General features: G+C 29.4%; 69 protein-coding genes (2 of these 69 running past the window's edge). 67 read left to right on the top strand and 2 right to left on the bottom strand.

The annotated features are described in order from the left end of the window. From fliF to T514_RS0110945, 26 genes are all read left to right on the top strand, one after another. Positions 1–1,048: the 3' portion of a flagellar basal-body MS-ring/collar protein FliF gene (gene fliF / locus T514_RS0111070; RefSeq protein WP_027624834.1), read on the top strand. Its footprint begins 515 nt before the window's first position; 1,048 of the gene's 1,563 nt are visible here — the last part of the coding sequence; its start codon lies beyond the left edge, outside the window; the stop codon is at positions 1,046–1,048. A 6-nt stretch (positions 1,049–1,054) separates the two neighbouring features. After that, positions 1,055–2,077, top strand: coding sequence for a flagellar motor switch protein FliG (fliG, locus tag T514_RS0111065; protein ID WP_027624833.1), 1,023 nt, complete (start codon positions 1,055–1,057; stop codon positions 2,075–2,077). Further along, positions 2,061–2,834: a FliH/SctL family protein gene (locus T514_RS0111060; protein ID WP_027624832.1), complete on the top strand. Its 774-nt coding sequence runs from the start codon at positions 2,061–2,063 to the stop codon at positions 2,832–2,834. The genes fliG and T514_RS0111060 overlap by 17 nt, the downstream gene beginning before the upstream one ends. Positions 2,835–2,874: 40 nt before the next feature. Further along, positions 2,875–4,182: a flagellar protein export ATPase FliI gene (gene fliI, locus T514_RS0111055; RefSeq protein WP_027624831.1), complete on the top strand. Its 1,308-nt coding sequence runs from the start codon at positions 2,875–2,877 to the stop codon at positions 4,180–4,182. Between the two features lie 123 nt (positions 4,183–4,305). Then, entirely contained in the window at positions 4,306–4,743 is a 438-nt protein-coding gene (fliJ, locus tag T514_RS0111050; RefSeq protein WP_027624830.1) for a flagellar export protein FliJ, read from the top strand. A gap of 4 nt (positions 4,744–4,747) precedes the next feature. Next, positions 4,748–6,214 (top strand): flagellar hook-length control protein FliK, encoded by a 1,467-nt coding sequence (locus T514_RS25755; RefSeq protein ID WP_027624829.1) that lies wholly within the window; start codon positions 4,748–4,750, stop codon positions 6,212–6,214. Between the two features lie 11 nt (positions 6,215–6,225). Then, positions 6,226–6,771, top strand: coding sequence for a flagellar hook assembly protein FlgD (locus T514_RS24435; RefSeq protein WP_051542007.1), 546 nt, complete (start codon positions 6,226–6,228; stop codon positions 6,769–6,771). Positions 6,772–6,792: 21 nt separating this feature from the next. Then, positions 6,793–7,188: a TIGR02530 family flagellar biosynthesis protein gene (locus T514_RS0111035; protein WP_027624828.1), complete on the top strand. Its 396-nt coding sequence runs from the start codon at positions 6,793–6,795 to the stop codon at positions 7,186–7,188. Between the two features lie 85 nt (positions 7,189–7,273). Continuing rightward, positions 7,274–8,281 (top strand): flagellar hook-basal body complex protein, encoded by a 1,008-nt coding sequence (locus T514_RS0111030; RefSeq protein WP_027624827.1) that lies wholly within the window; start codon positions 7,274–7,276, stop codon positions 8,279–8,281. Positions 8,282–8,457: 176 nt separating this feature from the next. Then, positions 8,458–8,667, top strand: a complete 210-nt coding sequence (locus tag T514_RS0111025) for a flagellar FlbD family protein (RefSeq protein ID WP_027624826.1) — start codon at positions 8,458–8,460, stop codon at positions 8,665–8,667. Further along, positions 8,664–9,494 (top strand): motility protein A, encoded by an 831-nt coding sequence (locus T514_RS0111020; protein WP_027624825.1) that lies wholly within the window; start codon positions 8,664–8,666, stop codon positions 9,492–9,494. Before T514_RS0111025 ends, T514_RS0111020 begins: the two co-directional genes overlap by 4 nt. Next, the gene (locus T514_RS0111015) at positions 9,487–10,248 is read left to right on the top strand and encodes a flagellar motor protein MotB (RefSeq protein ID WP_027624824.1); all 762 of its coding nucleotides are present in this window, start codon (positions 9,487–9,489) and stop codon (positions 10,246–10,248) included. Before T514_RS0111020 ends, T514_RS0111015 begins: the two co-directional genes overlap by 8 nt. Next, a complete protein-coding gene (locus T514_RS0111010; RefSeq protein ID WP_027624823.1) occupies positions 10,223–10,753 on the top strand; it encodes a flagellar basal body-associated FliL family protein in 531 nt (176 codons plus the stop codon). Before T514_RS0111015 ends, T514_RS0111010 begins: the two co-directional genes overlap by 26 nt. 22 nt (positions 10,754–10,775) lie before the next feature. Beyond that, complete coding sequence (gene fliO / locus T514_RS0111005; protein ID WP_027624822.1) at positions 10,776–11,141, top strand: flagellar biosynthetic protein FliO; 366 nt, start codon at positions 10,776–10,778, stop codon at positions 11,139–11,141. A gap of 10 nt (positions 11,142–11,151) precedes the next feature. Further along, positions 11,152–11,913 (top strand): flagellar type III secretion system pore protein FliP, encoded by a 762-nt coding sequence (fliP, locus tag T514_RS0111000; RefSeq protein WP_423219354.1) that lies wholly within the window; start codon positions 11,152–11,154, stop codon positions 11,911–11,913. A 9-nt stretch (positions 11,914–11,922) separates the two neighbouring features. After that, positions 11,923–12,192, top strand: a complete 270-nt coding sequence (gene fliQ, locus T514_RS0110995; RefSeq protein WP_027624820.1) for a flagellar biosynthesis protein FliQ — start codon at positions 11,923–11,925, stop codon at positions 12,190–12,192. Positions 12,193–12,201: 9 nt separating this feature from the next. Beyond that, positions 12,202–14,025 (top strand): fused FliR family export protein/FlhB family type III secretion system protein, encoded by a 1,824-nt coding sequence (locus T514_RS0110990; RefSeq protein ID WP_027624819.1) that lies wholly within the window; start codon positions 12,202–12,204, stop codon positions 14,023–14,025. A 105-nt stretch (positions 14,026–14,130) separates the two neighbouring features. Continuing rightward, entirely contained in the window at positions 14,131–16,149 is a 2,019-nt protein-coding gene (gene flhA / locus T514_RS0110985) for a flagellar biosynthesis protein FlhA (protein ID WP_423219353.1), read from the top strand. A gap of 1 nt (position 16,150) precedes the next feature. Then, positions 16,151–17,338, top strand: a complete 1,188-nt coding sequence (gene flhF / locus T514_RS0110980) for a flagellar biosynthesis GTPase FlhF (protein ID WP_027624817.1) — start codon at positions 16,151–16,153, stop codon at positions 17,336–17,338. Beyond that, a complete protein-coding gene (locus T514_RS0110975) occupies positions 17,332–18,204 on the top strand; it encodes a MinD/ParA family protein (protein WP_027624816.1) in 873 nt (290 codons plus the stop codon). The genes flhF and T514_RS0110975 overlap by 7 nt, the downstream gene beginning before the upstream one ends. Before the next feature lie 12 nt (positions 18,205–18,216). Then, the gene (locus T514_RS0110970; protein WP_027624815.1) at positions 18,217–18,873 is read left to right on the top strand and encodes a flagellar brake protein; all 657 of its coding nucleotides are present in this window, start codon (positions 18,217–18,219) and stop codon (positions 18,871–18,873) included. Between the two features lie 2 nt (positions 18,874–18,875). Continuing rightward, positions 18,876–19,610, top strand: a complete 735-nt coding sequence (locus T514_RS0110965) for a FliA/WhiG family RNA polymerase sigma factor (protein ID WP_027624814.1) — start codon at positions 18,876–18,878, stop codon at positions 19,608–19,610. A 17-nt stretch (positions 19,611–19,627) separates the two neighbouring features. Next, on the top strand, positions 19,628–20,140 hold the full coding sequence (locus T514_RS0110960; protein ID WP_034868846.1) for a hypothetical protein: 513 nt from the start codon (positions 19,628–19,630) through the stop codon (positions 20,138–20,140). A 77-nt stretch (positions 20,141–20,217) separates the two neighbouring features. Beyond that, positions 20,218–20,340, top strand: coding sequence for a hypothetical protein (locus T514_RS27550; protein ID WP_278246524.1), 123 nt, complete (start codon positions 20,218–20,220; stop codon positions 20,338–20,340). Continuing rightward, a complete protein-coding gene (locus T514_RS0110950; RefSeq protein WP_027624812.1) occupies positions 20,337–21,131 on the top strand; it encodes a flagellar hook-basal body complex protein in 795 nt (264 codons plus the stop codon). Before T514_RS27550 ends, T514_RS0110950 begins: the two co-directional genes overlap by 4 nt. A gap of 46 nt (positions 21,132–21,177) precedes the next feature. After that, the gene (locus T514_RS0110945; protein ID WP_027624811.1) at positions 21,178–21,969 is read left to right on the top strand and encodes a flagellar hook-basal body complex protein; all 792 of its coding nucleotides are present in this window, start codon (positions 21,178–21,180) and stop codon (positions 21,967–21,969) included. 112 nt (positions 21,970–22,081) lie between these two features. Here the strand turns inward: T514_RS0110945 and T514_RS0110940 are convergent, their stop codons facing one another. Further along, complete coding sequence (locus T514_RS0110940) at positions 22,082–22,630, bottom strand: hypothetical protein (RefSeq protein ID WP_027624810.1); 549 nt, start codon at positions 22,628–22,630, stop codon at positions 22,082–22,084. A gap of 274 nt (positions 22,631–22,904) precedes the next feature. Then, positions 22,905–23,153 carry a hypothetical protein gene (locus T514_RS0110935; RefSeq protein ID WP_027624809.1) on the bottom strand — a complete coding sequence of 83 codons (249 nt, stop codon included), beginning with the start codon at positions 23,151–23,153 and terminating at the stop codon, positions 22,905–22,907. Between the two features lie 410 nt (positions 23,154–23,563). Between T514_RS0110935 and T514_RS0110930 the strand changes: the two genes are divergently transcribed. The 41 genes from T514_RS0110930 to T514_RS0110725 all read left to right on the top strand — a co-directional run. After that, positions 23,564–25,729: a hypothetical protein gene (locus T514_RS0110930; protein WP_027624808.1), complete on the top strand. Its 2,166-nt coding sequence runs from the start codon at positions 23,564–23,566 to the stop codon at positions 25,727–25,729. A gap of 135 nt (positions 25,730–25,864) precedes the next feature. Continuing rightward, a complete protein-coding gene (locus T514_RS0110925) occupies positions 25,865–26,290 on the top strand; it encodes a hypothetical protein (RefSeq protein WP_027624807.1) in 426 nt (141 codons plus the stop codon). A 48-nt stretch (positions 26,291–26,338) separates the two neighbouring features. Continuing rightward, on the top strand, positions 26,339–26,764 hold the full coding sequence (locus T514_RS0110920) for a hypothetical protein (RefSeq protein WP_027624806.1): 426 nt from the start codon (positions 26,339–26,341) through the stop codon (positions 26,762–26,764). An 83-nt stretch (positions 26,765–26,847) separates the two neighbouring features. After that, the gene (locus tag T514_RS0110915) at positions 26,848–27,288 is read left to right on the top strand and encodes a J domain-containing protein (protein ID WP_027624805.1); all 441 of its coding nucleotides are present in this window, start codon (positions 26,848–26,850) and stop codon (positions 27,286–27,288) included. Between the two features lie 14 nt (positions 27,289–27,302). Then, the gene (locus T514_RS0110910) at positions 27,303–27,869 is read left to right on the top strand and encodes an FHA domain-containing protein (protein WP_242850592.1); all 567 of its coding nucleotides are present in this window, start codon (positions 27,303–27,305) and stop codon (positions 27,867–27,869) included. Positions 27,870–27,885: 16 nt separating this feature from the next. Then, positions 27,886–28,389: an FHA domain-containing protein gene (locus T514_RS0110905; RefSeq protein WP_027624803.1), complete on the top strand. Its 504-nt coding sequence runs from the start codon at positions 27,886–27,888 to the stop codon at positions 28,387–28,389. Positions 28,390–28,400: 11 nt separating this feature from the next. Beyond that, positions 28,401–29,240 (top strand): PP2C family protein-serine/threonine phosphatase, encoded by an 840-nt coding sequence (locus T514_RS0110900; protein WP_027624802.1) that lies wholly within the window; start codon positions 28,401–28,403, stop codon positions 29,238–29,240. 27 nt (positions 29,241–29,267) lie between these two features. Beyond that, positions 29,268–31,073 (top strand): PP2C family protein-serine/threonine phosphatase, encoded by a 1,806-nt coding sequence (locus tag T514_RS0110895; protein WP_027624801.1) that lies wholly within the window; start codon positions 29,268–29,270, stop codon positions 31,071–31,073. Positions 31,074–31,082: 9 nt separating this feature from the next. Continuing rightward, positions 31,083–32,387, top strand: a complete 1,305-nt coding sequence (locus T514_RS0110890; RefSeq protein ID WP_027624800.1) for a hypothetical protein — start codon at positions 31,083–31,085, stop codon at positions 32,385–32,387. Then, on the top strand, positions 32,384–33,079 hold the full coding sequence (locus T514_RS0110885; protein ID WP_027624799.1) for a hypothetical protein: 696 nt from the start codon (positions 32,384–32,386) through the stop codon (positions 33,077–33,079). The genes T514_RS0110890 and T514_RS0110885 overlap by 4 nt, the downstream gene beginning before the upstream one ends. 46 nt (positions 33,080–33,125) lie before the next feature. Beyond that, positions 33,126–35,753, top strand: a complete 2,628-nt coding sequence (locus T514_RS0110880; RefSeq protein ID WP_027624798.1) for an acetate and sugar kinases/Hsc70/actin family protein — start codon at positions 33,126–33,128, stop codon at positions 35,751–35,753. A 35-nt stretch (positions 35,754–35,788) separates the two neighbouring features. After that, positions 35,789–36,175 (top strand): hypothetical protein, encoded by a 387-nt coding sequence (locus tag T514_RS0110875; RefSeq protein WP_027624797.1) that lies wholly within the window; start codon positions 35,789–35,791, stop codon positions 36,173–36,175. 47 nt (positions 36,176–36,222) lie between these two features. After that, complete coding sequence (locus T514_RS0110870; protein WP_027624796.1) at positions 36,223–37,002, top strand: hypothetical protein; 780 nt, start codon at positions 36,223–36,225, stop codon at positions 37,000–37,002. 98 nt (positions 37,003–37,100) lie between these two features. Then, positions 37,101–37,700, top strand: a complete 600-nt coding sequence (locus T514_RS0110865) for a hypothetical protein (RefSeq protein ID WP_027624795.1) — start codon at positions 37,101–37,103, stop codon at positions 37,698–37,700. Next, complete coding sequence (locus T514_RS0110860) at positions 37,700–39,112, top strand: contractile injection system protein, VgrG/Pvc8 family (RefSeq protein WP_027624794.1); 1,413 nt, start codon at positions 37,700–37,702, stop codon at positions 39,110–39,112. The genes T514_RS0110865 and T514_RS0110860 overlap by 1 nt, the downstream gene beginning before the upstream one ends. A gap of 101 nt (positions 39,113–39,213) precedes the next feature. Next, complete coding sequence (locus T514_RS0110855; RefSeq protein ID WP_027624793.1) at positions 39,214–39,810, top strand: hypothetical protein; 597 nt, start codon at positions 39,214–39,216, stop codon at positions 39,808–39,810. A 17-nt stretch (positions 39,811–39,827) separates the two neighbouring features. Continuing rightward, the gene (locus T514_RS0110850; RefSeq protein WP_027624792.1) at positions 39,828–40,352 is read left to right on the top strand and encodes a hypothetical protein; all 525 of its coding nucleotides are present in this window, start codon (positions 39,828–39,830) and stop codon (positions 40,350–40,352) included. Between the two features lie 30 nt (positions 40,353–40,382). After that, positions 40,383–40,781 carry a DUF4280 domain-containing protein gene (locus tag T514_RS0110845; protein ID WP_027624791.1) on the top strand — a complete coding sequence of 133 codons (399 nt, stop codon included), beginning with the start codon at positions 40,383–40,385 and terminating at the stop codon, positions 40,779–40,781. 26 nt (positions 40,782–40,807) lie between these two features. Continuing rightward, positions 40,808–43,567 carry a contractile injection system protein, VgrG/Pvc8 family gene (locus tag T514_RS27635; RefSeq protein ID WP_084284492.1) on the top strand — a complete coding sequence of 920 codons (2,760 nt, stop codon included), beginning with the start codon at positions 40,808–40,810 and terminating at the stop codon, positions 43,565–43,567. A 14-nt stretch (positions 43,568–43,581) separates the two neighbouring features. Then, complete coding sequence (locus T514_RS0110835) at positions 43,582–43,926, top strand: hypothetical protein (RefSeq protein WP_027624790.1); 345 nt, start codon at positions 43,582–43,584, stop codon at positions 43,924–43,926. 407 nt (positions 43,927–44,333) lie between these two features. Next, positions 44,334–44,894, top strand: a complete 561-nt coding sequence (locus T514_RS27175) for a hypothetical protein (protein WP_051542006.1) — start codon at positions 44,334–44,336, stop codon at positions 44,892–44,894. A gap of 16 nt (positions 44,895–44,910) precedes the next feature. Continuing rightward, complete coding sequence (locus T514_RS27325; RefSeq protein WP_034868840.1) at positions 44,911–45,399, top strand: hypothetical protein; 489 nt, start codon at positions 44,911–44,913, stop codon at positions 45,397–45,399. 349 nt (positions 45,400–45,748) lie between these two features. Then, the gene (locus T514_RS26625) at positions 45,749–45,910 is read left to right on the top strand and encodes a hypothetical protein (protein ID WP_156939886.1); all 162 of its coding nucleotides are present in this window, start codon (positions 45,749–45,751) and stop codon (positions 45,908–45,910) included. 318 nt (positions 45,911–46,228) lie between these two features. After that, positions 46,229–46,546: a hypothetical protein gene (locus T514_RS0110810; protein WP_027624788.1), complete on the top strand. Its 318-nt coding sequence runs from the start codon at positions 46,229–46,231 to the stop codon at positions 46,544–46,546. Continuing rightward, positions 46,547–46,978 carry a hypothetical protein gene (locus tag T514_RS0110805; protein WP_027624787.1) on the top strand — a complete coding sequence of 144 codons (432 nt, stop codon included), beginning with the start codon at positions 46,547–46,549 and terminating at the stop codon, positions 46,976–46,978. It begins immediately after the preceding gene. Positions 46,979–47,238: 260 nt separating this feature from the next. Beyond that, positions 47,239–47,379 carry a hypothetical protein gene (locus T514_RS26620; RefSeq protein WP_156939884.1) on the top strand — a complete coding sequence of 47 codons (141 nt, stop codon included), beginning with the start codon at positions 47,239–47,241 and terminating at the stop codon, positions 47,377–47,379. A gap of 299 nt (positions 47,380–47,678) precedes the next feature. Further along, positions 47,679–48,434: a CdiA C-terminal domain-containing protein gene (locus tag T514_RS25745; protein ID WP_051542005.1), complete on the top strand. Its 756-nt coding sequence runs from the start codon at positions 47,679–47,681 to the stop codon at positions 48,432–48,434. A 24-nt stretch (positions 48,435–48,458) separates the two neighbouring features. Further along, positions 48,459–48,944, top strand: coding sequence for a hypothetical protein (locus T514_RS25740; protein WP_051542004.1), 486 nt, complete (start codon positions 48,459–48,461; stop codon positions 48,942–48,944). 592 nt (positions 48,945–49,536) lie between these two features. After that, entirely contained in the window at positions 49,537–50,514 is a 978-nt protein-coding gene (locus T514_RS25735; protein WP_051542003.1) for a hypothetical protein, read from the top strand. A gap of 13 nt (positions 50,515–50,527) precedes the next feature. Further along, positions 50,528–50,896 (top strand): hypothetical protein, encoded by a 369-nt coding sequence (locus tag T514_RS0110780; RefSeq protein WP_207640931.1) that lies wholly within the window; start codon positions 50,528–50,530, stop codon positions 50,894–50,896. Positions 50,897–51,425: 529 nt separating this feature from the next. Beyond that, the gene (locus tag T514_RS27545; protein ID WP_278246523.1) at positions 51,426–51,551 is read left to right on the top strand and encodes a hypothetical protein; all 126 of its coding nucleotides are present in this window, start codon (positions 51,426–51,428) and stop codon (positions 51,549–51,551) included. A 227-nt stretch (positions 51,552–51,778) separates the two neighbouring features. Further along, positions 51,779–52,096 (top strand): hypothetical protein, encoded by a 318-nt coding sequence (locus T514_RS0110765; protein ID WP_156939882.1) that lies wholly within the window; start codon positions 51,779–51,781, stop codon positions 52,094–52,096. Between the two features lie 40 nt (positions 52,097–52,136). Next, positions 52,137–53,078, top strand: coding sequence for a WG repeat-containing protein (locus T514_RS0110760; protein WP_027624782.1), 942 nt, complete (start codon positions 52,137–52,139; stop codon positions 53,076–53,078). A 314-nt stretch (positions 53,079–53,392) separates the two neighbouring features. After that, the gene (locus tag T514_RS0110755) at positions 53,393–54,055 is read left to right on the top strand and encodes a hypothetical protein (RefSeq protein ID WP_027624781.1); all 663 of its coding nucleotides are present in this window, start codon (positions 53,393–53,395) and stop codon (positions 54,053–54,055) included. After that, positions 54,042–54,329 (top strand): hypothetical protein, encoded by a 288-nt coding sequence (locus tag T514_RS0110750; protein WP_027624780.1) that lies wholly within the window; start codon positions 54,042–54,044, stop codon positions 54,327–54,329. Before T514_RS0110755 ends, T514_RS0110750 begins: the two co-directional genes overlap by 14 nt. Positions 54,330–54,334: 5 nt before the next feature. Then, the gene (locus tag T514_RS0110745; protein ID WP_034868836.1) at positions 54,335–54,586 is read left to right on the top strand and encodes a hypothetical protein; all 252 of its coding nucleotides are present in this window, start codon (positions 54,335–54,337) and stop codon (positions 54,584–54,586) included. After that, entirely contained in the window at positions 54,583–55,296 is a 714-nt protein-coding gene (locus tag T514_RS0110740) for a hypothetical protein (RefSeq protein WP_034868834.1), read from the top strand. The genes T514_RS0110745 and T514_RS0110740 overlap by 4 nt, the downstream gene beginning before the upstream one ends. Before the next feature lie 166 nt (positions 55,297–55,462). Next, positions 55,463–55,690 carry a hypothetical protein gene (locus T514_RS26975; protein ID WP_169735819.1) on the top strand — a complete coding sequence of 76 codons (228 nt, stop codon included), beginning with the start codon at positions 55,463–55,465 and terminating at the stop codon, positions 55,688–55,690. After that, a complete protein-coding gene (locus tag T514_RS25730) occupies positions 55,650–56,360 on the top strand; it encodes a hypothetical protein (RefSeq protein WP_051542002.1) in 711 nt (236 codons plus the stop codon). The genes T514_RS26975 and T514_RS25730 overlap by 41 nt, the downstream gene beginning before the upstream one ends. Positions 56,361–56,372: 12 nt before the next feature. Continuing rightward, on the top strand, positions 56,373–56,618 hold the full coding sequence (locus tag T514_RS0110730; RefSeq protein ID WP_027624777.1) for a hypothetical protein: 246 nt from the start codon (positions 56,373–56,375) through the stop codon (positions 56,616–56,618). A 676-nt stretch (positions 56,619–57,294) separates the two neighbouring features. Next, a protein-coding gene (locus T514_RS0110725; protein WP_027624776.1) for a hypothetical protein crosses the window boundary here: on the top strand, positions 57,295–57,671 show its 5' end (the start). It continues 382 nt past the right edge of the window; 377 of the gene's 759 nt are visible here — the first part of the coding sequence; its start codon is at positions 57,295–57,297; its stop codon lies beyond the right edge, outside the window.

Raw genomic sequence — 57,671 nt, 5'->3', positions numbered from 1 at the left:
TACATTAAAATTGAAACCTTATAAAAAATTAACTGAGGATCAAGTAAAAGCTATAGTAGCTTTAGTATCTGGTAGTGTGAAAAACTTACCTAAAGAAAATGTAGAGATAAATGATACTAATGGAAGCTTAACTAAGGACTTATTTAATAAAGATAATTTGGATACAGCTAGCGCTGCTGAAAAACAGCAGGGGCTAAAAAGAGAATATGAAAAGAATTTAGAAAATAAAGCATTAAACATGTTAGAAGCTGTTTATGGCAAGGATAAAGTGAAGGTTAAAGTAAATACGGATTTGAATTTTGATGCTACAGAAAAAGAGACAGTTACATATGATCCTAAAAATGTAGTTGTCAGTGAAAAAAATGTAAAAGATACTAATAAAGATTCTGGAAATGCTGGAAGTGGAAGTCCTGTAGATGATGCTATGGGAAATAAAATAGAGCAAAATAAAGATGGAAGTATAACTACTCATGAAGAAAATACTAAAAATTATGAAATATCAAAAGTTCAGGACAAAACTATTAAAGCACCAGGAGCTGTTGAAAGATTAACTGTTTCTGTAGTATTAGATGGTACACTAGATAATGCTACAAGAACTGCTGTTACAAATTCAGTTGCATCTGCAGTAGGTTATGATCAAAAGAGAGGGGATACCATAAGTGTAGAAGGAATTCCTTTTGATACTGCTGCAAAAGAAAAAGTAAATAAAGATCTAGAGGAAATGAAGAAAGAAGAAGAAGCACAAAAACGTGCGAAATTGTATACAGGTTTAGGTATATTAGCAGGTATAGCTGTAATTGGATTAATTACATTCTTAATTCGCAGAAAGAAAAAAGAGGATATAGAAGAAGATATGGAAACACAGGGTATAGATGTAGTTATAGCTGATGATACACCAGCAGAAGAGCAAGCTAAATTTAAACCAATTCAATTAGATGTAGAAAATGAAAAGACTCATATTGAAAAAGAAATTAGAAAATATGCTACAGAAAAGCCAGAACAAGTTGCAGATATTATTAAATCATGGTTAGCAGAGGATGAGAGGTGATAGTATATGGCTAAAGGTGACGAAAATGATAAATTAACTGGTGTTCAGAAAGCAGCTATACTATTTATTACTCTAGGTCCTGAAGCAGCAGCTGGTATTATTAAGAAATTACCAGAATCAGAAATTCAAAAAATAACCTATGAGATAGCTAATATTACTGCGGTGAAATCAGAACAAAAACAAAGAATTTTTGAAGAATTCATAAATATGAACAAAGCCAAAGATTACTTAATAGAAGGAGGCTTAGAATATGCTAAGACCCTTCTTGGTAAGGCGCTGGGAAGCCAAAGAGCTATGGAAATACTAGATAAGGTTACAGAGGCTACTCAGCAATTTAGGCCTTTTGCTATTGCAAGAAAGGCAGAAGCTAGTCAGCTTCTAAATATAATATCTAATGAGCATCCTCAGACTATTGCACTTATATTATGTTATCTTCAGTCAGATAAAGCAGGACAAATTCTTTCTGCTTTACCTGAAGATATTCAAGGAGATGTAGCTTTTAGAGTTGCTACTATGAGTAATACATCTCCAATGGTAGTTAAGGAAATAGAAAGAGTATTAGATGGAAAACTATCTTCTGTAGTAAGATCAGATGTTAAGTCAATAGGAGGAGTTCCTACAATAGTTGATATATTAAATCAGGTTGATAGAACTACAGAAAAGAATATAACAGAAGCATTAGAGAGAGAAAACCCAGAATTAGCAGAAAAGGTAAAGGAATCCATGTTCGTATTCGAAGATATTGTTACATTAGACGATGTATCAATACAGAGAGTACTAAGAGAAGTGGAAACAAAAGAACTGGCTCTTGCATTGAAGGGTTGCTCAGAAGAAGTTGCAAATGTTATATTTAGAAATCAATCTAAGAGAGCAGCAACTTCATTAAAAGAGGATATGGAATTCTTAGGACCTGTAAGAATTATGGATGTTGAAAAAGCACAGCAAAGAATTGTTGGCATAATAAGAAGACTTGATGAAGCTGGAGAAATAGTAATATCAAGAGGTGGAGACGATGCAATCATTGTATAAGGTGATAAAAAACGCCAGCATAGTTAATGTAGGGAAAAAAGAAATAATTACTCAGTATTCCCCACCTGAAGAAAAAGAAGTAGAAGTTAAAAAAGAAGTGAATGCTAAGGAATTTATTGATAATTATGAAAGCTTAGCAAAAACTATGCTCGAAAATTCTAGAAAAAAGGGAGAACAAATTTTATCCAAAGCCTATGAAGAAGCGCAAAGGATAGAAGATGAAGCTTATCCTAAGGCATATGAAAAAGGTTATGAAGAGGGAAAAGAAAAAGGATACAATGATGCATATGAAGAAGCTTATACTAAGAATATTGAAAAGGCAACAAAAGAAAAAGAGTCTATGTTAAAAGAAGCCGAAACAATATCTGAAAACATTATAAGAAGTGCAAAAGAAGAATACATAAAATACCTTGAAAAAAAGAAAATTGAAATAAAAAGACTTGTAGAAAACATCATAGAAAATACTTTGAAAAGTGAAATTAAAGATAGTGACAGCTTAAACAATATGATAATAGAAGTTGTTGAAAATGAAAAGAATTCTAAAACAATAATTATAAGATGTAGAAGTCTATATAAAGATGAAGTAGAATCCAAAATAAATTTATGGAAAGAGCAAAATGTTTTTAAAGGGGATATTTTTATAATAGGTGATGATTCTCTAGAAGAAGGTAAAGCTATTATAGAAAAGGATAATGGTAAAATTATAATTAGTATGGAATTTATTTTAGAAAAAATAAAGGAAATACTTTGCCTATAATATCCAATTATTAGCATTAACAAAATATTGGGGTGTACTAATGGAATTTATAGATTTCGCAAATATTAACAAAAAAATAAAGGAATGTGACTTTTATTATAAAGAAGGAATAGTTAAAAAGGTTATAGGTCTTACTATAGAAGTGGAAGGAATAAGAGCTTTTATAGGAGAAGTATGTAATATTTATAATGAAAAAAATAATGCTATAACCTGTGAAGTGGTAGGTTTTAAAGAAAATAATGTAATACTTATGCCACTTGGAGAACTAATAGGTATATCACCAGGATGCAGGGTAGTTCCTAGCGGAAAAGCTCTTAATGTGAAATGTTCTGAGGAGCTTTTTGGTAAAATTATTGATGGACTTGGTAAGCCACTAGATGATGAAGAATTAAAAGAGGGAACTCCTTATTTATTAGACAGTGAGCCGCCAGATCCGTTAAAAAGAAGAAGAATTAAAGATGTTATTCCAACTGGAGTTAGAACAATTGATGGATTTCTAACTTGTGGTGAAGGACAAAGAATTGGAATTTTCGCAGGAAGTGGTGTTGGTAAAAGTACTACTTTAGGAATGATTGCAAAATATGCAGAGGCAGATGTAAATGTAATATGTCTTATTGGTGAAAGAGGAAGAGAAGTTCGAGATTTTATAGAACGAGATTTGGGAGAAGAGGGCATGAAAAGAAGTATAGTAGTTTGTGCTACTTCTGATAAACCAGCATTGGTAAGATTAAAAGGTGCATTTACAGCTACAGCTATAGCTGAGTACTTTAGAGATAAGGGTAAAAAAGTTATATTAATGATGGATTCTGTAACAAGATTTGCCATGGCCCAAAGAGAAATTGGACTAGCTATAGGAGAACCTCCTGCTACAAAAGGATATACACCTTCAGTGTTTGCTATGTTACCAAGGCTTATGGAAAGAGCAGGTATGTCAGATAAAGGTTCCATAACAGCATTTTATACAGTACTGGTAGATGGTGATGATTTTAATGAGCCTATAGCCGATGCTGTTAGGGGTATATTAGATGGTCATATAGTTTTATCGCGTGCTTTGGCTGCTAAAAACCATTATCCTGCAATAGATGTATTAAGTAGTATTAGCAGACTTATGTCTGAAATAGCAGATAAAGATCATAAAGCTACAGCATCTTTGGCAAGAGATTTAATTGCTACTTATAAAGATTCAGAGGATCTTATAAATATAGGTGCTTATGTTAAAGGAAGTAATAAAAAAGTTGATATGGCTATTAACTATATAGATAAAATAAATTCGTTTTTAAAACAAAAAGTAGATGAACATACGAATTTTGAAGATACAGTTAAATGGCTAAAAAGTATATTTACATAAAGAACACTTAACTTAGTTAGTGGACAATTCACAATTGACAGAAGACAATTAAAGAAAATTATTTTTAAGTACTAAAAATTGTCCTCTGTCAACTGTCAACTATGAGTATGGTGGGGTGATTAAATGAGAGGGTATAAATTTAGACTTCAGAAACTTTTAGATATAAGAATAGATAAAGAAGAAGAATATAAAAGAAAATTTCAGCAAGTGCAAGCAATGAAAGAAGAAGTAGAAAATAAGTTAGTTAGATTAAAGGATAACTATGATAAATATAATACTATAAATTCAAATGACTCTATAATAGATAGAAAAATTAAACATCAGTATTTAGTATCGTTAAATTCTTCTATAGAGACAACTGAAGTAGAATTGAAACGCAAAGAAGAATTGGTAGAAGAAGTAAGAGTAGATTTGACACAAAAACAGGTAGATAGAAAAACTGTAGAAATTTTAAAAGAAAAATCCTTACAAAGTTTTATTAAAGAGCAAAACCTTAAGGAGCAAAGAGTTAATGATGAATTTGCACTATATGGATACTTAAGAAATCGTGAAAGGAGGTGAGAAAATGAATAATGATATAGGAATGATATTAGGAGATAGTTATGCTAACAACAGTACATCACAAAGTTTAAATGTTTCTCAGAATAATTCTCAAAATAATAATGGAGAGTTTACAAAGGTATTAAAAAATACTTTTACTAAAAAGTCTTCTGTAAAAACATTAAATTCAAAGAGTAACAATGAATGTGATAGTACATCAAAACAGGACAAAGTTTCATCAAATCAAGGTAATAATGATAAAAGTTTAAAAGCTACAAAAGATGATGAAAAGATTAGAAATTTACTAAGAAAAGCTGGAGTACCTGAAGAAAAAATAGAGAAAATAGAAGTTAATGATTTAGCAAAATTAAATCAATTACTTTCCTCAGAAAATATAAATCTTGATAATTTAAATTGTAAAGATTTAATTTCATTACTACAACTTTTAATTAATTCTAATAATAATCTTCATGAAGAAAATTTATTAGGACAAATTAGTGAATTGATAGATAATTCAATTAGTAATGCATATTTAGATACAACAAACAAAAAAGTTGATACTAAAGAATTAGTAAATGGAATAAAAGATAAACTTAATTCTCTATTTACTAGTAAGGTAACTGATAAGTTAAGTAATGAACAAAATATTCCTTTAGTTAAAGAATTAGTAAATTCTTTACAAGAGAAATTAGCAAGTGCTGTAGAGGTAAAGGTTCAGGAAAATAGCAGTCTTCCAAAAGAAGAAATTATAGGAGAGATTAAAAAAGAAATTTTAAAAATGGCTGAAGTAGATAATAAGGGATTAAAAACAGCTATTTCTAAAGATGAACAACCTATAATTACTCCAGAAAGTATAGAAAAGGTTACTATATCTGAGGACAAAAATAGTAATAATAAAGGAAATGAGCAATTAAAAGATAACAGACCTAGTGCAGAAGAAAAGATTTTAAAAAGCATTAGCGAAGATGATAAAAAAGACAAATTTTCAAAGGCAGTAAATTTTATAAATCATTTTAATTCACTTAATAAAACACAAGATGCAGAACTAGTTTCAGCAGAAAAGTTGGTTGTGAATAAAGATACCATAGTTTCAGATGTTATAAAGGCTGTAAAATATATGGATATAAATAACTCTAAGAATTTAATAGTAAAAATAAATCCTAAGGAATTAGGTGAAATAGTTATAAATGTAACTATGGAAAATGGCAAAATGAAAGCAAATATTACTGCTAATAATAAAGAAGCTTTTAATTTATTAAATGCTAATATATCTGATATAAATGATAAATTGCAGAATAGCAATATAAAAATTCAAAACTTTTCATTAAGCCTATATGAGGATACTACTTTCTTTAAAGACAAGGAGCAAAGAGGTCAGGGAAGTAGAAATAATAGAGGTAATGAAAATAAGAATAATGTAATAGACGATGTGGAAGAAGTATCAGAAAACAATATTAGCAATGATATAAGAAACTTAAATATTTTTGCCTAGGGGGTAGAATTATGGCAGATAGTTCATCTACAATTCAAAAAACCAGTGCAGCGAATCCTACTAAAACGCCTAAGGGAACTAGAATAGTTAAGCCAGGCGAGGAATTAGATAAAAATGCTTTTTTTAAAATTCTTGCTGCAGAGTTATCTCACCAAGATCCTACTAATGCAAAGGATGGAACAGAATTTGTAGCTCAAATGGCGCAGTTTTCATCACTTGAACAGATGGCTAATTTAAATAGTAGCATGAAATTTATGGGAGCATCTTCTTTGGTAGGAAAAACTGTAATGGTAAATAAAATAAACGAAAATGGAACTTTGTATTCTGGTAAAGTTACTGGAGTTTCTAAAGATGGAGATACAGTAATGCTTAATATTGCTGTCGGAGAAAAGAAGGATGAAAATGGGAATACTGTTCCTGACATCAAAAAGTTTAGAATGGAAGATGTAATAGAACTTATAGACAAGCCAAATGATAATAACAATGCTTCAGGAGAAGATACAAATAATAAGCCAGAAGCTGAAAAACCAGAAGAAAATAAAGATGTTCAGGTATAAGGAAAGTAGGTTTAAATAACCATGGGATACAGGGTTATTAATGGAAGAATACAGTTTATTGGAGATTTTCAAAACTATAATGTTTCATCTAGTAAAACAGATAGTAGAAGCAATAAATCTTCAGATTTTAAAAACATATTAGAAAATGAGATAAATAAAAAAGATGGTTTTGTTATTTCAAGTCATGCCTTAGAAAGATTAAAAGAAAGAAATATAGCATTTAATGAAAGCGATATGAAAAGGATCAATGAAGCTATAAATAAGGGAGAAGAGAAAGGCTGTAAAGAAGGTGTAATATTGTATAAGGATGTTGCACTAATAACCAGTATGAAAAATAGAACCATTATAACTGCGTTAAATAAAAATGACAGTGAAGGCAATGTAATTACAAATATTGATGGATTGATAATTCTATAGGCAGGACCTAGAATTGGGATGTCTAGTTCTGTGGAGTGATTGAAGCAGAACATAAATTATAAAAACAGTTGGAGGAATTAGATATATGTTAAGATCAATGTATTCAGGAATTAGTGGGTTGCAAGCTAATCAGATAAAGCTAGATGTTAATGGAAATAATATAGCCAATGTATCAACTACAGCTTTTAAATCTCAAAGAGTTAGATTTCAGGATATGTTAAGTCAAAGTATGAGAGAAAGTACTGGGGCTGGAACAAATATAGGTGGTACAAATCCAAGTCAAGTAGGTTTAGGAACTCAAGTAGCAGGAATTGATACGATAGTAGTTCAGGGTAATATGCAGCCTACTGGTAATACTTTAGATTTTGGTATAGACGGTGCTGGATATTTTGTAGTTGGTAAGGGGCCAGCATCATCTGATGGCATAGAATTGACAGACAATATACTACCTGATGATACTAAAGGGATGTCCTTTAACTTTACAAGAGATGGTTCATTTACATTAGATGAATATGGACAACTTCTAACATCAAATGGATTAAGGGTCATGGGATATAAGATAGAAGGAACTGATATAACATATAGTGATGATGGTAAACCTAGCATAGATACTGTTCCACCAGATGTAAATCAGCAAAAACCAGCTGTGTCAGACCCTAAAGTATTAATTCCCCTTATAATACCAGATAAAGTAGGAACAGATAATGAAGCAGTAAAAATAAAGTCATTTTCAGTAGATACTAATGGTGTTATAAAAGCAACTTTAGCTGATAATAAGGTAGTTGCACTAGGACAAATTGGAATGACATCTTTTAAGAATCCAGCAGGACTTTCAAAGGATGGAAAAAATCTATATTCTAGATCATCAAACTCAGGTGAGCCATTATTTAGAGATGGTGTAGGTAAACCAGCAGAAGAAAGTAATGAAAAAGGTTTTGGAGATATAAACCAAGGAATGTTGGAAATGTCTAGGGTTGATTTGGCAGAACAGTTTACAGAAATGATAGTAGCTACTAGAGCCTTCCAAGCTAATGGTAAAATGATAACTACTGGAGATGAAATACTTCAGGAATTAGTTAACTTAAAAAGATAATTTAATTAGTTAAGAGTTAAGAGTGAATAGTGAAGAGTAAAGGAAGCTATTGTTAACTTCATTAAAAATAGCCAATAATGAAATAGGAGTTTTTTCTTAATTTTTATTAAGAAAAAACCACCTATACTCTTCATTCTTAATTCTTCACTTTTCACTAAATTAACGGGGGTGAGAATATGATTCAGGTTACAGGGTTAGACCACAAGGAGTTTACTTTAAATGCAGATCACATAGAAAAAATTGAATCTGTACCAGAAAGTCTTATAACATTGACTAATGGGAAAAAATACCTTGTAATAGATTCAGTAGATGATATAATAAAAAAAGTTTTAATATATAAAAAGAATATATTTACATTTAATATACAGGAGGCAGCTAGAAAATGAAGAGAAGAGATATTTTGACAGCTATAGGTGTTGTAGTTGGTTTTGCTATGATGATATGGTCAATGGCAATGGTAAGTCTTACCAAATATAATGTCGGCCAATTAAAACTTTTCTGGGACCTGTCTTCTGTAATAATAACACTAGGAGGATCCTTTTGTGCAATGCTGGTTAACTACCCAATTGGCCAGTTTAAAAAGCTTATGAAAGTAACAATTCAATCTTTTAGGGAAAGTGAAAAATCTAGTATAGATATAATAAACCAATTTATAGAACTTTCAAGAAAAGCTAGAAGAGAGGGACTACTTTCATTAGAAGATGAAATAAATCAAGTTCAGGATGCTTTCTTAAAGAAAGGATTACAGATGGTAGTTGATGGTATAGAACCAGAAACTATAAAAGATATTATGGAGCTTGAAATTTCAGAAATGGAAAGAAGACATAAGGATGGAGCTGATATGCTTAGAGCTTGGGGAGGATATGCTCCAGCTTTTGGTATGGCAGGAACACTTATTGGACTTATTCAGATGCTTGGTAATCTTTCAGATTCAAGCCAAATTGCTAGTGGTATGGGAAAAGCTTTAATAACAACTTTCTATGGATCTTTAGCAGCTAATATATTATTTAATCCAATGGCAGCTAACTTAGCATTTAAGAGTGAACAGGAAGCTGCAATAAGAGAAATGATGTTAGAAGGAATACTTGCTATACAATCTGGAGTAAATCCAAGAATTGTAGAAGAAAAATTAATATCATATTTATCCCCAGAGGAAAGAAAGAATTTTGCTGCAGCAGCAAGTTCTGAAGGAGGGGTATCGGAAAATGGCTAGGAAAAAAAAATCAGATGGTGGTAGTGGACTTACAGGTAATGAATGGCTAGCAACGTACTCTGATACTGTAACATTACTACTAACTTTTTTTATATTACTTTATTCATTTTCCAGTGTTGATGCTCAAAAGTTTAAACAAGTAGCAAGTGCTTTTCAGAGTGTATTGGCTGGAGATTCTGGAGAAACAATTTTTGATTTTAATATGAAAAATGGTGATGTACCTTTAGTTGGAGAAACAACAAAAATGGGTACTGCTACAGGTGGCCGAGAAAATGAACTTTATGATAAAGTTAGGGATTATGTACAAAAAAACGATTTACAAGGTTCTGTACAAATAAAAAATGATACTAAAGGTGTAATAATAGAGGTGAAAGATAGTATTCTTTTTGAAACAGCACAAGCTCAAATAAAGAATAATAGCTTACCAATACTAGAAAAGTTAAATAAACTCATAGCTAGCTTTCCAAATAGCATAATAGTAGAAGGACATACAGATAATATTCCAATAAATAATTATAAATATGATTCAAATTGGGAGCTTTCTACTGCTAGAGCTGTTAATGTTTTAAGATATTTTGTTGAGACTAGAAAGCAAAATCCTAGTAGATTTACTGCAGCAGGATATGGAGAATTTAAACCGCTTTATCCTAATGATACAGATGAACACAGAGCTAAAAATAGAAGAGTTAACATATTAATAGTTTCTATAGAAAGGGAGACTGGGAAAAATGAGCGAAAAGAACATAGAAAATAAAAAAGGAAGTAAAGGAAAAACAATTGTTATTATCATATTAGTATTAGTAATAGTTTTAGGGGGAGCTTTTGGTGGATATATGATTTTTTCAAAGAAAAAAAATGCTACACAGGCTAATGCTGTTCCACCAGCAAATAATCAGCAAGCTGCTAATGGACAGGCAAATGTTAATGTAAACATGAATAATCAACTAAGACCTGCTACATCTGTTTATACATATGATATGGGTGAATTTTTACTTAATTTATCTGACGAAGATGGAAAAAGATTTTTAAAGGCAAAAGTTTTTTTAGGTTATGAAAACAAAAAATTACTAAAAGAACTTGAGACAAATCAGGCTGCCATTAAAGATTCTATAAACAGTGTTATTAGATCTAAGAAAGCAAAGGATTTTAGCACTAAAGGATTAGAAGATATAAAGTTAGAAATATTAAATAGAATAAATCCAATGTTCAAAAATGGAAGATGTGATAGTGTATATTTCCCGGAAATATTAGTTCAATAAATAATTTAAAGGAAGATAAAATATGGGAAGCAATTTGCAATTTTTAGTTACACTTTTAAAAATTATAGCCTTCCTGCCTTTTGTAATTGTACTTATATACATATCTATTAAATATGGTGGGGAAAAGCTGCAAGACATGCAAAAGGGAAAATATATGAAGATACTTGACAGACTTAGTTTATCTAAGGATAATTCTCTTTTGATTGTAAAGATTGGGGATAAAGCATATTTAATGTCTTCTACTAATGGAAATGTTCAAATTGTTTCAGAGCTAAGTAGTGAAGATATTAGAAAAATAGAGTCTTCCAAAGATATAGTAGAATATGAAAGTTTAAAGGAATTTTATAAAAAACTTAGGAATAAAAAGGAAGATAAATATGAAAAATAATAGGAAAAGAATGGTGTTTTTTTTAGGGATTTTCACATTTGCTATATTTGGAGCAATATTAATTGGTAGTAAGGTTTATGCTGCTCCAACAAATGTGCCTATACCAAGAGTTAATTTGTCAATAGATAATAGTGGTACTCCACAAAATTATGTAGATAATATAAAACTCTTAATAGTACTTACTATACTTACTTTATTACCTTCTTTCATAGTGATGATGACAAGTTTTGTAAGAATTATAGTTGTTTTTGGATTCTTAAGAAACGCTATAGGAACTCAGCAATCACCACCTAATCAAGTATTTATTGGACTAGCTTTATTTTTAACTTTATTTATAATGACACCAGTTTATAATGAAGTAAATACAAAAGCTATACAACCATTTTTGCAAAATAAAATAACACAAAATGTAGCAATAGAAGAAGGGGCCAAGCCATTAAGAAAATTTATGTTAAATCAGACGAGGCAAAAAGATTTAAAACTGTTTATGGAAGTGGCTAAGGTAGGAGATAAAATAACAAAGGATAATGCACCTTTATATATAGTAGTGCCTTCTTTTATAATAAGTGAGCTAAAAACAGCTTTTCAAATAGGATTTTTATTGTACATACCATTTTTAATAATAGATTTAGTAGTAGCTAGTATTTTAATGTCCATGGGTATGTTTATGTTACCACCAGTAATGGTATCATTACCCTTCAAATTATTATTATTTGTTATGGTAGATGGATGGTATCTATTAGTAAAATCATTAATTTTAAGTTTTAAATGAGGTGGTTAAATGAGTGAAAATATGGTAATAGGAGTAATTAAAGATGCAATAAGCACAGGGCTTATAGTAGCAGCACCAATACTTGGTATATCAATTATAGTAGGACTATTAATAAGCATATTTCAGGCTACCACTCAGATTCAAGAGCAGACGCTAACTTTTGTACCTAAGCTTATTGCAGTAGCATTAGTAGGATTACTAACAGGCAGCTGGATGCTGCATAAGTTAGTAAACTTTACTGAAAATATATTTCAAATAATATCCAATATTACGAAGTAGGTGTTATAGTTGATAAACATGACGTTTTTTACGGCAATGATTTTAGTTTTTTTAAGACTATTAGCTTTTTGTACAGTAACACCTGTATTTTTTCCAAAAGGGACACCTGCTATGGTGAAGGTTGGATTTATATTAATTTTATCTTACATAATAATACCAGGAATTGATTACAAAGGAATTGTAAATATAAATGATATGCTTCCTTTTATAGGAAGCTGTATAAGTGAAGTAACTACAGGGTTAACATTAGGATTTGTTACAGAATTATGTTTTATGGCTGTAAAATTTGGGGGAAATCTAATGGATATGCAAGTTGGATTTTCTATGATAACTATGTTTGATCCAAATTCAAATAGTAATTCAACATTAATAGAAAGATTGCTTTATTGGATTAGTGTTGTATTATTTTTTATTGTGGATGGTCATCATATGCTTATAATGCAGCTGATAGATAGTTTTAAAGTAGTTAATATAGGAAAGTTTATATTATCACAGGATACAGCTGGTATTATAATTCAAGCTTTTATAGAATTTTTTAATATTGGATTGAAAATAGCAATACCTATTGTATTGATTATTATAATTACGGATTTAACTTTGGGACTTATAGCAAGAACAGTGCCACAGTTAAATATAATGATTTTAGGTTTACCCATAAAGATACTTGTTGGACTTGCAACGTTTCTTTTCGCTTTACCTATTTTCTTTAATATTATAGCTGATGCTTTTTCACAGTTGCCAGAAGCATTTAAAGGAATTTATAAAACAATCCCCTTGATTATGATTTTTGCTTCTGATGATAAGACTGAGGAAGCAACACCTCATAAATTAACTGAAGCGAGAAAGAAAGGGCAAGTTGCTAAAAGTAAAGAGGTTAATTTAGCGTTAACCTTACTTGGAATTACCTTAGTGTTAAATGCATTTGGTTCTTATGGATTTAGTACTTTAAAGGATAATATGATAAGCTTTTTAACTAATTATTTAAATATGGAATTAACTTATGAAAATATCTTTCATATTACACTTATAGTAATTCTAAGACTTGCCATTGTAATATTGCCAGTGGCAGTTCCTATAATGATTATGGGTATTTTCTCAAATTTTATTCAAACAGGTTTTATTTTAACAAAAGAAACTTTAAAGCCAGACTTTAAGAAACTTAATCCTATAAATGGATTTAAGAGAATGTTTTCTGCTAGAACAGTAGTAGAATTGGTAAAAGATATTTCACTAGTAACTATAGTTGGATATGTGGGATATAAGTTTTTAAAGGATAACTATACTACAATAATTAATTTAAATAGTTTGAGATTTCCAGTTATTGCAGAGACTTTTGGCAGTATAGCTATGAGCATTTTCTTTAAAATAACTTTAATAATGCTGACCATAGCGCTGGCAGATTTTGTATTTCAAAAAAGACAATTTAAAAAAGATATGAAGATGACAAAGCAAGAAGTTAAAGAAGAGTTTAAGCAAATGGAAGGAGATCCTCAAGTAAAGGGAAAGATAAAGCAAAAGCAAAGAGAAATGGCTATGAAAAGGATGATGCAAAGTGTGCCAGATGCTACAGTGGTAATTACTAACCCAACACATTTTGCAGTAGCATTGAGATATAAAGAAGGAAAAGATTCAGCTCCAAGAGTAGTAGCAAAAGGTGCAGATTATGTAGCATTTAAAATTAAGGAAAAAGCCAAAGAAAGTAATGTACCTATAATAGAAAATAAACCTTTAGCTAGACTTATATATGATGAAGTAGAGGTAGATTCAGAGATACCTGTAGAAATGTATCAAGCTGTAGCAGAAATTTTAGCAATAGTGATGAAACTTAACTAAATTTCTTTATTGCTCACTATTTATTGTTCATTATTCACTGAAGAGGTGGTGTTTGTTTTGGAAGGTACGAAAAAAAAGATAGATTTAAAAAATAATATAGACGTAATGGTGGCTTTTGGAGTTATTGGAATAGTAATGATGATTATAATTCCTCTTCCACCAACTATTTTGGATATACTTTTGGCACTTAATATTACTATATCTGTAATAATAATACTTTTAACCATGTTTACAACAGATGTATTACAATTTTCATCGTTTCCAACTCTTTTATTGGTTACTACACTTTTTAGATTAGCACTTAATATATCCTCTACAAGACTTATATTGTCAGAGGCCAATGCTGGAAAAATAATAGAGGCCTTTGGTTCTTTCGTTGTAAGAGGAAATTATGTTGTAGGAATTATAATATTCTTAATTATAGTAATAATTCAGTTTATAGTTATAACTAATGGTGCTACAAGAGTTGCTGAGGTTTCAGCAAGGTTTACATTAGACGCTATGCCTGGTAAGCAGATGAGTATAGATGCGGATTTAAACTCTGGACTTATAGATGAAATGGGCGCTAGAGATAGAAGAAAAAAGCTTCAACAAGAAGCAGATTTTTATGGGGCTATGGATGGTGCGTCTAAGTTTGTAAAGGGAGACGCAGTAGCAGGATTAATAATAACAGCAATTAATATTTTAGGTGGAATAATAATTGGTGCATTAATGCTTAATATGGATATTGGTCAAGCTGCTCAAGTATATACAAGACTTACTATAGGAGATGGACTGGTAGGTCAGATTCCAGCACTTTTAATATCTACAGCTTCTGGTATATTGGTTACACGTTCAGGATCAGATGACAACTTTGGTGATGTAGTAGGAAAGCAGTTAACAGGATTTCCAAAAGTAATAGCTATGGCTTCCGCGGTATTATTTTTCTTATTTTGTATACCAGGATTGCCAAAGCCACCATTTCTTATACTTTCAATAGCTGCAGGGGCAGGTGCTTATTTCTTATACAAGGATGAAAAGGAAAAAATTATAGAACAAATTGAGCAGGAACAGCAAGAGATAACAGAAATAGAAGGTAAAGAACCAGAAAATGTGATGAACTTAATAAATGTAGAGCCAATGGAAGTAGAAATAGGCTATGGACTTATACCTTTAGCTGACGAGGGAGCTGGAGGAGATTTACTACAAAGAATAACTTCTGTTAGAAGACAATGTGCTATTGAGATGGGCATAGTAGTTCAACCTATAAGAATTAGAGATAATTTACAACTTAAAACTAATGAGTATGTACTTAAAATAAGAGGTACTGTAATAGCTAAAGGAGAACTTATGCCTAATATGCTATTATGTATGGATCCTACTAATGGAGAATATGATATACAAGGTATTAAAACTGTGGAACCATCATTTGGATTACCAGCTATATGGATAAATAAAGATGAAAGAGAAGAAACAGAGATAAAGGGATTAACAGTAGTAGATCCAACTACTGTAATGGTAACCCACTTAACGGAAACTATAAAGAATCACTCTTATGAGTTACTTGGTAGACAAGAAGTTAAACTTATTATTGATTCTGTAAAAGAAAAGTACAGTGCTGTAGTAGAAGAACTTATACCAGATTTGATGACTATAGGGGAAATTCAAAAAGTACTACAGAATTTATTAAGAGAAAGAGTTTCAATAAAAGACATGGTTACAATTTTAGAATCCCTTGCGGATAATTCAAGAAGTACTAAGGATATGGAACTTTTAACGGAATATGTAAGATTTGCTTTAGGAAGGAGCATCTGCAATCCTCTAATAGATGAAAATGGTGCTATAACAGTGATAACATTATCTCCAGAAATTGAGGAGCTTGTTGGAAATAACATTCAAAAGTCTATGCAAGGATCATTCCCGGCCTTAGATCCAGATACTACAAGTAATATATTAAATTCTATTAGAAATACCTTAGAAAATACTTTCTTTTATGAAAGTCAGCCTGTATTATTGGTTTCTCCTAAAATTAGACCAGCTTTTAGGAAACTTACAGAAATGGTTTTTCCTAATTTATATGTATTGTCTATAAATGAAATTCCTAATGATATAGAAATTAAAACTGAAGGAGCTGTGACAATATAAAATGATTATTAAAAGATTTATAGTAAAAAATATGAGTGAGGCAATGACAAGAATTAGATACGAGTTAGGAAAAGATGCCATAATAATAAGTCAAAGAAAGATTAGAAAACCTGGTTTTTTTGGATTATTTCAAAAAAAGGTTATGGAAGTCACAGCAGCAGTTGATAATTCAAAAAAAGAAGATACAGGTTCTACGGATAATAACTTAGAACTTATTAAAAAGTTAATGGAAAAAAAAGAAGCAGCTAAACAAAAAGAAGAAATTAAATATAAGGAAAGTATTGAAAATAATATTAAAAGTACTATTGTAAATAAAAATTTAAATAGTATGGATCATAATGATGATAAAAGCAAAGAAGATCTTTTAAAAGAAATGCAAGAAATGAAAAAGATGATGAATGAAATTAAGAACATATCTTTATCCCCAACTAAAGAAAGAGGAAAGTTAGAAACTATTTTAGATAATAATGATGTTAACGAAAAAACTTTAAATAACATTTTAATAAGAATCAATAGTATGAATAATGGCCTGGATGATTTAGAAAAAGGAAAAATAGCTATAACTGAAATGATACCTGTTTCAAGAGTATCATTAGATGGAGTAATAGTATTTGTAGGTCCTACTGGTGTTGGAAAAACTACCACTATTGCAAAACTTGCTGGAAATTTAGCTTTATTGCAAAAGAAAAAGGTAGGACTTATAACTATAGATACATATAGAATAGGAGCAGTAGAGCAGTTAAAGACTTATGCAGATATTATGAATATACCTTTTAAAGTAGTACTTTCTATAAAAGAAATGGAAGAAACTATAAAATTAATGGGAGAATGTGATACAATATTAGTGGATACCACTGGAAGAAGTTCTAAAAATGCTATGCAAATTTCTGAACTTAGGGCTTTTATTGATAAGATATACACAGAAAATATCCATTTAGTAATAAGTGCTACTACTAAAAATAGAGACATAGATACTATAGTTGAAGGATATAAAATTTTGGGATACAACAATGTAATAATAACAAAACTTGATGAAACTACTACATATGGGTCTATACTTAATATACTTCAGAGTGCAGAAACACCAATAAGTTTTGTAACTACGGGACAAAATGTACCTGATGATATAAAGAAAATTACAGGAGATGAAATAGCTAATCTAATACTAGGAGAGGATAATGTATGCTAGACCAGGCAGATAGACTTAGAAAATTAGCAAAAGATGTAGATGAAAAAGTAGAAAATAATAACAAAGGTGTGAAAATAATTACAGTTACTTCTGGTAAAGGTGGGGTTGGAAAAAGTAATTTCGTGGTTAATCTAGCTATAGCTATTCAAATGAAGGGTAAAAAGGTAATGATATTTGATGCTGATGTAGGCATGGGAAATGATGATGTGCTTATGGGCTTTTTACCTAAATACAATGTAAATGATATTATATTTAATAATATGAATATAGAAGATGTATTAATTGAAGGTCCGTATGGAGTAAAACTATTGCCTGGTGGTACTGGACTTACTAAAGTGGAAGAAATAACAGAAGAAAAAAGAGAAAAATTTATAAACAAAATTAAAGAATTAAATGACTTGGATTATATTATTATGGATACAGGAGCAGGTATAAGCAAAAGCGTTTTAGGCTTTATAGCCTGTTCAGAAGATTTAATTATTATAACAACTCCGGAGCCTACATCTCTTACGGATGCCTATAGTCTTTTAAAAGCAGTAGACCATTTTGAAATAAAATCTTCTGCAAAGGTAATAATAAATAGGACTTTAAGCTTTAAAGAGGGGATAGAAACTTATAATAAATTTAGCAATACAGTAAATAATTTTTTGAATATGAATTTGGAGCATTTAGGAAACCTTTCAGATGATAGGAAGTTAGTAGAAGCAGTAAGAAAGCAAAAGCCCTTTATAATTAGCTTTCCAAATTCCAGTGTGTCTAAAGAAATAATGAGTATAGCAAATAAAATAATGGGGCAGAAAGAAGAGCATACAGGAGATGGAGTTGAAGGATTATTTAAAAAAATATTTAGTATTTTTTCAGTATAGGGGTGGTTTTCCATGGCAGGAGACGTAAAGTTTTTAGTCAACCGAAAAGTAGAAATAATTATGGATGATGGAATTTATGTAAGTAATATTCAAGATGTAGAAGATGAATATGCAGGTATAAGTATACCTGTAAAAGATGGATCATATCTTCCACTAAAAAAGGGAGATAGAGTAGAGGGAGTATATTACTCTGGAAATGGGTTATATAAATTTTATACAGTAGCAGTAGGAAGAAAAATTGACAGGATAATGATGATTCTACTGGCTCATCCAGAAAAATTTATAAAGTTTCAAAGAAGAAACTATGTTAGAGTTCCAATAGTAATTAAGGTGTTTTGTGCTATATTAGATAAAACTATAAATTTAAATAATATAACAGACAATCAATTTGAATTTTTCGATGCATTTTCATTAGATATCAGTGCTGGAGGAATGAGACTTTCAACAGATAGGGATATTAGTATAGGGGATATTATTATGATTACATTACCACTTAAAAATGAAGTGATTAATGTTAAAGGTAAAGTAGTAAGAGTTGAAAGAGCAAGAGATAGAAACATATGTGGTATTGGTTTTATGGATGTGGATAACAAAACAGTAGAAAAAATTATACAATTATTATTTCAAATTATGAGAGAACAGAGGAAAAATGCACCTAAGGAGGATTAATTATGGCTATGGATATGGACTTGGATATAAAAGAACAGATTGTAAAAAAGTATATACCACTTGTAAAATATATAGCGTCAAGGGTAATAATTGGTAAGACAAAATATATTGAATATGAAGATTTAGTTAGCTACGGTATGATTGGACTTATGGACGCTTTAAATAAGTTTGATGAGAAAAAAGGAATGAAATTCTCTACATATGCTTCTATAAGAATAAAAGGATCTATGATAGATGAATTAAGAAAAATCAGTCCAATTTCTAAAGGCGCTATGGACAAGCTTAATAGGTATAATGATGCTATTGAGAGACTTCAAAAAAAGAATTTTAGAGAGCCAGATATTATAGAAATATCAAAAGAGCTAAATATTTCATTAGAGGAAGTATCTCAAATTGAAAATTACATTAATTATATTTCGGTTATATCCTTAGAAGACTTAATATTTTCTGAGGAAGATGATATACCATTGATTGGAACAGTGGTAGATGAAAAAAGTCCAAGTCCTGAAAAATCCTTGGAAGAAAAGGAATTATTGGAGTTTGTAGCAAAAGCTTTAGATAATTTAAAAGAAAAGGATAAGACAGTGTTATCTCTTTACTATTATGAAAAATTAACTTTGAAGGAAATTGGAAAAGTATTAAGTGTTTCTGAATCTAGAGTATGTCAACTTCATAGCAGAGCATTAATTCATTTAAGAAATGAATTAAAAAAGTTAAAATATGAAATACAAAATTAAGTAAGGAGTTAATTGTTATGACGGCATTTTTGCTAGGTTTTGGAATAATTCTTATTATGTTAAATATTATAGCCATAAAAAAAGAAAAAGGTTCATTTAAATATACGCTAGAAAATACGGAAAAAGATATGAATGACTTTCAAATTGAGATTGGAAAGTTAAGAAAAGAAATAGGGGAAAGTATTTTAGATTTACAAAAGGAAATAGAAGATATAAAAAGCTCATTAGAATGTGTTAAGGTTAGTGAAAGTCATAAGATAGATGAGCAACAAACAGTTGACCACATTATAGATGATAATATTATTGAAAGTAGTAGCGAAAGTATTGAAACTATGGAAGCAAATATTAAAATTAAAGAAGATCGTGAAAAGTCCGAAAAAGAAAGTGGAGATATTTTAAAAGGCAATAGTATAAAGGTAGAACAGATAGGAAACATGATAAGTTTGGGTATGTCTGTAGAAGAAATCTCCGAAAAGTTAAACGTTGGTAAGGGGGAAGTACTATTAATAAAAGAATTATATCTAAAATAAAACAGTGTATCTATTTTTTTAGTGATAAAAAGCTTTTATTAGGAGTGGGAATAGGTATAGTTGTTTCTACCCTTATTATGACAGGAGTAAAAATAAATTATCAAATGAGTAATTATGAAGTAGAAAAGCGTGCAAGAAGTATGGGGATGAAATATCCTGATGAAGTTAAATTTATAATGGATAAGGGAGTGGACAAATGATAAGAAGTCTTTATACAGCAGTATCTGGTATGATAACACAAGAAGCAAAACAGGATGTAATAACAAATAATCTAGCTAATATTAATACTGTAGGATTTAAGGGAGAAAATCTTGCAGCTAAACAGTTTGATGAGGTGTTATTATATAACTATGACAAAAAGGTTCAAGGAAAAAATGTTAGACAGAACTTAGGTAATATAAGTCTAGGTAGTAGGATAGATGATGTAAAGACAAATTTCACCCAAGGTACAATAGAAAAAACAGATAAAACTTTTGATTTTGCAATAGAGGGAAGAGGATTTTTCGTAGTTAATAGAAATGATGGTATATCAACAAATAATTTTTATACTAGAGATGGTCATTTTCATGTAAACAGCAAGGGATTACTAGTAAATGATAGCGGAGATAGTGTTATGGGTAAAAATCTACAAACTGGTGCGGTAGAGCCTATAAAATTACAGGAAGATAAAGTTGCAGTTGATGTACAGGGAAATATAATGGTTAAGGGCACTCCAACATATAAACTTCAATTAGTAGATTTTAAAGGTGCTAATGCTGACTATAAAAATTTAAAAAAGGTTGGAGACAATTTATATTCAGGAAATGGTGCACAAGAAGACAATAAAATAAGCGTTAAGCAATATAATTTGGAAAGATCAAATGTTAATGTAACAAGAGAAGTTATGGAAATGATGACAGTAATGAGAACCTTTGAAACTAATAGTAAAGTTATTCAAGCTATAGACGAAACTTTAGGTAAGGCCGTAAATGAGGTCGGAAGTGTAAGATAGTAAAGAATAATTGAGAATTGTTAACTTAAAGAAGGGGATGACTAAATTGCTTAGAATTATGTGGAATGGCAGAAGTGCAATGATGGCTCAACAGGACAAGTTAGATTGTATATCTAATAATGTGGCTAATCAAAACACTGAAGGTTATAAAAGGGAAGATGTGACCTTTAAGGATTTAATGTACGAAAAGCTTGATAGAAGAGGATATCCTGTAAATAAAGGTGAAAATAAGAATTTAATAACAGGTTCAGGTGTTAAGGCAGGGCAATGGATTAGAGATAATAAACAAGGCGTTTTGATTAATACTGGGGTAAATACTGATTTAGCCATAGATGGTGAGGGATATTACAGAGTTAAAGATGCTAATGGAGAATTCAAATACATAAGATCTGGTAGCTTTAATATAGATAATAGCGGAAATTTAGTTGATAAAAGTGGAAATAAATTAGAGATAGAGTATTCAGAGGAATATGTAGAGGATATTCCTAAATTTACTCAAGATAATTTTATAGTTAGAGAAGATGGAAGCGTAACTATAAAAGAAAATAATAGTAATGGAGCTACTACTAAAGAAGTAGGAAAAATAAGAATATATAATGCTGTTGGTCAGGATGCCTTTATATCTGTGGGCGATAATTTATATATGCCTAAAGATGGAGTAAATCCTACAGTTGTAAATTCAAATACAAAGCAGGGATTTGTTGAAGGATCTAATGTAGATATTAGTAAGGAAATGACAGATATGATAATGTCTCAAAGGGCCTTTGAATTTGGCTCCAAAGCAATAAAAGCAGGAGATGACATGTGGGGAATAGTTAATGGCTTAAGAGGAAAATAAGATTAAATAAGGAAAACTTACCAGAAGGTAAGCTGAAATGAATTTAAAAGCTTTTCTTAAAAGAAAAGCTTTTATTGTTTTAATTTTTCCTAAGTAGTGGTTATGGAGAAAATTATCTTCTTATAGTCATAAAGAAGATAATAAAATTAATCATGCATATAGCATAAGCTATACTTAGATAATCTTTTATACATATGTTATTTATTTTGTTTTTATAATCACCATAACTTTTTAAGTAATCTGTATTTTTATCACTAAAATAATGATAAAAGTTAACTGATTCTACATAGGCTGCTAATATGTCAACGTTTAACAAGGGTTTTTTATATAAGTTTGTAATGTAGTCTCCTTTAAAATCAATAGAAAATTTTTTGTTTCTAGTAATGTATATAATATATAAAAAAAGTTGAGATAAAGCAGCAGGGAGTATAGTGATTATATTAAATAAGTAATTAAATAATTTTATGTTATTTTGAAGGCTTATGTTGTAAACAAAAGTATATACTATAGCGCCTATATTGCCAAATAGTAAAATATATAGAAGTGGAGCTACGAAGCCACAAACTATGGAGCGAGAAATTATGGAAATAGAATCGTAAAAGTGTACTTTTTCTTTTTTGTTTAAGTTTTTCTTTTCTGTGTTACTTATATCTATTACCAAAAAAGCAGTTATTGAATTAGCTAATTCTTTACTTTTTATATTATAGATTAAAAAGCAGCACAGTAATATAAAAACTATGTGAAATACTGAAAATAAAACTTTACTTTTTATGACCTTTTTTAAATTACAGTTTAATTTATAATATATATATTGCCTATCAATTTTCCAAAATATTATGCTAAGTAAACAACCAATTAAATAACCTACCCCAATTTTTATCCCTCCATATTAACATTTATTATTAAATTAATATGCAAGGGATTATAGTTTAATTCTAATCTTTTATCTCATCTATACTTATTTTTTTCATTTTTATATTAAATTTTGGTTCAAAACAAGAATTACATTTTCTACAGGAAGTATTATCAAGGGAAAGAGAATAATCCCCTAATGGAGCTGGTATAGTGCTCATTTGCCACATCACTGGCATTGTTGGCATCATTGGCAGAAAGTAAGGGCAATGTATGTAGTGAGGATTAAACATTGAAATAAATGGATTATAGTAGTTGTTATACATAAACATAAAAATTCCTCCTAAAAATTTTTTAGTATTATTATATGAAGCAAGTATGGAAAAGTTTACAAAATAACAATAAATAATAAAAGACTATTTTAAAATTATTGAAAAATTATTTTGAAATAGTCTTTTGTTTATTGCCGTATTTAGTCTGCTTAAGTTTTCAAAAATTTACTTTTATAATATAAAATTTAATAATATTTACAAAAAAATAATATAATAACGAAAAAATATAAAATTTGGTATAAAGAAAAGGGGATAAAGCACGAAGGACTTAATAGCAATAGAAAAATTTAAGAAAAAGTTTAAATAAATAATAAATAAAATTAAAAAATGCAAACAAGTTATTGAAAAAGTTTATATTAAATATTATAATGGTTACTATAATATTTAAAAAATGTAAAGAGGTGACATAAATGGAAGTTATTCAACAAACTAATCGTGCCATATTATTTGAAGAGATAAATCCAGAAAAATTAGATTTAATTTCAATAATAGGTGACACAAAAGGTTTGAGTAGTTTAAATGATGACAAGATAAAAGAGATTAACGAATATCTTTTAGTTAGAAGTTTTGACGAATTTTTAGATAAGTTTTCACCAGTAGTATATTCCTTCTATAATGCAACAAATCAAAAAGTTATGTATAGTTTAAAGAAACCAGAAAATTTACCAGAAGGATATGTAACAGAAATACCAATTAATCAATCAAATGATTTTTTAAAAATGTTATTCACATTGATTGATACAAAAAGTGCTCAAGGTATAGCAAATGTAGATTTTAAATTTGAAAATTTATTAGATATGATATCACCGAAAAAAGTTATGGATGATATTAAACAATCAAGAAAAGAGATTCAATATCTATATTCTAAGTATGATGAATTAGATGATGAAGATCCAAGTAAGCTAGATTTAGGGGACAAGCTCAATTATATGTTTGAAGAAGCTAGCAATAATTATAACAATATTATGGCTATGATTCCCTTAGCTATTGAAGATATTAAAACTAGATTGCTCCTTGGACAAGAAGAAAATAAAACAAATGATGTGGAACTTAAAATTGGCGCACTAAGTATGGGGGAAAATGGGGAACTTAAAATATTAGAAGCTCCTAAAACAGAAGATACAGCACTGGTTGCTCTAGATGATAATGCAAATGCTGGATTGATCAAAGCTTTTGAAGAGGATTATGAGGCAGTAAATGATGTTAAAGCAGATTATGTAAAAAGCTTAGTTGTTAGAACATTTTGTCCTTTAGCTTCAACTATGGAAAGCAAGATAGACGTAGAACAGGAAGTAGTAAATTATAATACATATTTAGAGTTTTATAAAAGTGCAAAAGATGACTTCGTAAAAACAGTTAAACCGTTAGTAGAGAAATTAGTAGGTGTTAAAATGTTCTTTGATCAATATAAAACAAAGAATAAAGGAATGATTCCTTCACTACTAGTTACAAATATACCGGTTAACAGATTAATTAGTTCAAATAACTTACCAAGGTTTAATACCTATCTGAATACTGTAAATGATAAAAATGATTTTAGCAATACCATTTGGTTTGGAATTGCTCCATCTATTGAATTAGAAGGAACAAGTAAAAATAAAGTAAGAAGAGAAAGATTTAAAGGTAATGTTCAGACTAGTAAAACAGATGGAACTACCATGGAAGATTTAGCTTTACTATTAGATTGTATAAAAAGTTATCGTATCCAAATATTCTTTAGTTTCCAAACAGGAGAGGAAACAACCTTTAATCATATAGCAACAGCGGGAGTAGACAAATTCATCGATAAATGCTCACCATTAATTCGAAAGGACTATAGCGAATTTGCTATACCATGTCTACCTAATTTTACAATAATCCCAAAGGATAAATCAGGAGTTGTGCTTGATAATAGAATGATTGTTACTGATGAAGGTGTAGCTAAACTTTCAAAGGAGAAAGAAGATATATTAAAACTTTGGATAGAAGGGGTTTATATAGGGGGAGCATATATAGCAGCAGGACTTGTAGCCTCATATCAATGTCCAGAGTTTTTAAGAGAAGCTTATAAAAATGTTTCTTATGAATATCCGGGAGTTAGATTTGATATAGAATCATCAGATAATTCCTTAAAAGTTACAACTACATTAGCAAAAGAGATTTCAGGTTTTACTAATGAGATAAAGAGTTCAATAAATAAAAAGAACTTTGGATTTATATTCTCATCAGATAATGCACAATTAGATGGTAAGGATGTAAAACAGATAACAGTATATAAAGCAAGAAGCTTATTAACTGGAGGTTCAGATTTTGAGTCCATATATAAAACATTAGTAACTACTTATATAGAAAGAATGCTAAGATTCCATACTAATGACTTTAAGCAAGATAATATTGTTAAATTCTTTAGTAATAATCCAAACAGTATGAAGAGTAGATGGTTATCCAATAAAGGTAATATAAATTCTATTATTCAAGAAGGAGATGACATAAGCTTCTCCATAGATGAAAATAGTGGTACTTGTAACATAGATATAATCTTTAATGGAAATGTTAAGAACTTAGAAGTTGAAATAACAAGAAGTGTTGCAAATTGATAATTTAAGCCATCAAATTAATAAGTTCATTATTAATATTAAGAATAAAAGATAATTAAGCATATTGTCTTTGATAACAAACATTATTATCAGAGATCAATTATAAATAATATACATATAAAAGGAGGAGAGAAAATGGGATTTAAGTTAAAGGTTGAAGGTGCTGAAACTATTGATTTAGGTATTGAAAACATTTTAACAGTGGAGTTCAAAACAGATACTCCAGATGATTCTAATGCACGTTCCACAGATCTTGGGACATCATTAATTATTAAAGGAAAAATTTTAACACCAGTGGATGGTGAGGCTGCAGATAGCACTATAAAGCTAGCACAGTGGTCACTTGTTCCAGCAGAGAAAGCTGATTGTTATAGAAATGTAACAATAGATGTTATATCAGCATCTCAAATAGTAAGACAAATAAGCCTACCAAATGCTTTTGTAGTTGATTATGTAGAAGATTATGGTGATGAAGAAGGAGTAGGAACTTTCAAGCTAAATCTAAAACAGAAAAAGGACAAGACTGCAATGGTTAAATTTGAAGGTGGATTTGGAGAATAACTTATTTAAAGAAAAGAAAAAGATAAAAATTATAAAGGGAGTGAGAAAATGGGATTTAGAGTATCAATCGAGGGAGCTGACAAGATAGAACTTGGAATAGAAAGTGTTAAAAAGGTAGTTTTAAAAACAGATACTCCTAAGGATTCAAATGCCCGTTCAAAAGATGTTGGAAGCACTATGATTATTAGTGGAAAAATATTAACAGCTTTAGATGGAGAAGAATTTGATAGTACAAGACAAATGGGAGTTTGGTCATTAATTCCAGCGGAAAAAGCTGATTGCTATAGAAAGGTTACTGTAGAAGTACTTTCAGCAGATCAAATTATAAGAAAAATATTTTTCCCAAATGCTTTTGTTGTAGATTATAAAGAGCACTTTGGAGATACAGAAGGTGTAGGTACTTTTGAACTTATAGTTAAGCAGAAGAAAGACAAGCTTCATGAAGTTACAATAGAAGGCGGCTACAGCGCTTAGTAAAAATATAGTATAAAGAAATTTAAAAATAAAAATTATGGGAGACTTAGTTCTCCTATAATTTTTAAATATTGAGGGAAAGTATGAAGAATTTTTATGAAATATTAGAGGTATCTAGGGATGCAACTAAGGATGAGATAAAAAAGTCATTTAGAAACTTAGCTAAGAAATATCATCCTGATACAAATGTAAATGATAAGAGTTTAAATGAAAAATTTCAAGAGATAAATGAGGCATATAGTGTTTTAAGTGATGAAAAAAGTAGAAAAGAATATGATAAAAAGATTTTTAAAACTCATGATCCTTTAAAAAATAACAAAGAAAAGAAAAAGGATGATACATATAAAAAAACAACTGGTGATATTAAGGATGCCATGGAGAATTTAAACAGTAAATTTGAAGAGTTTTTTGGTTTTAAGGCAAATACCAGTGAAGTAAAAGAAGACTTTTTAAAGAATGGTTCGAAAAATCCTATGGACACATCAGATATTTTTAATAGTTTTTTTAAACCAAAAAAGAAGTAATGGAGTGAATTACTTTGAATTATAATAACATGAAAAATAAAGATAAGAAAATTTTAAGAGAAATAGAGATTATAAATCTATTTATAGGAATAATTCTTACGTTAATAGGAGTTTTAATTTATATAACAATAGAGTTAGAAGAAGTTAAAAATATATTGTTAATAGCTTTAGTTATAATAGCACTAATAGTTTTTATTAAAATAATTGGAAAGCTAGATGAGAGAAAATCATATGACACTAATGCAATTAATTCTATAGCTTTAGTAAATGAGAATAATGAAATTATAAAAGAATGGAATTTATCCGAGAAGGTATCAATGGTAATAGGTAAAAACAATAAAGAAAATAAAGTGGATATAGATTTAAGTCAGTCTATATATTCTAATTTGATAGATTATGAACATGCTGTATTAAATTATGCAGGGGGAGGATGGTATATAGAAGATCTATGCTCTAATAATGGTGTATCCATAGAAAAGAAAGAAGATAATACTCTTTATAAGGTAGCAAACTATAGTCCCTGCATTATAAAAAAAGGAGATATATTGTTTATTGGAAAAGCTAAGCTTTTACTTAGATGAAATGGAGTGATTTAAAATGGGACTTATAAGATGCGAAAATGGTCATATGTTTAGTGAAAGACGATATGGAACTTTGTGTCCATATTGCAATATAGAAACTGCTTCAAAAAAAAGCAATGAAGTTAATTCGCCAAAGGAGTTAGAGATAGAAACAGATCTTTTATATGAAGAAATTGAGCCTGTTTGTGGATGGCTTGTATGTATTGAAGGAGCCAGAGTAGGTAAAGATTATAAAATTAAAGCAGGTAAAAATTTCATAGGCAGGGCAGATGATATGGATATACAGATAGTTGGAGACAATAAGGTTTCTCTTAGAAATCATGCAATTGTTGTTTATGACCAGAAGAAAAAAAATAATGTATTATTACCTGGAGATTCTTCTGGAATTGCTTATTTAAATGGGGAAGCAGCTTATATGCCAACAGAATTATTTCCTTACGATGTAATTGAACTTGGGAAAAGTAAGTTTCTGTTTGTACCATTTTGTGGAGAACACTTTGAGTGGGAAGATAATGATTAGAGGTAATTACTATGACAGATTTAATTAAAAGCAACTACTATACTTTGTTAGGAGTGCTTATATTCTTATTAGTTTCACTTATAATACTTAAGAAATTTCTACTTATAAAATATAAAAAAGAAAATGTAAAAATAGAAACAGCAAGCACCATTGGAGGAGAAGAAGCTCAAGAAGATAATTTTAAAGTAGTTACTTCAGAAATTGGAACTATTGCAGTTTTAGCAGATGGCCTTGGAAAAAATAAAGGAGGGAAAATATCTAGTAAAGTAGCGGTTAGTACTTTTATAGATATTTTTTTAAGCCATAGGACTTTAGGAAAAGTGGAGTATTTTTTTAATAAAGCTTTTAATGCTTCCAATAGAGAAATTTTAAAGAGAATTGATAGTAAGCAAGGTGGAACTAGCTTAGTAAGTGCTGTTATAATGGAAGGTTTTCTTTACTATGCTATGGTGGGTGATACAGTTATAGCAATTTTAAGAGAAAACGAACTTTTAAAATTAAGTGAAGGGCATACTTTAGATGTTTTAGCAAAACAAGAATTTTACAAAGGAAGACTTTCAAAAGAAATTGCATTATCAGCTATTAATGAAAGAAAGCTTTTATATTATCTGGGTATGGAGGAATTTAAAAGTTTTGAGATTTTTGACATACCTATAAAATTAAAAAAACAAGATATTATAGTTTTAATGAATAGAGGAATTTATGAAACTTTAACTTGGAACGAAATAGAAAATACCATTATTAAAAACAGTAATTTTAATGGTATAGGGAAGAAGATAATAGATAAAGTAAAGGATACAGAAAAAGAAGATAAACATAATGGAACTATTATGCTTATGAAATATATATAACTATAAATGGGTTTAGAGGGTGAAAAGATGAGAAAATTAAATTCTAAATTTAAAACTGCTTTTATATCAGAGGCAGGTACGCTGTTACAAAATAAAGACTATTTTGCTTTTATAGAGCTAGACAACTATGCATGTTATGTAATAGCAGATGGAATAGATGATGACCTTAAGTTAGAAAGCGCTAAAATAGCTGTCACAAGTATTATAAGAAATTTCACTGAAAAACCTACTATAAAAAAAAGACTTATAAAAAAATATTTAAAAGAAGCAAGTGAAGAACTTATTTTAAGTGGTACTTATACAAGGCTAAAGGCATCTATTACAGTAGTTGTTACTGATTACAGTAAAGTTAGATATGCTTTAGCTGGAAATACAAGATTTTACTTATTTAGAGATGGTACATTAAGATACAAAAGTAATGATCAGTCTCTTACACAAGTTTTAGCGGATAAAGAAGAGGTTGCTTTAGATAAGATAGCAACACATAGTGAAAGAAATAATTTATATTGTTATTTAGGACAAGAAGAATTAAAAAAACCATACATATCAAAAAAAATAACCTTAGTAGATGGAGATATTATCACTCTGCTTACAAGAGGAATATGGGAAAACATAGATGAAAAAGAAATTGAAGATGCCATTGATGAGGCAGCAGAGCCAAAAGAATTAGCAGATAATATTGAAGATATGTTGTTATCAAAACAACTTAAATATATAGAAAACTACACCTTTTCCGGAATTTTTATAGACAAAGTCTATAAAAATCCTGATAGAAAAAAACTTATAAAGAAAATAGTGTTTACAGCAATACCTATACTTATAATTTTAATTATTTCAGGTGTTATTTTTAATATACAAAGAAATAAGAAAAAAAATAGTATAGAAAATATGAACGCTTATAAAGTAAGTGCAATAAATTATGCCAACAACGGAAACATAACAAAGGCTAATGGAGAATATAAAAAGGCATTAGAAATAGCTACAGAGTATAAATTGAAGGACGAAAAGAAAAATTTAGATGCCTACTATAAATATACAGAAATAATAATTGATGCAGACAACAAATTAAAAGATAAAAAATATGAAGAAGCTTTAGATGGATATTTAAAAACTCTAGATAAGATGGACAACGTAGATAGTTTAGGTAAAGAATATGTGTTAGATAAATTAAATCAAGTTAGAGATGCTATTAGAGTTATGGACTTATTAACACTAGGAGATACAAATTTAGATAGTGAAAATATAGGTGAAGCTGAGGATTTATATAAGAAAGCAAAGGATTTAGCAACTTCTATTCATTTAAAAGATGAAAGAAAAGAAGCTATGGAAAAATTAGATAAAATCTATGCTAGTAAGGCAGAAAAGCAAAAAGAAGATAAAGAAAAGGATGAAAAGAAAAAGAAAGAGGAAGAAGAAAAGAAAAAAGAAAAAGATGAAAAAGAAAAGGAAAAAGTAGATATTGAAGATAAAGCTGTAAATCATATTAAACAAGGAGATATAGCTTATAGTGCATCAGATTATGTTGGAGCTAAAATGTATTACATTATGGCGAAACAGCTTTATGGACAAATTGGAGCCAATAGTTTTTCTAGTGAATTAGATAAAAAGATAGGACTTATGGATAAGAAAATAGATGAAAGTGCCAGTAAACGGGCACAAGCGGATAGATACCAAAAAGATGGTGATGAAAAAAATATTAAAGGCAATTTTAAGGAAGCAAAGGTTTTATATATTTTAGCAAAAGAATTATATGAAAAGGAAGGTCTTACTGAGGGAGTAAAAAAAGTAGATGAAAAGTTAGGTTTAGTAAATAGGGCAATAGGTAAGGAATAGGGAGAAAAAATGAAAAGTGAGATTTATGAAAAGCTAAATAATATTGAGAACTTAGAAGAAAGACTAATTTTTAAAAAAATATTAAGCGGTTTATTTACATCATTAGAAGAGTATACAGAAAATAGGTTCAATGAATTAGAGGAAAGAGTCTTTAATGAGGTTGAAGATATAAAAGGGAAATACAATGTATTTTGTACCATTGCTAAAAGAGAAGATTTAGATCCAACTAATGAATTTTTATATCCAATATTACAAGAAGATGTAGAAGAGAACATATATGACATAAGTGAAATACTGGAAAGCTTAAAAGAAAAGCAACCTATAAGCATGTTTAAAATATTTTTAAAATGTGATTATTTAATGGTTAAAGATATATTGGATAACAAAAAAACATTTAAAGGAATTATTGAAACCAATAAAAAAACATATGAAGCCTATTTTTCTTTAAAAGAGAATAGGGAATATATAAAAAAGACTAATGATCTCTATAAAATGTTTATAAATAATAATATTCCATGGACTACAATAAATAACCCATATATTTATAAAATGGCTAATGTGGTTTTAATGAAGTGTGAAGAAGATATAGGAACAGATGAGGAAATAAACAAAATATCTATAGATTTTGAAGAATATGATAAATATGTTCAATATAGTATGGTGCCTCTTTGGAACATAAAAGAAGTTTCACTTAAAAGTCTTGGTTTTCCAATGCCATGTGATGACAAAGTTAACTATGAACACATGGTATCCATTGAAAAGGAAGGGAAAAATCATGGTTATTTAGTAAATTATGAAGGAGTCAATATTCAATATATAAGATTTATGAAGGATTCATTAGTAATATGTTCTTCAGAAGAAGAGGGAAAAAAGTGGAGTGTATATAAGGTTATTTCTAAAAATGATTTGTCTATAGATATATATGATTATGAACTTATGTCTAATGAAGCTGATTCTAGTTTTATTGGAAAACTATCATTAAATAATAAATGTAATGTAAAAACTATGGCAGAACTAGAGAGAGTTATAAGTTCTTTTAAAGTATATAAATATCTAGAATTTAAGCATTTAGAGTTAAAAGAAAAAGAAGAAGATAAATTTAATTGTAAAAATGAAATTAAAAATTCAGAAACCTATAGCATGAATGAATTCATCATTGATGAAATAAGAGATGGGCATATAAGAAAGATACTAATATTATATTTTAAAGCAAAGGATACTAATTACTACTTAAATAGAGATATTTTAAGTTTTTTAATATCAGAAATTCAATTATTTTATCCAGAATATCATTGTGAAGGAAGATTAATATGAACTACATTTGGGATATATTATTAAAAGCTGATAAAGAGAATATAACCAGAGAAGAAATTCAATTTATACTAGCTAAAGTATGTAGTCCCTATATGGAAATTTCTTTTACAGACATTAATACAAATTCTTTACCAGAAGATAAAGTGGTTGAAGTAAATCCATATTATAGGTTTTATCATATATTTAAAGATTTATTTGATATTAATATAGAGGAAAGTAGGCAGCTAAGAGAAGTGCTGTTTGATATAGTGCTTCATTACTTAGGAAAATTAGACTTAAAACAAGGACTAAGTAAAAATGAGTTTTACAAGAACTTTTTTATAAAGGACATAGAAAAAGGAGTATTTGGCAAAGAAATATGTCTAAATATTAAGCTTTTTAATAAGGAAGAATTAGATTATATATTAACTGCTTTTATTACTTTATATAAGACAGGAGCATCACTACATTTATTTAATAAAGTTTTAAATAAAGTATTTAAAAATAATAGAGTATATATAAATCAAGATAATCCAAAAGAGATGTATATATATTTAGGTAAACATAAAACTTATGAATTAAATAAAAAAGTAGAAACTGTAATAAAACTGTTTTTGCCTATAAATATGAATGCATTTATATATTGGGATCATCACTTTGGAATTTTGGGTGCTGAAAACACCATGATACTTGATGAAATTGTTATGATGTAAAACTATTAAATATTATATAGTTTGGTTTTAAATTTAAGGAGGCAAAATGACTTCATATTCATATAGATTATATAAAAATAACAAAAATACAGAAAATAAGAAAAATACATATAAAAAAAGAGATCTTAAACTTATGACAACTTTTCAATTAAGAGAAATATGTATTAAAGAAAAAATAGTAAAAAGTTTAATTAACCCTTTAGATAAAGAAGAATTGATTAATCTCATAATGAAATATCGTGGTGAAGAAGATAGTCTTCTTATAAATAATTTTAGAGAAGAAGGCTTGGAAAGAGTAGAAAGGTTTTTAAAAAAATCTGAAAAGCTTATATTAGATGACAAAAAAATAGAATATCCAGGAAAAATAACAGTTTATAAAGAGCTAGATACTGAAATATATGATGGATACAGAATACAAAGCAAAGATAAATTAGAAGAAGTAAATATGTTTTTAGTAGATAGTAATTTTAAAATATGTAGTGTATTTAATGTGAAAAAAATAAACGAAAGTGGAGAAGATAAGTACTTTCTAACAAGCAAAGGGAATATTCCATCAGAAGAATCAATAGTTAAACACTATAGTTTATTGTATTTTGAAAGAGAAGAGTCAGAGCTTCTCTATCATATATATGAAGGAAATAAAGATATTACTAAGGGATTTATAAAATTTTATTCTTTACCTATTCTACAGTTTGAAGTAAAAGAAGTAGAAGAAACCTCAATGCCTCTTGCTATAGATTTTGGCACATCCAATACTACAGCAGGTATCTATATAAATAAAGAAAAGTTTTCATCATTAAATGAAAAAATTGGAGTTAATGATGAGGGAGATAAAAAACAAATAAGGATTGTAGAAGTTTTAGATACAACTAAGGAGTATGGAAAAATAACTCCACTTATTCCAAGTGTGGTAGGTATAAGAAGCATTGGAGAGGAAAATATAGAATACATCTTTGGATATGATGCAATTAAAGAATCTAAAAGAAATTATATAGATGATGGATTAACTATATTTTATGACATAAAAAGATGGGTAAGTGATTTTGAAAAAGCTGAAAAAGTAATAGATACAAATGAAAAAACTACTTTTATAGTAAGAAAAGATATTATGAAAGCATATTTGACTTATATAATATCTTTAGCAAATCAAAGATTTAAATGTAAATTTAAGCATATATATATATCCTGTCCATCAAAGCAGAAGTATAAATTCCATAGTTTATTTAAAGAAATATTAAGTGATTATATAGTTGAAAAAGAAAATATTTTAGATGAAAGTGCAGCAGTACTTTATAATACTATATCTGAATTAATAGAAAAAAAGAATTATATTGAAGGGGAAAAATATAAGGCATTAATAATAGATTGTGGAGGGGGAACCACTGACTTATCAGCATGTAATTTTACCATATATAATAATAGAGTTTCTTATGAATTAGATATAGAAACCTCTTATGAAAATGGAGATACGGACTTTGGAGGCAATAATCTTACTTTTAGAATAATGCAATTTATAAAAATTTTAATGGCTAAAGAATTATCTAAAAGTAATGACATAATAAACAAGATTATAATAGAAGAATTTGATATAGATGTATTTAGATTTGTAGATAAGTATGGAATAGAAAAAGTATATAAATTGCTAAATGAAGAATATGAAAAGGCAGAAGAGATAATTCCCACTAAATTTAAATTATATGAATGTAGAAGAAAAGAAGAATACTATAAAGTAAAAAGTAATTATTATTTTCTATTTGAAGTAGCGGAACAGGTGAAGAAAGCATTTTTTAGTGACCCTAGTCTTTTAAAACTAAATTTAACTTCAAAGGATAATGAAGAAATTGAAGAAGATAGCATAAGATTTGATAAATGGAAGCTTTCTTATGTATGTAAAGATAAACTTCAAATAGTAAAGAATGCACCTAATATATCTATAAGTGTCTATGAAATAAATACCTTACTTAAGGGAGATATATATAATATAATAAAAAGATTTTTAGAAGGCCTTTATGAAAATAATGAGCTGTTTGATTATTCAATAATAAAATTAACTGGACAATCTTGTAGGGTTGAAATATTTAAGGAAGCTTTAAAAGAATTCATTCCTGGCAAAATTATTCAAGTTAAAAGAAATAAAAAAGAATCTAAGGAAAATTATGATTTGAAGTTAGCTTGTCTTAATGGAGCACTTAAGTATTTACACGCTAAGAATTTTGGATATGCGGATATAAAAATAGATATAAAAACTCCAGCATTACCTTATGTTATTACTTCTTACACTCACGAAGGAGAAGAAAAAACATTAATTAAAGGTAGAGATAAAACTAAGGGACATATATCTAGATTTATGGAAAAGGCTATTTTGAAACTATATTTGAAGGATATACATGGAAATATAAGATATGAATATACCTACGACACGAATGAAGATGAACTAAAACCTATATTATCGGAAGAAATAGAAAATTTATATGGAGATATTATCAATCAGCATGACACAGATAATATTGTAAATAATGAAGTGAAATTTTTTACTTGGGCAAAAGAAGAACTATGGGGATTCTATGTAGTTGCCATACTAAGATATAATGAAAAGCTTTATATAGGAAAAGAAACATTTTATCCTTTTGAAAATGATCAATGGGAGAAAAATTTCTTTGATGGACTTAAGTAACTTTAAGTTAAATAAAACAAAAATGGAGGATAACTATGGATAATGAAAAAGCATTGAAGTGCATAAAGAGTGCATGGAGGTTAGCAATAGCATGTAGTTTAATAAAATTAATAGCAATAATAGCAATAACAAGAATAAGTAATTTTGGATTTTTAGAATTAATTTTATATACTCTAATATTTATAATCTTGGATCTCGGATTAGCTTTTGGAGTATATAAAAAGAGTAGGATATGTGCAGTTATACTATTCGTTTATTTTACATTAAGTCAGCTACATATGTTGAGTAATGGTATGAATAATATTGTAGGTCTTATACTAAGTCTTGCTTTTGCAACATGTTTTTTCCAAGGAATAAGAGGAACAATATATTATCACAAAAATAAAAAGATAGAAATTGATGAAGACTTTCATAAATTTTAAATAAATTAAATATATTCTGAGGCGTTTTAATTTAGGAGGTGAATGGGTTGTTTCAAAATAATTATCCTCTTTTTAATAGTGGAAGAATTTTAAAAATTGAAATGTTAGAAGAACTTAGGGATTTCCCAAGAGAGATTTTAGATATAAACTTTAAAGACTATTCTAATGGAATAATTTCAGGCTGTGACATAGAGGTAAATAATGATTATATAATTGTGACTAAAGGCATAATAAAACATCAAGATATGATTTATATACTAAAGAAAAACTATACTATTCAGTATGAATCAACTAATCAAGTTCAGGTATTAAAAATAAGATTCTTAGGAGAAACCATAAATAAGGATTTCATTAAATTAGAATCTGAAATATTTTTAGATGACGATTTACAAATAAGCAAAGATGAAATGGAGCTTTGTAGATTTAAGCTAAAAAAGGGAGCTAGATTAAGGACAAGCTATGTGGACTTTAGAGATATGTCAACGGAGTATGACACAGTGAGTATAATAAATGTACCTTATTCGGCTTATGGTGAAAGCAGTTTAAATCCTAATATTTTAAGAAAATTTGGAAGGGAATTATTAAGATGCAATGTTAGTGAAGCTTGGGATATATCTTTTGGAATGACTTGTATTCAAAGTAGAGATATTATTCAAAAAGAAGTAATAGTGAGCTATTTGATATACAAATTAGGTATTGAGAAAAAGGATTACTCTAATGAAGAATTATATCTTTATCTTCTAGATGTATTAAACAGAGAAAACAATGGACAAACAGTTAATGATGAAAGAAGGAACAGAAAATTTAAAACTATACTCATAGATTAACAAATAAGAATATTTAAAAGACTAAATATAATTATGAGTTTGTAACCATTTAATCTTTAATTGTGAAAATATGGGAGGATGGAAAAGTGGATGGAAAAGTGGATAAAAAAGTTGATGAAAAAATCTTAGATTTTATAAATGAAATGGAAAAAAGGGAAGAAAAGAAAGATATATGTAATGGCAAGGTAAAAATTGGAGAGAGATATTATGAATTTGAAGAGGAAGAATTCTTTGATGAAAAGTTGAAAATATATATTCCAAAAGAGTTTGAAGATATGCCATTAGAAGTAAGAAAATTTAAGTATCCATCAGAAAGTCGTCCAGAAATAATAAAGAGTAATGAAGATGGAAGTATAGCGGTAACATTAAATATTATTGATAGTCCACTAGATGAAGAAAGTGTAGAAGAATTAAAAGATGGAATGAAGGCAATTATAAGGAAGGCTAATCCATCTAATGTATTTTATGAAGATGGTATTTTAAATGTTGATTCTAAAAATATAGGATATTTTGAGTTTAAGAGTTCAGCAATAGATGATTTTTTATATAATTTAATGTTCTTTCTTGAATTTGAAGAAAAGACTTTAATGGGAACTTTTAGCTGCTTGTATAAAAACTATGAGGACTGGAGAGATGTTGCATTTCAAATTGTTAACACTATAAGAGTGGTAAAGGAAGAGAATGGAGATGAAGCTTAATGACTGGGGAATACATGTATACTCAAGGAGACATTTTAGTAGCACCTTATAAGTTTCAAAAAATAACAAAACTAAAGATAACTAGAGAAGTAAATGAGCATGCGAGACTTTATATAAGTGGAATCATTGATGAAGAAAATGCAGATAAATATGTTGAAACAGCAGATGCTGAGACTAACATTGCACTATCGTTAAAAGATGAGAAAAATTCTGTGACTAATGTTTTTCAAGGAGTAGTTACTAATATTCAAGTTAATGCAAATAGAGAGGTTAGAACTCTGGAGGTGGAAGCTTTAAGTAGAACTTTTCTTATGGATATAAAGAAAAAAAGCAGAACATTTCAAAATGAAAATTTAAGTTATAAAGATGTGCTTAATATTGTAAATAGTGGATATAGCAATATTAAAATGTCAGATAAAATTGCAAATGGTACTAAAATAGATAAATTTATAGTTCAGTATAAAGAAACAGATTGGGAATTTATAAAAAGATTAGCATCACATTTTAATGTACCAGTAGTATCAGAATGTCAGTTAGAAAATATAAGGTATTCCATAGGAAATTCAGGCTGTTGTAAAATATATAAACTTGATGAATTTAATTATTCAATAAAGAAGGAGTTACAAGAATATAAGCTTAAATCAGGAAACGGTGTTAATGGATTAAATGATGTGAATTTAATAAATTATGAAGTGATAACAAATAAAGTAATGTATTTATGCAACTTAGTTAATTTTAAAGGCAGAAATCTTTATATATATAAGTCAGAAATGGAACTTATAAATGGCGTAATTTCAAATAAATATGTTTTGAGAGATGAAAAAGGGATAAAAGTAAGAAGAATTTATAATAACAAGATAGTAGGTATATCCTTAGAAGGAAATATTTTAGACACAAAAAATGATGTAGTCAAAATTAATTTAAAGATAGATGGAAATAAAGGTGGATCAAAATGGTTTCCTTATTCTACAGTTTATTCATCACCAGACGGTACAGGCTGGTATTGCATGCCTGAGATAGGAGATGCTATAAGATTATATTTCCCAGATAACGAAGAAAAAAATGCATATGCAATAAGTTCAGTAAATATTAAATCAAGCAATTCTAAAAAACGTAGCGACCCTTCTGTGAAAAGCCTTGGTACAAAGTATGGTAAAGAAATAGTAATGAAACCAGGTGCAGTTGAAATAATAGGAAACGGTAATTTGCTTATGAGATTAACAGATGATGGAGGAATAGAAGTTAAGAGTGATAAAAAAATAGTATTGGATGCCAAAGAGGATATTGAGATAACTGGAGGCGGAAAAGTATCTATTCAAGGAAGTAGTGGAGTTAATTTAACTCAAGCAGGAGCTAATGTAAAGATACAAGACAATGTGACAATGAGTGGTGGAAAAGTGAAAATTGAGTAAAGCCAATTTAAAACAACAATATAGATATATATTAAGTTTTAAGGTTGTTTATTTATATATCTAGCAATAAATGTGACTAAAATGGGAGGTCGCAATATACTATGATAATGGAAAGCAATAAAGAAGAGATTTTAAGAGAGTTTCAATATAAATATGTAATTAATACATGGATTAATAAGTTTCTTGAAATTGATGAGGCATATAAGAGCAGTAAATGTGATATAGATGAAAATTTAGTTTCAACATTTGATGAAATATGTGGACAAGCTATATACCTTCAAGAAAAGCAATTAAAGGGAGAAATTAAATATATTTATTTCTCATTACTTAGAACCAGTATCCTTGAAAATAAGAGTGAATATAGAATTGATTTCTATGATGAGAATTGGTTTTTAGATAAAGAAGAATGTTCTATAAATATAGACTTAGGCTTTATCTTTAATTCAATTTTTAATTACAAAGAAGAACTTACAGAAAAGAAAAAAGAGTACGGAAAAAATATAACTGATATGGATATAGAGAATATAATCCTTAAAGAAATTGATAAGTATCATATTTTAGCAGTGGAATTTTTAAAAACTATGATAGGAAAATTTATAGAAACATCTTCTTATAAGGAAATGAAAAAAGCAGAAGATATAGCCATATTAGCAGGAGAATATATGGATGCGACTCAGATAATATATCCTGAAAGTTAGATAGAGAAGGAGAATATATGGATTATTTTTTATTAAATCAAGATGAAAGATATACAAATACTCCAAGACTTATTGATGTATTTAAAAAAATTAATATAAAAAGTCTTAATCTTTCAAATGCTCATAAAATTGAGGACATTACAATATTTCAAGTCAATGCTGATGAAGGGTGTGAATTCCTAGATATTTTAGATAGACAATTATTTTTAATATCTGAGGATATGAAGAAAATAACTGAAAAATATAATAGGAATATTTTATTTAAAACCTTAGTGCTTATTGATTCACTTCATGATAGGCAAGAAAGCTATTTCTTACCTATATTTGAAGAAGTTGAATGTTTAAGTGATAAAGCAGAGCTTAATTTAAATAAAACAGTAGTAAAAAAAATAGTACTAGATAAAGAAAAAATTGAAGGCAATAAGATTTTTAAAATAAAAGAGAGTTCAAAGCCATTAATAGTAGTACGACTTGATGTAGCTGAAAGTTTATTAAGACGTGATTTTAAAGGAATAAAACTTGAGAGGCTGCAAGTTGAATAAGCTTAAAACTTAAAAGAGGAAGTGAAAAATATGAGTGGAGGAGAAAATTATTATATAGTTAGAGGAGCAAAAATGAAATGCGATAAAGGGACTCATGCAAGGAAAATAAATCTTCCAGTAAGTCATGGCTCATATGTAGGTGAAAAGCCTATGATGAATAAAACTGATAGAAAGGAAAATAACATAAGCTATTTTGGAATATGTCATGGGGAATGTCCATCTAGTGGGGAGAACATTTATCTAATATCAGAAGATGGAAGCAAAACTGATTGCGGAAAAAAATGTTGTGTAAAAATATTAAAAGACTGGGAGAATGCAAAAAAAGATACATTAGTTGAAGGGGAAGCAGCGCTTACAACAGATTCAGTACTTATGTGTAAATATGGAGGAAAAATAAAATTTAAAACAAATGGTCAAGAAAAGGAGTAAACGAGAGAAAAGAGGGGAGAAATTAAATGGGGGTACTTCATGCACTAAGGGTTAAATCTCCTTACAAATTACTGCGTATAGAAGACATAAAAATTGATAATAAACCTAATGAACATGGATATTTATATTTAAAATGTCTAATAGATGATTCAATTAAATTTCAGTCTGCTATAAATGCGTCTGCTAGTGATAAGATATGTGTTTATGAAAAAGCAGAAGATGAGAATTTAAGAGAGAGTTCTGTAAATATTAATGTAGTTAACAAAAGTAAAAGTAAAATATTATTTAACGGAATGATAAATAGTATAAAGACAACAAATAATAATGGAGTATATTATTTAGAAATAGAAGGAATAACATGGAGTTTTGAACTGGATATAAAAGAAAAAAGTAGATCCTTTCAAAATGCTAATATGACATATGACCAGCTTATAGGAACAATCTTAAAGGATTATCCAGGCTACAATTATACACAATGTATATCAAAAGGAAGAAAAATAGGAAAACCATTATTTCAATACAAAGAGACCGATTGGAACTTTTTAAAAAGAATAGCTAGCCAATTAAATTCAGAATTATTTTGTGATATAATGGAACCAAGTAATATGTTTTATTTTGGAAAACCAATTAAAGCAAATTATGAAATAGAAGATAAAGGATATTATAAAGCTTGTAAGGATTTAAAGAAATTTTATGAAGCAGGTGGACTTGAGGCAGGACATGATACAGATTACTTTTATTATGAAATAAAAAGAAGAGAAAAGTATGAAGTTGGAGATAAAATAAGATTTAAGAATAAGGACTTTTATGTAAATCAATATTCAGCTTATGCTTTAAAAGATGAAGTAATTTATAAATATCGTTTATGTAGAAAAAATGGTATATGGCAGACAAAAATGTATAATTCACTTTTAAGCGGAGGGTCTCTTGAAGGAAAAGTTCTTGCTGTAGAAGGTGAAAAAGTAAAACTTAATCTTGATATAGATAAAGGTAAAAGCAAAGAAGCCGCCTGGTTTCCATATGCACCACCTACAGGTAATACAATGTATTCAATGCCTATAGTTGGTACAAGTGCAGCACTTTATTTTCCAAATGAAAGCAGTGAAGCTCCAATTGTAACAGGTTGTGTAAGAAAAAACGGAAGCAGTTGTGCTAAAACATCAGATACAACTAAAAGATATTTTGGAACAGAACATGGCAGCGAAATAGAAATGACTCCAGGTGCATTAAACATAAGTGGTGGATCAAAAGAGCCGCTTAATATAAGCTTTGATGACAATACTGGAGTAACACTTAAAAGCCCTAAAAAGCTAAGTTTAAATGCAGATGGTGAAATATTAATAAAAACGCCACAAAATATAAGCATAAAGGCAGAAAGCCAGATACTTGTAGCAAAAGCAGGTACACAAAGTGGTTTTTCAATAGAAAACGAGTTTCATTTTTCAGGAGACAATGTAATAAAAAATGGAAGTGATAGAGAAACATATTCTCCATTTAATGATGAACCAAAGGCAGCTCAAAAGCCTGAAGAAAAACCAAAGCAAAAAGAAGAAAAGAAGAAAGAAAAGAAAGGATTTAGCTGGGGAAAACTAGCTAAAGGTGTTCTTGCAGGTTTGGCAGTAGTTGCAGTGGTTGCAGTAGTTGCAGCAGCAGTAGCATTTACAGCTGGTACCGCAATACCGGCGGTGGCAGGAGCACTGGCAGCTGTAGGTACAACTGCGGCAGCGGTAGCAACTACAGTTGGAGTAGGTGCAGCAATAGCAGGAACAGCAGCAGTTGCAAGTCAGGCAGTATCAGATAAAATGAGTGAAGAAGTTAGTGATGCATCTGCTTATATGTGGGCTGGAGGCAGGGAATCATTTATAGGAGCAGTTTCAGGAGCAATATTTGGACCTTTTGGTACATTAAAAACCTTAGGTGGAAAGATGCTGTTTGGTGGGGTAACCAATGGATTTGAAAGCATGGTAAGGCAAACACTAGATGGTCAAGGAATAAACTTTACAACCACATTATTTGATGTTGGAATTGGAGCAGCAACAGCAGGAATGTTCCATAAGGTAGAGAAAGTATTTAAGAAAGCAAGTCCTTGGGTAAAAAAAGGAGCATCAAAAGTTAACGATGCCATAGAAAATGCAGTTAATAAATTTAAAAACATGTCTGATAACTTTAGTAGTAGGTTTGGAAATAAACTTGCTTTTGAAGGTATAGGAGGTTTTAATGGAAACTCTCCAATTAATAATGTTAAACTTAAGCCTACAAGGACACAGATAGCTTATAATGAAGCTATTAAAGAAACAAAAGAGGCAGCAGAGAATCAGATGAAGAAAGCTACTTCTAAGGGGTCGGCTAACCCTGAATATACGACTACAATAAAATGGGGAATTAATAACATAGAAGCAAGACCATTTGGTGAGGGATTCTGGGGTAAAAGAATACCGCAAAAAAATCCAAGAGTGGATAACTTTGAATTGAAGATAAATCCTAATAATGAAAGTTTTTATTTACCACATCCTAAGGGCGGATATGTACAATTTGAAAATTTAGCTGGAGATATGGTGCAAGATGGTAAGTTAATAATGAAACAAAAATCATTCTACCATGTAGAAGACTTGCCTAAATTTGCACAGGATAAGGTTATAAAAGAAGCAATGAGACAAATTGAGTCATCTAGTGTAGCAGGTTATAAAGTAGAGTGGTTAGTATCAGATGAAAAAGCAGTCGAACAATTAACTAGGTTGTTTAAAACAGAAAATATTGATATAACGGTAAGATATTACCCTGAATAGAGGAGGAGATTAAAGTGAAAATAATTAATGAAATTGAGTTAGAAAAAATAATTAAATTGGAAAAAGATTATAATATTAATATTATTGATATAAGTGATGAAGAACTTAAAAAAACTTTAATGTATTATAAATTTATAAGTAATAATATTGAAAATTCAGTGTTGAAAGAAGATAAAAGCAGTATAATGTATAGTAAATATTATTGGTATACCAAGTATAAACAAAGGTACTTTGAAGTAGTTGGATATGATGCTGGTATAGAACAAGAAGGATTTAAGTTATTAGAGGAGATTGAAAATGAATTGGAAGATGGAGTTGATTGGAGTATAATACAAGGAATTGAAGAAAATGAAAAGTAAATCTAAATGCATATTATCAACGACAGTAACTGCATAATAATAAATTTTATAATATGTAGAAACATCAATCAATGCTAAGAAATATTTTACTGCATAATTGTAATAATGCAGTGAAAAGATGAAATGAATCAGCTGGAAATTAATTAGGCTGGTTCATTATTTTTTAATAGGTAACATATACAAGTATCTGATAAACAAGAAAATCCTAGGTTTAATAATTCCACTTAAAAGTTAATGGAATTGGGAACATAATATATGTAATAGAAAAAGATAGAAAAGCACTAAAAAATAATAGTAAATACAGATGAAGAAATATCCAATATTGATATTCCGTCAATGTCAGAACCGGATTTGTATTTAGATTATTTAAAGATAAATATAAAGATGTAGCAACACTAGCAAATGGCGTGAAGTCAATTAGTAATATAGGCAAAAATTTACCAGGGAAAATTCCACCAATACGCTATTTATCTCTTAGTGGAACTGGCATTAACTTACCTGTATTATGTCTAGATGGAGTAACTTCTATAGCCAGTGCAGGCGAAATATCTTCTATAGCAGCATCTGGTCTTGTGCTTTATAAGACGGCTTCTAATAGTGGAAGTGGTGGAGATAGTAATAGTTCTTCTGATGAAAATATTGATGCTAGTGATACTAAGGGAACGGCTGATGCTGAAAAGATTTTAGGAAAAAATGGGACTCAATTTGAAAGTAAAACAACTTGGCAGAATGGAAAAACTGAAAGAATTGATGTTGAAAATCCTGCTCCAGGAGAAAGACCTGGTCAAATTCATTACCATGAGCCTAATAATACAAAATGGTATCTTGATATTGAAGAAAAGCAATTTTATAATCAGAAAACAGGTGAATTAGCACCTAAAAAGATACAAAAATTATTAAAAGACAAAGATGTTATTAATGCTATAAATAAAGCATTGAAATTTTTAGGTGAAGATAAGTTAAAGTAAAACAGGATGGTGAATTATGTTGATTAGAACTAATAAAAATATGATAGAGTTATTGGAAAAAGGAAAAATTAAAAAAGAAGAAGTAATTAAAATAAATACAGATAATCTATCTAAAATAATGATTCCAAACTTTAAAGAGGTGCATGAGTGCATTATAATTGATATGAATAATGAAATTAATGTGGAAAATATAAATTTCAAAAGAATACTTTCTATGTTTAGGGATAGAACAGGCTATGAGGCTAGTTGCAATGAAATAAGAATAAATGATTATATTGATTATTCTGATGAAATTGCAGTTTTACAATTAGCTGAAATTATTATGGATACATGGAAATATAAATTAAAAACAGAATATCCACAATACAAGTTCTGTATAATTCTTAGTTTTAGTGAGGGGTACGTTACTATGAGATTTCATGTAGTTAGAGAAAATGAAAGTTCATGGTTAAAAGCTGATTTAGATGAATATAAGCATGAAGCCATAATGGTTAAAGAATTTTAAATATACTTGAATATTCACTGCGATAAAATATAGTAGTTAACTACATAAAATAAACAACTTAAATAGGATATATAAACTAATAAATTACGAGCAGGCTGTTGCATGGGAAAGATTAATAAATGATCAGTTCTATAAAAGTGATATATTATTAATCAAACACCAATTATATGAATCAACATATATGAAGCTTAATGCTTGTGTTCAAGATATTGCACATGAAGTTACCAATAAGGTATTTAATTGGGTAAAACTACCAAAAAAATTGCTAGGAGGTAACTAATATGGGGATGAGCATATTAATTGAAAAATATTTTGAAAATGAAGAATATGTTATTTATAAATATGGATTATGGATAAATTGAAAGTAGACAAAAATACACTAGAGCTTAGTAAAATAGAAGAAGGTAGTGAAGGTATTTGGAATTATGGACACTTTAAAGCAGGTAGTTTTATAATAAAACACTGTCAGCAAACAGGCCAATTTCTAGATAAGGTAGCATGTACATCTTAAAAATGTTATTAAGTATAGTTAGGCAATAAAATATGTATAAAAGCTCAATACAAAAAACTAATATTTCTGACTGCATAATTATTAATTATACAAAGAGCTTAATATTTATAGAAAATTAACAATTATGCTCACTACATAATAATAACTATCCAGTGAGCAGATGAATAAAATTTAAATCAATGTTAAAATGGTAGTAATAGTAAAAAAACTATTACTACCATTTGTATTTGCAACTACAGTTTCAGCCCCAAGGGGGCGGCTGAAGCTGAAATTTTCAATAATAAAATTACAATAGATAATGTTAAAAATAATTTAGACATGTTTAAAGGAAAATCAGCTGATGAAATAGCCGAAGCTATGAGAAAGAGTGGTTATGATGTAGTAGTTGAAAAGTCAAAGAGGTCAAGGTCAGGAGCAGTGGTTATTAGAGTAAATAATGCTTCTGAAGGTGCGGGTAGAAATATTCAAATGCTACAGGTATCACCAGGTGGAGGAAGACATGGGGAACTACCATATATTAAAATTAGTACAACATCATCAGAGGTTGGAAAAATAAAAATAGTTAATGGAACTGAAGAGTTATATAAGGCTAGTGGAGAAAAAAATGTTACAGTAATTTTTACAGGAGGGAACTAAATGATTGATATAAATGCACCAATTATTCCATATGAAGGAATGGGAGGTATAAAACTATATAGTACTATTAAGGACTTAAAAGAAATTTTAAGTGATAGAAAGGTAAAGGCTACAGTATTAAATAATTTATGGATTAGGTATGATATAGAAGATTATTTACATTTATTTTTTAATCTAGTAAATGGTAAGTTGTTTAGAATAACTACACTTAATGGATATAAAGGGTTGTTGTGGAATAAAATTAGTGTTGGAATGAAATCAGAAGAATTTATTAAAATTGAGCCATCATTTAAGTATGATGATTTTGAAGAAGTATATGAATGTGATAAAGGGGTTTTCATTGAAACTGATGTAGAGGAAGATAGGGCAATATGGATTTCAGTATATGTTAAAGAACTAGATGAAGATGATTTTGATGAAGGCAATTGGTAAAAATAAAAAGTTGCTACATAATTCAATAATAACTTGCTGCAAAAAACTTGTTTGTTAGGAATTGTGATAGAATTAGTAAAAGGTAACAATAACTTAACTGCATAATAATGATTCTGCAGTCAGCTTAACCACTGTGAAGAAAAAACAAGGAGCTAATCCAATAGATGCTGTAATAGTGCCTATTGGATTTTTCCATATAGCAGTAAAATGAATTGCCCAAAACTACGTCCATATGCCCGAGTTCAGTAATGCCAACACTAATGAAACCAAGTAATATGTTTTATTTTGGAAGACCGATGAAAGCAAATTATGAAATAGAAGATAAAGGATATTATAAAGCTTGTAAGGATTTAAAGAGATTTTATGAAGTAGGTGGGCTGGAGGCAGGGAATCATTTATAGGAGCAGTTTCAGGAGCTATATTTGGTCTTTTTGGTACATTAAAAATCTTAGGTGGAAAGATGCTATTTAGTGGAGTAACCAATGGATTTGAAAGTATAGTAAGGCAAACACTATAAGGTAAAGGAATAAACAGAGTTCTTGGCTTCAGAAGGAGTTTTTACTCCCACTGAAGCTTTAGAAATCGTTATCCAGGGACGTAGCCGCTCTTTACCCCCACTTTAAAGAATAGAGCGGGTAGTCATCGGATAAACTTTGAAACTACATTATATGATGTTGGAATTGGAGCAGCAACAGCAGGAATGTTCCATAAGGCAGGGGAATTATTTAAGAAAGCAAGTCCTTGGGTAAAAAAAGGAGCATCAAAAGTTAACGATGCCATAGAAAATGCAGTTAATAAATTTAAAAACATGTCTGATAACTTTAGTAGTAGGTTTGGAAATAAACTTGCTTTTGAAGGTATAGGAGGTTTTAATGGAAACTCTCCAATTAATAATGTTAAACTTAAGCCTACAAGGACACAGATAGCTTATAATGAAGCTATAAAAGAAACAAAAGAGGCAGCAGAGAAGCAGATGAAGAAAGCTACTTCTAAGGGGGCGGCTGAAGTTGAAAACAAACTTAAACCAAGAAATTCTCCTAATCCAGATGCAACACCAAGTGGACCAAGAACCAAAATTAGTAAAAAAGCGGATGAAGCTACAAGACGTTCATTAGAAAGAGAAAATGAGGCAGCAGATATTTTTGCTAAAAACGGGTATGAGATTGAACAGAATCCTAAAGTAGAAGGAACAACTAGAGAGCCAGATTATAGGATAGAAGGTGAATTAGCTGATTGTTACTCACCTGCTGAAAAATCATCCGTGAGAAGAATTGGCGATACAATCCGTGAAAAAGTTGTAGATAAAAAGCAAGCTAGCAGAATAGTACTAAACTTAAAGGATTGGAACGGTAACATAAATGATATAGTAGAACAATTGAATAATTATCCAGTAGAAGGTCTCGAAGAAGTTATAGTAGTAAAAAAAGACAATAGTATTGTTTCAATTTATCCATAATTATCGAAAGGAGTGATGTGCACTATGTCAATAGAATTTTCTTTAAAGGTAAAAGATAATATAGTTAATGAAAACTTACTTATAAATGAAATTAATAAATTAGGAGTTAACGCATATGTAGATAAAATTAATGAAGAGGAGGATAGATTTGAAATTGATTCTATTCATGAACCATTGGGATTTAGTGTGATTTTTATTAAAAACAAAAAACCGCCTTACAATACTTGGGAAACCAAGTTTTTAGAAACTGATTTTCAATATAATCAAATTGTTTGGTTTGAATTTGATAAAGAAGCAGATTTAAGTATTACACAAAGAAATGCATTGAAGATAATTTTTAATTTAATGAAACAATTAAATACTAGTGCATTATTAACAAGTTCTGTATATGATGATATTTGTTATTTTAAAAATGCTACAGATGTATATATAAATAAGGATGTTGCATGTTTAGAGAAAGTAAGAGATATGGCTTTATATGATAACAATTGGAGATGTTTCTACAGCTAGTAAGTGAAGGTTTATTGAAGAATAAAGCTAAAAAAGTATTCATAAAGTATCTCTCTATAGTTGAAAAATACCAAAGAAACTCAAAACTTAACGCATATTTATAAGTAAGCTAGCTGAATAAAGAAAGAACTTTGGGAAATAATCATATTAGATATAAATTTCACTGCATAATAATTCTGTAGTAGGTTTGGATACTACCAGGTGAAAAACACACTCTAAAAACTGCAAATAGCCATCAGAAGGAGGTTTAAATGCTTGCTGCTATGGAAACATAGGAGATTCAGCAAAAACTTCTTTTAGTGTCTGATTTAAGTTAATGGTAAAACTCCAATGGATGCTGAAATGGTGTCTGTTGGAGTTTACTTTGTATTCTATCCTATCAGATTCTTATATTATAGCTGTCAATTCTTTTATGTTTACAAAGAATCAGTTGAAAAACTTAATAATGAAAATAGAGGAACATACTTTACATAGGATAAACAAGGAAATACAATAAAAGAAAAAACAAAAGATGGAAATAATATCTTTGAATATAATGAACTAAATTAGCAAGTTTAGTTGGGGAAAACTAACTAAAGGTGTTCTTGCAGGTTTGGCAATAGTTGCAGTGGTTGCAGTAGCATTTACAGCTGGTACCACAATACCGGCGGTGGCAGGAGCACTGGCAGCTGTAGCAAAAGCAAGCTTTGTTACTGGAATGGTAATGGGGCTGATGGGAGTTGCGGACAAAGCAGGATCAGATATAGCAAATAAAGAAGTTAGTGATGTGGATGAATATGCAGGCAAGGCGGCAAAAGATACTTTTGCAGGTGCTGTATGTGGAGCCTTATTTGCACCATTTATGATACCAGCTGCAGGAACAGGGCTTTTAGGTGAAATACCTACAGCTTTACAGCGTACAGGAACTTTACTTAAAACAATGTATATAGGCGGAACATTTAACTATACGTACTATGATTTAAGAGAGCGGACGGATGGACGTATACCTAGCATACAGCAAGGAGTAAAAGTGTTTAGGGATGGAGCATTATTCTCAGGATTTATATACACTGCAGGAACAGCAATTTTAGAAGTCGCTCCATTCATTAAAAATGCATATAAGGGTACTAAAGGGGCGGCTGAAGCTGAAAATGTTGAAGGTAAAACTAAATATGATAATATTAACATTAATTCATTGTCAGAAGAAGAACTGGCTCAAATTACATCTGATATACGATGTAATGGAGGTTCACCAATTGAAATACCTGAGAATGCTAGGATAAAGGCCCAATCAAAAAATGCGGGTTATGAACAAATTAGTTATAAGTGGAATGCTGGGACATATACATATGAAGCTAGGTGGCATACAGAAACTCCGGGAGCAGCTCAGTATGGCAGAGGTACAACATGGGTAGTAACTAGAACAATTCCAGGTAATGCAAACGGAGTACAAAAAGTTGTTCAAGTTAAAGTAGGAGACACATGGGTAGATAATTCTATTTGGCAACAAGCTGTTAGAGCTAATCAAACAGGAACTGCCACTCAAGAGCAAATGAATATGTTAGAAAATGGGCACTGGTTAGCAAAATAAGGGGGATTAAATAATGAGTAATATAGATGAAAAATATTATATAGGGTTTGAAGGTGAACCTGAAATTACATTTAGTATAATAAAAGAAAATAATATAAAACGTCAATTTGGAATGTGGAGTGGCTATTTTGATAACATAATGAAACAAATTAAGCCAAAGGAAGGTAGATGGACAGCATTAGCATATTATTATCAGTTAGGTATAGGGTGGTATGATGAAAGTCCATGGTTAATACAAAATCTTGAGGAGTCATATGAACAGTTAATGGAGATAGAAGTAGCTAAATTGGAAAATGAGGAAAAAGAAATAATAAAAATTATTTTGAGTATGTTAAAAGATGCAATAGATAATAATTGCGAAGCATTTATTTTATATGATTAATATAATAAGCTTGTGTTTTATGAGAAGATTTACAATACTATAATCTTAGCTTAAGAGTAATATTGTTTAATAAAACAAAACATAAGGTAAATAAAAAACACTGCATAAAAAGGTGATTTTTATGATGATATTAATTAGTAGAGACGACTCTAAAAATTTAGCTGCATAATTATCATTATGTAGTGAGTCTGTATACAAAGGAAAATAAATGGTGAATCCAATAGATGCTGAAATAGTGTCTATTGGATTTTTTCACGTAGTGGGGGAACCAATTGTCTCAAAATATGTCCTTACACCCAAACTCAGTAATATCAATAGTTCTGGTATAACTATGTACTAGATATAACTTAAACATAAAAAAGACCAGTAATAGAAGTTAATTATGTTGCAGGTCTTTTTGCTATGTCAAAAAATAAAAAATGAAAGGAAGATAACAACAATAAAGCTAGTAGAAGAATTTGTTGTGGATATATATTATAAACTATAAAAATTATCTCAATTATTTTGTGATATAATTGAACCACGTAATATGTTTTGTTTTGGAAGACCAATTAAAGCAAGTTATGAAATAGAAGATAAAGGATATTATAAAGCTTGTAAGAATTTAAAGAAATTTTATGAAGCAGGTGGGCTAGAGTCAGAGAATTATTTATAGGAGCAGTTTCAGGGGCAATATTTGGACCTTTTGGTACATTAAAAATCTTAGGTGGAAAGATGCTACTTGGTGGAGTAACCAATGGATTTGAAAGTATAGTAAGGCAAACACTAGATGGTAAAGGAATAAACAGAGTTCTTGGCTTCAGAAGGAGTTTTTACTCCAACTGAAGTTTTAGAAATCGTTATCCAGGGACGTAGCCGTTCTTTACCCCCACTTTAAAGAAGATGGGAGTATTAGAGCAGGTAGTCAAAGGTATGGATCCAGGACATATAAAAAGTGTGCAGGAAGGAGCAAAAGATAATTGTATTGAGGATAGTCCAATTAATACAGAAAATGTAAATCGTAGCTCTATGAGATGGTTTGAGAATTATAGGGCCAAAAATTGTGAAGGAATGCAGGTTACAACTGATATTTTACCTAACGGGTATGTAAGAGTTCAGATACCAGGAAATAATATTGATGTAACATATAATCCACTATCAACAAATATAGATCAATGGCAAAGGGATTGGTATTTGCAAATTGGAGAAACATTTGACTAAATAAATTTATAAATCACTAATTGTTAGTATGGAGGAAATTATGAAACGATATTTATATTTAATAAAAAAAGATAAATTATATGGATATATAAATAGTAAAGGTGAGATAGAAATTACTCCAATGTATAAAGATGCTATGGAGTTTAGTGATGGTCTTGCTAAGGTGACAACAGTTGAAGGAGAATCGTATTTTATTGATGAAGATAATAATCCTTTTATAAAACCAGATGTTGATTGGTATCTAAAATTTGAAAATGGTTATGCTGAGATAAAGAAAGATGGTAAATATGGATTTATTGATAAAAAAGGACAGCTTGTTATTGAGACACGATTTGATAGGGTATGGAGAGGATTTAATAAAGAAGGATTTGCAATAGTGAGGCAAGATAATAAAGACGGAATAATAGACAAAAACGGAGACTTTTTAATTAAACCTACTTTTCTAGCAATAAATGAATTTTCAGAAGGTGTTATGTCAGCTAAAAATCAAGATGGTAAATATGGATTTATAGATATTAATGGCAATACGGTAATTGATTTTAAATTTGAGTATGTAGGAAAATTCTCAGAAGGATTATCATCTTTTAAAGATGGAGGAAAAGAAGGTTTTATCAATAAATTAGGTGAAGTTGTAATTAAACCAAGGTATAGTTATGTGTTGGATTTTCATAATGGATTAGCTGCATATTTATCAAAGGATATAAATAAGATGGGATATATAAATCAACAGGATGAAATTGTTATAAAAAGTAAATACGATGTATTAAATAATTTCAATGAAGGTATTGCCGTATTTTGCAATGATGATTCCTATGGATATATAGACATTTATGGAAACGAAATTTTAAAAAATGTATTTTTATCAGCAGATGATTTTAAAAATGGTTTAGGATTGGTAGCAACAAAAGAACCTATGGAATGGGGATATGTAAATAAAAAAGGAGAATGGGTATATAAGCCTAAAAACTTTAGTCTTTGGTAGAGAAAAATAGTAGAATTATGGATAGAAATAGACGCAAATGAATTAAACGAATTTGCAACAGAAAATAAATCAATAACAAAATTAAAAATGTATACATCAAATAGAGGACAAATACTAAATTCAAAAGTTGAAACTATAATCCAAAGGATATTATAAAGCTTGTAAGGATTTAAAGAGATTTTATGAAGCAGGTGGACTTGAGACAGGACATGATACAGATTGCTTTTATTATGAAATAAAAGGAATAAAAGAAAGGATTTAGATGGAGAAAACTAGCTATTGCTGCGGTAGCTGCAGTAGCGGTAGTAGCATCAATGGCAACTTTTGGAGTGGGTGCAACACTAGCAGTGGCAGCAATAGGGGCAATAGCTGTAAGTGCTGCAGCAGGTGCTTCTAAAGCTGGGACGGATAACATAAACTCCCAATTATCAAAAAATGGAGGAGATATATCCAAAACTGATTACGGAGAAGTATTAAAGGCAGAATTTTGGAGTGCTGTGACTGGTGCAACCAATATGTTTAAGACAGAGTTATATGCAGGTATAGACTGGACCTTTCGATGTATATTAGATCTGGTAAGTGTGGCTAATGAATCAGGTATATTTCAAATAGTACCTTTCAATTTCCTGAAACTAAATTATTTCCATATACATATAAAGGATGGAAAAAGGAATGCATCTAATTCTTCACATCAATTTTTTAGAGATAAAGCACCATATAAAAAAGGATTTGATGCTGCAGAATTTGTATTAAATGTAGCAACACTAGCAAGTGGCGTGAAGTCAATTAGCAATATAGGCAAAAATTTACCAGGGAAAATTCCAATACGCTATTTATCTCTTAGTAGAACTGGTATTAAAATACCCGTATTATGTCTAGATGCAGCAACTTCTATAGCCAGTGCAAGTGAAATATCCTCTATAGCAGCATCTGGTCTTGTGCTTTGTAAGATGGCCTCTAATAGTGGAAGTGAATAGTTCTTCTAATAAAAATATTAATACTAAGGGGGCGGCTGAAGGTAATACACGATTAAGTGAAGTTAAAAGGGCAAGGTATGGAGAACAGAAAATATCAAAAAGTTTATATGACAAACTACGTATAAAAACACCATCAGATGAAATACAGGATATGGTAAATGAAAACATTATACTATCAATGGATGATCCTGCCTTACCGGGTATGAAAATTGAGTTAAAAGAAGGTCAAAAACATGCATTAGAAGCGGATCATATAGTTTCTATGAAAAAATAGTTTGTATGGAAGGTTTTGACCAACTTTCATTTGATCAACAAGTAAAGGTACTGAATTATAAGAAAAATTTCGTAGGGCTAAGTAAATCAGCTGATACATCAAAAGGTAGGAAGTCTTTTAAGGACTGGATTCTATATAAAAAGAGAAATATTGAAGTTGATCCTAAGTTTAGGGAAGAAATGATTCCAAAAGAGGAAAAATTGGAAGGTGAACTACAAGAATTAATTGATAAAATGTTAAAGGAGTGGAATCAATGAATAAAGAAAAGATAGAATTTCTTAATAAATATACACTTAGTAAAGTTAATAAGGTGAATTTATTAACTACAGATGATGTTAAGAAGATTCCTGACGGCGTATTACCTAAAGTATGGAAAGATATATTTAGTGAAAAAAATGTTGATGTGAGGAAAAGAAAAATGCTAGATGTGTGGAGATCTTCTGTTGGAAAAGAGATGAGTAATACTATTTCTTTTTTAAATGAACATTTGATTGATATTGAAATAATGAATATTGGAGAATACTACTCTGTGTTGTATACAGTGAAAAATCAAGATAATAAGATTAAGTATTATGAAGGGAATAACCCATGCGATAAAAGATTAAATAAGAAATTAAATGAATATTGGAGTGTAGTACCTGATGAAATAAAGAGGTTTTATGATAATGTTCATAACGGATTTTATTATTATCCAAGTAAAGGGATGGGATTGGATTCATACAACGATGTGACATGTCTGTGGGAGGAAGAATGGGGGATTATTGAGGATATAGGTGAAGAAAACTTAAAGCTAAATCTTTTAACTTCTTTTGGTTTTTTTAACAATTCTTTAGGAACATATGTTGTTGTTGACTGTGAAAAGGGAATAAATGATGCAATATTATGGTCATCAAAAGATGAGCCAGAATATAATTTGAAATTTTGGGATGTAGTAGATGAATGGATGGTTATTGGTTTTCAAAATTAAATCATTAGAAAAAGCTTTTTAGCCATAAAAATTTTCTTTAATACCTAATTTAAGTTAATAACAAAAATCCAATAGATGCTAAATTTAAGTGTCTATTGGATTTTTGTTATTATAAATAGAAAATTATAAAAATATTAAAGTAAAATTATATTGTTACATACGTAATATGTTTTATTTTAGAAGATCAATTAAAGCAAGTTATGAAATAGAAGATAAAGGATATTATAAAGCTTGTAAGCTGGAGGGAGAGAATCATTTACAGGTGCAGTATCTGGAGCTATATTTGGTCCTTTTGGAGGCTTTAGCAGCTAATAAGTTTAATGAGGTAACTGCTAGGATTGATAATAAAGTTGATGACCTATTTATTACGAGCAGGAGCAGCAAAAGCAGATGATGGATTAAATGCCCTTAATCAAGCAAGGTATAATGTTAGAAAAGCTCTTGGCTTAGAGCCAGAATATGCTATAGCAGGTGGGGGATATATCAATAGCTCACCAGAAGAAACATCATACTTTAAGAATCAGATTTCTAAAATTACAGGGAAGGGCAAGAGTTCTTCTAATAAAAATATTAATGCTAATAATACTAAGAGGGCGGCTAAAGCTCTTGACGATATAGTTAATAAATATTCTGATGATATTTATAAATATAATTATAAAGAAGGAGTATATAAACCTACAGAGATTACAACTAGGAATTATGATAAATTAGATGAAATAGCTGAAGAAATGTATGATTCATTTAGAGAAATAAGTGATGATGTTGAAAAAATAGCAAATAATATTGGATGGGATATTAAAGATATAAATCAAATTAAGGAACATGTATTTTTAGATGAAGTATTGAAAGATTCTGGAATGGGAAGATTAGACCCAGATTATGAAATGGCAATGGCGTGGGAAAGACTTTGCAAAGGAGAATTTTATGATAATGATATATTGCTACTTAAGCATGAGTTATATGAGTCAACGTATTATAGAATGAATAAATGCACTCAGAGGCAGGCACATGATGTAACTACTGAAATTTTTGATTGGAATGGTTATGTAGAATCATTAAGGTAAGGAGAGAATAATATGGCTATAAATGTTTATGGAAGAAAAGAATTAGAAGATAAAGAAGTTGTAATATATAAGGCAGGTAGTGATTATGAAGAACCAACAGGTAAAATTAAGTTTGATAAGGAAACTATGGAATTAAGTATACTAAAGAGTGAAGAAGGAAGCCTTTCTGACAGAGGATTGTTTAAAATTGCATCAAAGATAAAAAAAGTTTATAAAGAAACAGGAGAATTTCCTTCTAAGGTTGAGAGTGCATCATAAAAATTATAACAAGAGGATTATCTAATTATAAGCTATTTATGTAAACTAGATGCAAAAATTTGATTTTAGTTACTGCATAAAAATTTATATAAGAGTATTATAGTAAAATCAATGAAAGGTTAAGGTGAATTAGTAGTATAATCTAAATAATGCATTGAAAAGATGAAATGAACTAGCTGAAATTGAGTAGGCTGGTTCATTATTTTTTTAGTAGTTAACATATGTTATAAATACACCATTCAAAAGAACTATATCAAAAAGCAACGTTAACACATCAGAAAACAGAGTTCTAAAAGAATACGAATAAGAGTGGCATTGGACTTAAAAAGCGTTGAATAAAGGCTAAAGCTACTGATTTAATAGAGATTGATAGGTGATTAAAATTTTTTAGCAGTTTCTCAAGTATAAGCATCTGATAAAGGAGTTCCTTGCCAATCAATACTAGTACCTTTAGTAGACAGTAAAACAAGGCTGATAGCAAAACCTAGGCTCAATAATTCCACTTAAAAGTTAATGGAATTGAGAACATATAATATACAATAGATAATCAATTGCACTCAAAAATAAAAATAATAGTAAATACAGATAAGGAAATATCCAATATTGATATTCCGTCAATGTCAGAACCGGATTTGTATTTAGATTATTTAAAGATGTAGCAACACTAGCAAGTGGCGTGAAGTCAATTAGCAATATAGGCAAAAATTTACTAGGGAAAATTCCAATACGCTATTTATCTCTTAGTGGAACTGGTATTAAAGTACCTGTATTATGTCTAGATGTAGCAACTTCTATAGCCAGTGCAGGTGAAATGTCCTCTATAGCAGCATCTGGTCTTGTGCTTTGTAAGATGGCTTCTAATAGTGGAAGTGGTGGAAATAGTAATAGTTCTTCTGATAAAAATATTGATGCTAGTGATACTAAGGGGGTAAGTAATCCTAAAAATATTAATATTGAAGAAGTAACACCTCCAGGCTCACAAAATCCTGTTAAAGTATATACTGATGGATATGCTCAAGTAAATAAAGGAAAAATTGACGCATATATAAGAGG

It is taken from the genome of Clostridium lundense DSM 17049 (assembly GCF_000619945.1).
GTDB classification, from domain to species: Bacteria; Bacillota; Clostridia; order Clostridiales; family Clostridiaceae; genus Clostridium_AO; species Clostridium_AO lundense.
This window is presented reverse-complemented; position numbering and strand designations above follow the sequence as displayed.

Coding starts and splice junctions, on each gene's coding strand:
- fliJ (WP_027624830.1), top strand. CDS start 4,306: ATGAGAGGGTATAAATTTAGACTTCAGAAACTTTTAGATATAAGAATA.
- T514_RS25730 (WP_051542002.1), top strand. CDS start 55,650: ATGACCTATTTATTACGAGCAGGAGCAGCAAAAGCAGATGATGGATTA.
- T514_RS0110765 (WP_156939882.1), top strand. CDS start 51,779: ATGGGAGTATTAGAGCAGGTAGTCAAAGGTATGGATCCAGGACATATA.
- fliG (WP_027624833.1), top strand. CDS start 1,055: ATGGCTAAAGGTGACGAAAATGATAAATTAACTGGTGTTCAGAAAGCA.
- T514_RS25745 (WP_051542005.1), top strand. CDS start 47,679: ATGTTCCATAAGGCAGGGGAATTATTTAAGAAAGCAAGTCCTTGGGTA.
- T514_RS0110850 (WP_027624792.1), top strand. CDS start 39,828: ATGGATTATTTTTTATTAAATCAAGATGAAAGATATACAAATACTCCA.
- T514_RS0110755 (WP_027624781.1), top strand. CDS start 53,393: ATGGCAACTTTTGGAGTGGGTGCAACACTAGCAGTGGCAGCAATAGGG.
- flhF (WP_027624817.1), top strand. CDS start 16,151: ATGATTATTAAAAGATTTATAGTAAAAAATATGAGTGAGGCAATGACA.
- T514_RS0111060 (WP_027624832.1), top strand. CDS start 2,061: ATGCAATCATTGTATAAGGTGATAAAAAACGCCAGCATAGTTAATGTA.
- T514_RS0110935 (WP_027624809.1), bottom strand. CDS start 23,153: ATGTTTATGTATAACAACTACTATAATCCATTTATTTCAATGTTTAAT.
- T514_RS26620 (WP_156939884.1), top strand. CDS start 47,239: ATGAAACCAAGTAATATGTTTTATTTTGGAAGACCGATGAAAGCAAAT.
- T514_RS0110845 (WP_027624791.1), top strand. CDS start 40,383: ATGAGTGGAGGAGAAAATTATTATATAGTTAGAGGAGCAAAAATGAAA.
- T514_RS0110970 (WP_027624815.1), top strand. CDS start 18,217: ATGGCAGGAGACGTAAAGTTTTTAGTCAACCGAAAAGTAGAAATAATT.
- T514_RS27325 (WP_034868840.1), top strand. CDS start 44,911: ATGTTGATTAGAACTAATAAAAATATGATAGAGTTATTGGAAAAAGGA.
- T514_RS0110880 (WP_027624798.1), top strand. CDS start 33,126: ATGACTTCATATTCATATAGATTATATAAAAATAACAAAAATACAGAA.
- fliP (WP_423219354.1), top strand. CDS start 11,152: ATGGTGTTTTTTTTAGGGATTTTCACATTTGCTATATTTGGAGCAATA.
- T514_RS0111015 (WP_027624824.1), top strand. CDS start 9,487: ATGGCTAGGAAAAAAAAATCAGATGGTGGTAGTGGACTTACAGGTAAT.
- T514_RS0110920 (WP_027624806.1), top strand. CDS start 26,339: ATGGGATTTAGAGTATCAATCGAGGGAGCTGACAAGATAGAACTTGGA.
- T514_RS0110745 (WP_034868836.1), top strand. CDS start 54,335: ATGGAAGGTTTTGACCAACTTTCATTTGATCAACAAGTAAAGGTACTG.
- T514_RS25740 (WP_051542004.1), top strand. CDS start 48,459: ATGTCAATAGAATTTTCTTTAAAGGTAAAAGATAATATAGTTAATGAA.
- T514_RS0110975 (WP_027624816.1), top strand. CDS start 17,332: ATGCTAGACCAGGCAGATAGACTTAGAAAATTAGCAAAAGATGTAGAT.
- T514_RS27550 (WP_278246524.1), top strand. CDS start 20,218: ATGACAGGAGTAAAAATAAATTATCAAATGAGTAATTATGAAGTAGAA.
- T514_RS27635 (WP_084284492.1), top strand. CDS start 40,808: ATGGGGGTACTTCATGCACTAAGGGTTAAATCTCCTTACAAATTACTG.
- T514_RS0110890 (WP_027624800.1), top strand. CDS start 31,083: ATGAAAAGTGAGATTTATGAAAAGCTAAATAATATTGAGAACTTAGAA.
- T514_RS0111030 (WP_027624827.1), top strand. CDS start 7,274: ATGTTAAGATCAATGTATTCAGGAATTAGTGGGTTGCAAGCTAATCAG.
- T514_RS0110810 (WP_027624788.1), top strand. CDS start 46,229: ATGTTTAAAGGAAAATCAGCTGATGAAATAGCCGAAGCTATGAGAAAG.
- fliO (WP_027624822.1), top strand. CDS start 10,776: ATGGGAAGCAATTTGCAATTTTTAGTTACACTTTTAAAAATTATAGCC.
- T514_RS0110740 (WP_034868834.1), top strand. CDS start 54,583: ATGAATAAAGAAAAGATAGAATTTCTTAATAAATATACACTTAGTAAA.
- fliI (WP_027624831.1), top strand. CDS start 2,875: ATGGAATTTATAGATTTCGCAAATATTAACAAAAAAATAAAGGAATGT.
- T514_RS0111025 (WP_027624826.1), top strand. CDS start 8,458: ATGATTCAGGTTACAGGGTTAGACCACAAGGAGTTTACTTTAAATGCA.
- T514_RS0110915 (WP_027624805.1), top strand. CDS start 26,848: ATGAAGAATTTTTATGAAATATTAGAGGTATCTAGGGATGCAACTAAG.
- T514_RS0110950 (WP_027624812.1), top strand. CDS start 20,337: ATGATAAGAAGTCTTTATACAGCAGTATCTGGTATGATAACACAAGAA.
- T514_RS26625 (WP_156939886.1), top strand. CDS start 45,749: ATGGATAAATTGAAAGTAGACAAAAATACACTAGAGCTTAGTAAAATA.
- flhA (WP_423219353.1), top strand. CDS start 14,131: ATGGTGGCTTTTGGAGTTATTGGAATAGTAATGATGATTATAATTCCT.
- T514_RS0111010 (WP_027624823.1), top strand. CDS start 10,223: ATGAGCGAAAAGAACATAGAAAATAAAAAAGGAAGTAAAGGAAAAACA.
- T514_RS0110805 (WP_027624787.1), top strand. CDS start 46,547: ATGATTGATATAAATGCACCAATTATTCCATATGAAGGAATGGGAGGT.
- T514_RS26975 (WP_169735819.1), top strand. CDS start 55,463: ATGTTTTATTTTAGAAGATCAATTAAAGCAAGTTATGAAATAGAAGAT.
- T514_RS0110780 (WP_207640931.1), top strand. CDS start 50,528: ATGAGTAATATAGATGAAAAATATTATATAGGGTTTGAAGGTGAACCT.
- T514_RS0110885 (WP_027624799.1), top strand. CDS start 32,384: ATGAACTACATTTGGGATATATTATTAAAAGCTGATAAAGAGAATATA.
- T514_RS0110930 (WP_027624808.1), top strand. CDS start 23,564: ATGGAAGTTATTCAACAAACTAATCGTGCCATATTATTTGAAGAGATA.
- T514_RS0110900 (WP_027624802.1), top strand. CDS start 28,401: ATGACAGATTTAATTAAAAGCAACTACTATACTTTGTTAGGAGTGCTT.
- fliQ (WP_027624820.1), top strand. CDS start 11,923: ATGAGTGAAAATATGGTAATAGGAGTAATTAAAGATGCAATAAGCACA.
- T514_RS0110855 (WP_027624793.1), top strand. CDS start 39,214: ATGATAATGGAAAGCAATAAAGAAGAGATTTTAAGAGAGTTTCAATAT.
- T514_RS25755 (WP_027624829.1), top strand. CDS start 4,748: ATGAATAATGATATAGGAATGATATTAGGAGATAGTTATGCTAACAAC.
- T514_RS0110925 (WP_027624807.1), top strand. CDS start 25,865: ATGGGATTTAAGTTAAAGGTTGAAGGTGCTGAAACTATTGATTTAGGT.
- T514_RS0110875 (WP_027624797.1), top strand. CDS start 35,789: ATGGATAATGAAAAAGCATTGAAGTGCATAAAGAGTGCATGGAGGTTA.
- T514_RS0111020 (WP_027624825.1), top strand. CDS start 8,664: ATGAAGAGAAGAGATATTTTGACAGCTATAGGTGTTGTAGTTGGTTTT.
- T514_RS0110760 (WP_027624782.1), top strand. CDS start 52,137: ATGAAACGATATTTATATTTAATAAAAAAAGATAAATTATATGGATAT.
- T514_RS0110960 (WP_034868846.1), top strand. CDS start 19,628: ATGACGGCATTTTTGCTAGGTTTTGGAATAATTCTTATTATGTTAAAT.
- T514_RS0110905 (WP_027624803.1), top strand. CDS start 27,886: ATGGGACTTATAAGATGCGAAAATGGTCATATGTTTAGTGAAAGACGA.
- T514_RS0110965 (WP_027624814.1), top strand. CDS start 18,876: ATGGCTATGGATATGGACTTGGATATAAAAGAACAGATTGTAAAAAAG.
- T514_RS0110860 (WP_027624794.1), top strand. CDS start 37,700: ATGACTGGGGAATACATGTATACTCAAGGAGACATTTTAGTAGCACCT.
- T514_RS0110730 (WP_027624777.1), top strand. CDS start 56,373: ATGGCTATAAATGTTTATGGAAGAAAAGAATTAGAAGATAAAGAAGTT.
- T514_RS27545 (WP_278246523.1), top strand. CDS start 51,426: ATGTTTTGTTTTGGAAGACCAATTAAAGCAAGTTATGAAATAGAAGAT.
- T514_RS0110895 (WP_027624801.1), top strand. CDS start 29,268: ATGAGAAAATTAAATTCTAAATTTAAAACTGCTTTTATATCAGAGGCA.
- T514_RS0111035 (WP_027624828.1), top strand. CDS start 6,793: ATGGGATACAGGGTTATTAATGGAAGAATACAGTTTATTGGAGATTTT.
- T514_RS24435 (WP_051542007.1), top strand. CDS start 6,226: ATGGCAGATAGTTCATCTACAATTCAAAAAACCAGTGCAGCGAATCCT.